Source organism: Chryseobacterium sp. UYP7, assembly GCF_056279225.1.
This window is the reverse complement of sequence record NZ_JBWBQW010000001.1, coordinates 691,018-748,688: the sequence shown is the minus strand read 5'-3', so window position 1 is coordinate 748,688 and position 57,671 is coordinate 691,018. Positions and strand designations below refer to the sequence as shown.

Sequence of the window (57,671 nt, the reverse complement as noted above, 5' to 3'; positions counted from 1 at the left end):
AAACTGGTCGATTGTTTCTCTAATGTTCGAAATATTATTTTCAAAGAATTTGCGATAAATTTCAAATTTCTTATTTGCCTCTTCGTCAGCAATGGTTTTAAAAGCATTTAATTTATTGATGATGGCTAATTCCGTTTCCATTTTAATGATAATTTCTTCGAAACGAATTTTCATATACTGTTCATTCATGACGAAAAACCTTTTGCGCTCATCAATTTTATTAAAATCTTTAATGATATTCAGATTTAAAAGAAGGTTTAGATTAGAAGAAACCGAACTTTTACTTGCTGAAAAAATTTCCACAAATTCATCAAAAGGAACTCCCTTTCTTTCGAAATCAAAAATTAAATAAGAATAAATTTTTGCAGCAAGTGGCGGTAAATGGAAGGCATTCCCATAAAACTTAACCATTTCACATAACAAATTTTTATCGATCTCTATCATTATAAATATTTCAGTTGGCGAAAATACGAATTAGTTCAGAACAAAACGAACCACTCTCTTATTTTATGAAAATATTAGCATTCAGTTTTATCAATAATCTTCAATCTTTTCAATTTTATTCTTAAAAATTAATGTCAAAATTGAATCGTGGTGATATCAAAGAGAAAATCATTAATTTTGTTTGATGGACTTAAGAGATCAACTTAAAAATATTTTTCCGGAGCATGAAGAACAGGATTTCGAAATGCCGGTTGAAAAATTTGTGCAGATAGAACCGCTCACCTGTAAATTCGAAAAAAAAGGTCGACACGGAAAACCGGTAACTTTAATCGAAGGTTTTGAAGGAAGTGAGGAAGATTTGAAAAAAATCTCAAAAAAAATAAAAACCACCTTAGGAATCGGTGGTTCTGAAAAAGACGGAATTGTTGTAATTCAAGGTGATAACCGAGATAAAATCATGGTCATTTTAAAAGAAATGGGTTATAAAACGAAGCGAGTTGGAGGTTAATTAGAAATAAATCTGTGTTTGTGGCATCAACAGTTTTAATTTTTCTACCGTTGATTTTTCCATTGGATTTCCTGTTAGAATAAGAGTCTCCAACTTTTTTAAATATTTAAATTCTTCCGGAAGATCTTTTAACTGGTTATTAGCAAGATTCATACTTACGATATTTTTTAAACCTTTCACCTTTTTCGAAATTCCTTTAATATTATTCTGACTACCATTTAAAAATTCTAAATTTTTTAAGTGATATATATTATCTGGTAATTTTACGACAGCATTTTCCTGAAGCTCCAGATATTTTAGATGTTTTGGAAACTTCACGTCATTAATATCAATAATCTGATTGCTAGATAGATTGAGAAACTTAAGATTTTTTATTTGATCTAAATTTTCTGAAACCAAACTTATTTGATTGCCCTGAAGATTTATCTCTTCTAAAGTTGGAATTTGAAGAAGTGCTTCTGGAAAAACATTCAAATTATTGGCCTCAAAGTGAACTGCTTTTAGATTTTGAAGTTGTGCAAGGTTAGGATTAATTTCGGTAAGACTGTTTACACTGATGGAAAAAGTTGTTAGTTTTTTGAGATTACCAATTTCATCGGGAATAAATTTGATGCTGTTTTCATTCAAATTAAGAATCTCTAAATTTTCTAGCGAAAATATTTCCGAATCGATGTTTTCAAAATAATTTCCCATCGCATTGAGAAAAAAAATAGCATCCAATTTATATAGATCTTTTGGAAGATTATATAAACCCTTGTTTCTAAAACTCATGCTGTAAACTGGTTTTTCACTTTTCAAGGCAGATTCCATATCCGTGAAAGTTGGATATTTTACCGGATCAATTTGCGCGTTGACTGATGAAACTAAAAAAAGGGTAATTAAAAATAGTAGATTTTTCATAAATAAAAAAACCGCCGACAAAGAAAATGCCGGCAGCAGATAAAGAAATTAAAGAATTATTTTTTTAAGATTTTCATTGTTTTTTGAAAGCCATCAGCTTCAATATTTACGATCAACATTCTGGTAGTTCGAAGTTGAGCAGTAAAATCTAACTCTAAAGAAGAATTAATTCCAGAAAACTTTTTGGTGTAAACAATTTTACCATCCATGCTGTAAGCGGTTACTGCTAGGTTTTTGAGCGCTTTTGCGGAATTGATTTTTACGATCCCCGAAGTTGGATTTGGTGATATTGTTACTGAAGTTTCATCAATTTGATCCGTTGTTCCCAAGACAGGTGCTGTTCCCAAAAATTGTTGTAAAGCAATGACCATTGTGGCAGATTTTCCTTTATAATTAATTGTATTTCCAGTTGCATCTACATCGGTAGAAATTGTTGAACTTGGATGTTGAACGGAGAAAAAGCCAAACTTATGATCCGGTGTAAAGGTAAGTCCGGTCGGTTCTGCACCCGCTGGTACAGAAGCGAATAATCTTACTTTCGGATCTGCTTGTGTATGATCTGGCGCAATTACCCAAATGTAATTTTTACCACCATCCTGAAGAACCCAAAGATTCCCAAGTTCATCGAAAGTTAAATTATCATTTCCGCCACCCCAAGTTTCAGATTTCATTCCTTCTGCAGTCTCGAAAGAATATTGGGTAGAAGAACCACCAACGAAAGTTTCTACCTGAGAAGCTGTAGTACCGTCATCTTGTAAACGATACACTTTACTTAAACCTTTTGCTGTGAAATATACTTTACTGTCGATTGGGCTAATTTCCACATCTTCAATCCCATTAAATGAGGTGCCGCCTAAAGATTTTGCTAAAGAAGCAGTATTATTTTGATCAGCCTGTGTTTTGTTCGGCACTTGAATCCAAGTCGCGGTAGTTGCTACAGGATTTCCACTGGTCAAACCTTGATCTAAGTTTAACACGAAAAGATTTCCGGAAGAAAGATCTCTTGGTGTATCCATTACATATTTATAAACCATATTTGTTCCACCATCTTCCCCGTAATAGGCGATAGTTCCTGCATTATTGACCACTACATTTTCGTGACTCATAATTCCCATCTGCCAAAGTTTCCCTTTTGATCCATCGGAATTTTTAGAAATTACTTGCGCTGTCGCAGGATCAATTTCGATCAACCAACCATAATCTTTGTAACCGTCGGCATTGGTATCATTAGAAGTTACAGATTCTTCTGCCGTAATAATCGTTCCCCACGGCGTGATTCCGCCAGAACAGTTTCTGATGGTTTGAACCAAACTTGGAGAAGAAAAATCAACAGCTCTGGATTTTGTAAGATACCATAGTTTTGTAGAGGCATTGTAATTTATTTCCGCCATTGTTACACCACCAGGATTTGTTTCATGGTTTACAGATAAATAACCATCAACGCTACTTGTGTTTTTTGCTACATATCCTGTGAAGTCATTTAATCCTCCTACAAATCCTCCTCCTTCAGTATAACTATCGCCTTCTTTTAAGATCATTTGAAAACGATGATCTGCAGGAATAATTAATTTTGAGGTTTGAGAGGTAGGAACGATAGAGGTAAAGCAGCTGATATGCCCTACTGAACAGGCGATTGGAGGATTAATGATTTCCGTATTTTTCAAGTAAGCATCGATTCTTAAATCTGAACTGCTAATACTTCTGTTATGTAATTCAATTGAAATCCTATTATTACCCTGCACAAATTTCGCCTTTGGAATTGTGAATATATTATAAACCCGTTCCGCAGCTCCGTCGATGGTCGTGCTGGAAAAGGTGCCGTGAGAAATTGCTCCAGTTGGCATATTGTCTCTCACTACTTCTTCTCCATTAAGATACACGATAATTCCATCATCCCTCATAACTCCCAATTCCATGGTGTTACTAAGTTCTGCTAAATTCAGGGTAAAATCTTTTACGAAATACGCAGCAGAAAGTCCATTATTGATAGTGGTTGTGACAGGATCACCGTAACCTAAGGGTGCATTTCCTACAGCCCAAGTTGATGCATTAAAGGTGGTGCTGTTCCAAAGAGAAGGCGGCGCTTGATTGCTGTCCTCATAACTCCAGCTAGAGCCTTTGGGAAAAATTGTAGTTTGTGCTTGCAATACCGAACTGGTCATTAGAGCAAGAGTTGCGATCGTAAGTAATTGTTTTTTCACTTTTTTATAGTTTAGAATTATTACTGCAAAACTATTTTTTTTATTCGAGGCCTTTGTTAATAGGGTTTTAAATAAAGACTTAGCAGGGTTAAGAAATCCCTAACTGAATGTTAACCTATTAACTGTTTATTAATTTCTGGTTTTGCTGGTGTCTGTCAAAGAATTTAAAAAAGCGATGATTTGTTTGATTTCTAAAGGCGTAAGATTTAATTTATCGGCAGGCAAAGTTTGATTGTCAATCTCTAAACCCAAACCTTTTGCGCCACCTTCATTATAAAAATCTAAAACTTCTTCTAACGTATTAAAGGAGCCATTGTGAAAATAAGGTTTCGTTAAGGCAATATTTCTCACCGTCATTGTTTTGAAGGAATTTTCGAAAATCCAGGATTTTTCTTTTGCTATTTTATTATTTAATCTGCCTTTGTCATCATCAATTTCAATTGGCGAAATCTGCAAAGGTTTTTTAGTAACACCTAAAACTTCCGATTCATTTTCATTAAAAAACGGCGGAACCAGTCCCGAAAAAAGGGGTGCGAAATGACACGTCGCACAATTGGCTTTTCCCATAAATAGATTGAAACCGCTCTTTGCATCTGCGGAGATTTCTTTCTCATTTCTCATGAAACGGTCAAAATCACTTTCAAAAGAATAAAGAGACGCAACATAGGAACTTAAAGCTTTAGAAAAATTTTGCTTCGTAACCTTGCCATTTTTAAAAACTTTTTTGAAGGCTTTTTTATATTCTGGTTCTGCGTTGAGTTTTTTAATGATACTTTCGTAACTCGTATTAAATTCTTCACCATTATAAATCACATGTTCTGCCTGTTGCTCCAGATAAAAAGCACGCATATCATAAAAAAATCTTTTCGCAAAAACCGCGTTATATAAGGAAGGCGAATTTCTAAGAACCGTTTTGCCTTCCACATTACTGGCAGATTTAGCTTTAAGATCGGTAAAAGCGTTTTCAGGTAAATGGCAAGATGCACAACTCATTTTTCCATTTCCACTTAAGTTTTGGTCGTAAAAAATTTCTTTTCCCAACTTTCTGAGTTCAGCATTATCTTCTGATGGTTTCAGAATCGTGTAAAAATAGGGATCTAAAAAATCACTGCTGAAAAAATTTTTATTACTTACATTCCATCCCGAAAAATCTTTCAGATCATTACTATTTCCGTCCCATTTGCCAAATTCTTCATACAAGGGCTGAATGTATTTTTTGTAAAATTCAATGCGGTCAAAGGTTTCAAAATCTTTATTTTTAGAAAGATAACCGATGCCTTCTGTTAAAATTAAATTGGCTTTCTCCAGATTATAATTTTTAAAATAGAGATCATCATTCATATATTTTTTCATCCCCAAAAATGCAAAACCAGCTTCTTCCGAAGTATTCAAAGATCCCGGTGTATCGAAACCTGTAATCCCAAGGGTGTAAATTCTGATCAATTCTATCCGTAAAGGCAGGGTTTTATTATTGCCGGTGCTTAATCCATTATTGATTGAACTAAGATAAAAATTGTTAAAACTGTTGTATAAATAATCGGTGATTTCAATGATTTTCGCACTTTTATCAAGGGCGTTTTCAGAGAAAATAAGCTCGTCTAAAACTTGCAATCCTTCTGGCGGAAGAGTGTAAGCTGAAGTTCCTGCTGCTTCAATACGTAATAATGGCGCAGCATTCAGATTTGTTTTAGCGTATTCTGGATAATAATAGGCGATGTAAAATTCTATTTCTTTGTATGAATTTCTGGTTAACCTTAATGTATTTTGTAATTTTTCGAGCGGTATTTTCCCTTCAGAAAAAAGATACACGTCTGATTTTAAGGTTTCAATATTATTTTTAAAATTCAATAATCCTTTACTTAACGTTGTACTTTCAGTTTTAAAACCTTCATCTGTAGGATTAAATGACATGATCGCAAATCCAAGAAATAAAGAAATAGCAAGTAGAAGATAAGATTTCATAAAATTTTTATTTGCAAAAATATACATCTATCATTACGGTTGTTTTAACAGAGAATTAATAAATATTTACATTCATTGAGAATTTTCACTATCTTTAAAATCCTTTTTTTAGGGAGTTTTTAAATTAAAAAATAGACTATGCTGAATAAATTAGCTGCATCAGAACTGGTGCTTAATGATGATGGAAGTGTTTATCACTTAAACTTATTGCCGGAAGATATCGCGGGAAAAATAATGTTGGTCGGCGATCCGGATCGCGTTCCAAAAGTTTCTAAATATTTCGACAAAATTGAAATCAAGAAAAATAAGCGCGAATTTTATACGCACACCGGAACGTTGCGTGGCGAAAGAATTACGGTAATGTCGACAGGAATTGGGACGGAAAACATCGACATCGTGATGAACGAACTGGATGCTTTAGTGAATATTGATCTGAAAAATAAAGAATTTAAAAGTGATCACACGGCGCTGGAACTTTTCCGGATGGGAACCTGTGGCTCTGTAAATCCTGAGGTTGAAGTCGATAATATGTTGGTTACGAAAAATGTGGTTGGACTTGACGGTTTGCTTCATTTTTACCAGGATTATGAGTTTGAAAATGAATTCTCCAGAAACTTTATGGCGAAATTTCCGTACGAGAAAATTAAACCGATGTTGTATTTTTCTGATTGGTCCAAAGAAATGGGCGAATATTATAAGGATGCAAAATACCATGGAAACACGGCAACTTTCCCCGGTTTTTACGCGCCGCAAGGAAGACAACTCCGATTAAAAGCGCTCGATGATCAGTTTTTGGAAACCTTAAATGATTTGGGCGTAACGAATTTTGAGATGGAAACTTCGGCGATTTATGGACTTTCAAAATTATTAGGTCACAAAGCGATCACGGTGAATTCTGTTATTGCGAACAGAAGACGCGGAGAGTTTTCTGCGGATCACGCTGCTTCGGAGAGAAATATGATCGAATGGGTTTTGGATCGGATCATTAAATAATTTTATTTACAAGAAGGTCACAAAAGATTTTTTTCTGTAAAGGTGCACAGAATGCACAAAACCAAATAGAAATGTTTGTGAATAATATAAGAAAGAATGCGGTTAAGAATCTAGCCGCATTCTTTATTTGAAATCACATTCCTCCAAGTGATCGTTCACCATTCCGGTCGCCTGCATAAAAGCGTACATCACCGTAGAGCCGAGAAATTTAAAACCTCTTTTCTTTAAATCTTTAGACAAAATATCAGAAACTGCTGTGGTTGCCGGAACGTCTTTTAAAATTTTGGGATGATTGATAATTGGGTTCCCATCAACAAATTCCCAGATATATTCTGAAAAGGTGCCGAATTCTTTTTGGATTTCCTGAAATTTTTGAGCATTGTTTATCGTCGCTAAAATCTTTAGTTTATTTCTGATAATTCCTGCGTCGTTCAACAATTCAGTGGTCTTTTCGTCAGAATATTGGGCAATTTTCTCGTAGTTGAAACCGTTGAAGACAATTCTAAAATTTTCTCTCTTTTTCAAAATAGTATACCACGATAATCCTGCCTGAAAACTTTCCAGAACTAAAAACTCAAAAAAAACTTTATCATCGTGCACGGGCTTTCCCCACTCATCGTCGTGATAAGCTCTGTACAGATCATCCTTTTCGCACCAGCCGCAACGTAACTTCATCCGGTAAATATATTTTTAAAAATCGAAAACTCAAAAATTTTATTTATCCCTCTATCAATTAAGACATTAAACAGTTATTTGGCAAAACTTTAATAAATCTTTAACATTACCTTAAATATTTTAGGAATAGATATTGTATATCTATCATTATTAAATTAAATTTCATTATTTATTAACTTATAAAAATATTACTATGGACAGACAAGATTATAACAAAGCAGAAAACACAGTGAATGATGCAAAGTGGACCGTAAACGATTACGCAGACAGAGCAAAGGATTACATTCGCGAGCAAAGAGATAAGAATACTGAGCCAACAGCAGAAGGTTGGATGGACAGAGCAAAAGACAACGTTTCTGACGCATGGGAAAGCACAAAAGATGCTGCTTCTGATGCTTGGGAGAAAACAAAAGACTGGTCAGAGGATGCAAAATCTGAAGTTAGAAAAGCAACAAACTAGTTTAAATAAACGCAAAAAAGAGAACCGTAATTTTTATGGTTCTCTTTTTTTATGCGTTATACCATAAAAAATTTTAAATTTGTCTCAAATAAATTATAAATTATGTCGTACGGATTATTAAAAGGTAAAAAGGGAATTATCTTCGGTGCTTTAAACGACCAGTCGATTGCCTGGAAAGTTGCTGAAAAATGCCACGAAGAAGGTGCAGAATTTATCCTTTCTAACGCTCCAATTGCAATGAGAATGGGAGAAATTGATGAATTAGCAAAAAAGACAGGTTCAGATGTTATTCCTGCTGATGCTACATCGATGGAGGATCTGGAAAAACTTTTTGCACATGCCCAACAAAAATACGGCAAAATTGATTTTATAATGCATTCAATCGGCATGTCCGTAAATATTAGAAAAGGAAAAACGTACACAGATCTAAACTATGATTTCTTAGAAAAAGGTTGGGATGTTTCTGCAGTTTCTTTTCATAAAGTCATGAAAACTGCCTGGGATAAAGATATTATGAACGAGTGGGGATCAATTTTGGCCTTAACTTATATCGCTGCACAAAGAACTTTCCCGAATTATGGTGATATGGCAGATAATAAATCTTATCTTGAAAGCATCGCAAGAAGTTTCGGATATTATTGGGGTGATAGAAAAGTTCGTGTAAACACCATTTCTCAATCTCCTGTAATGACGAAAGCCGGCGCAGGTGTAAAAGGAATCAGCGGGTTTTTTAATTTCGCAGATACCATGTCTCCACTCGGAAATGCAGATGCAGTTGATTGTGCAAACTACTGTGTAAGCATGTTCTCTGATCTTACAAGAAAAGTGACCATGCAAAATCTTTTCCATGATGGTGGATTTAGCAAGACCGGAGTTTCTCAGAAAATCGTAGAAAAATTTGAAGATTCGTAAAAACTATATTTTTAAAATTTAAAATCCATTCTGTTCATAAACTGGATGGATTTTTTTTTGATGTTTACAACGCTTTAATTTCTTTCGTAAATTTATCCACGATATCATCTTGCGTCGCCCAGGAAGTAATTAAACGGATGGCAGAATTCTCTTCATCAATCTTTTTCCAGACGTAAAAATCAAAATTTTCCAAGAGTTTTTCAATCTGAGAATTTTTCAAAATTGGGAAAATTTGATTGGTGAAGGTTTCAGACAAAAAGTCAAAACCTTTTTCCTTGAAAGCACTTTTGATCTTCATTGCCTGTTGATTCGCATGTTTCGCTAGATTGAAGTACAGATCGTCTTTCAATAATTCCTGAAACTGAATTCCGAGAAAACGGCCTTTTGCAAGCAACCCGCCTTTTTGTTTGATATGAAAGCCAAACTCTTCCTGCAGCGCTTTATTAGTAATCACAATCGCTTCACCGATCAATGCGCCATTTTTGGTTCCTCCTAAATAGAACGCATCGGTTAGAGTAGCGATATCTTCCAGCGTTACATCATTGGTATCCGCGGTCAAAGCATGACCAAGTCTAGCACCATCCATAAAAAGATAAAGACTTTTTTCTTTGCAGTAGTCTGATAAAATCTGCAATTCACTTTTAGAATAAATTGTCCCAACTTCCGTAGAATTAGAAATATAAACTAACTTCTGTTTTAACTGGTGTGGTTTATTTTGATGATCGTTTAAAACTTTCTGAATATGATCGGTTGTGAGTTTTCCATCGGAAGTTGGAACACTGTGAATTTTATGTCCAGTTGCTTCGATCGCGCCAGTTTCGTTTGTGAAAATGTGACCGGTATCTGCGGCAATAACACTTTCGTGCGGACGAAGAAAAGCAGAGATCACGATGAGATTTGCCTGTGTTCCACCGGAAACAAAATAGACTTTAGCTTCTGAATTATTAATCTTTTTTTGAATTAACAATTCGGCTTCATGGCAGTAATCATCGAATCCATAACCGTTTTGCTGTGTAAAATTAGTTGTAGAAAGAGTCTCCAAAATTCTTGGATGGCAACCTTCAGAGTAATCATTTTTAAAGGAAAATTTCATGAAATAAAAATAAAGAAAAAAAACGTGAAAGCACCGCGCAAAAACGTGAAATTAACCCGTGATTTCTATTCAAATTATAGTCACCTTTGACTCATGGAATTCAACAAAAAACTAATAACCATTTTTTTATGTTCTAATTCTTTATTTTTTTCATAACTCATTTATTTTATGTTACACTTAAACTCATCATTACTGGTGAGTTTTCTTTGTATCATATTATTGTTAGATTTGCATAACTGTTAATCTATCTTTATGATTTCGCTTACCGAAGAAAATTATCTGAAAGCTATTTTCCATTTAATTAATGACGAAAATACTGTAACCATCAATGAACTGAGCAAGGTTCTGAATGTAAAAATGCCAAGCGTGAATAATATGATGAAGAAATTTGCGGATAAAAAATGGGTCATTTACGAAAGCTATAAACCCCTCAAAATTACAGATTCCGGCAAAAATCAAGCTGCATTAGTCGTAAGAAAACACCGTTTAACTGAAATGTTCCTCGTTGAAAAGATGAATTTCGGGTGGGAAAACGTGCACGAGATCGCGGAACAGGTGGAACATATTCAATCCAATATGTTTTTTGATAAAATGGATGAGATTCTTAATTATCCTAAATTTGATCCGCACGGTGAACCTATTCCAGATAAAGAGGGAAATATTATCGATCAGCATTTAAAAAAACTGAGCAACTGTACCGCTGGAGATAAAGTCATTTTCACTGCTGTTACTATTTCTGATGCTGACTTTCTTAGTTTTCTTAACGACAAAAATTTAGAGTTGGGTAAAGAGATCGAGATCGTCGAAATTGAAAAGTATGACTCATCAATGACCGTTAAAATCGATGGCAACATAAAGACTTTAAGCAAAGTGGTGAGCGAAAAGATTTTGGTAAAGCAGTAACATCTGAAAACTGTGTTTTTGGCGCATTGCCGTAATTGCCTTAACTTTGTAACATTCACAAAATAATCAATAAAAAATAAAAATATGTCAAAAGCGATTTCGCAAGTACCTTATGCACTCAATGAGCCGGTAAGAACTTATGAACCAGGCTCTGAAGAAGTAAAATCACTGATCTCTACCTATAAAAAAATGTGGAAAGAGAAATCAGAAATTCCAATGATCATCAATGGAAAAGAAGTAAAAAGTGACAACAAAGTGGCCATTAGTTCCCCGCAAGATCACCAGCATGACTTAGGTTTTTACTATAAAGGAACCATGGAGAATGTTGATGAAGCCATTAATACGGCACTTGCAGCTAAAGAAAAATGGAATAATTTAGGATGGGAACAGCGTGCTGCTATTTTCCTAAAGGCTGCAGATCTGATCGCAGGACCTTACCGCGACCGTTTAAATGCTGCAACCATGATTGGACAAAGTAAAAATGTTCATCAGGCAGAGATTGATGCGGCTTGTGAATTTATCGACTTTTTAAGGTTTAATGTAGAATTCATGACAGAAATGTACAGCGAACAGCCAGTTTCTGACGTGGGAATCTGGAACAGATCAGAATACAGACCTCTGGAGGGTTTTTGTTTTGCTGTAACTCCATTCAATTTTACAGCGATCGCCGGGAACTTGCCAACGTGTATGGCAATGATGGGAAATGTTGTTGTTTGGAAACCTTCAGACAAACAGGTTTTATCTGCCAAAGTTTTGATGGATGTGTTCATTGAAGCTGGTTTACCGGCTGGAGTGATCAACATGATCTTTACAGATGGAAAAAGTACCGCAGAGAAAGTAATGTCGCACCGTGATTTTGCAGGATTGCATTTTACCGGTTCTACTAAAGTTTTCCAGGGAATGTGGAAAATGATCGGTAACAATATTGATCTATTTAGAACTTACCCAAGAATTGTTGGAGAAACTGGTGGAAAAGATTTCGTTGTGGCTCATCATTCAGCAAATGTTGAAGCGGTTGCAACAGGTTTGGTTCGTGGCGCTTTTGAATATCAAGGTCAAAAATGTTCCGCAGCTTCCAGAGCTTATATTCCTAAATCAATTTGGAATGACGTAAAAGCAGTAATGGAATCTCAATTGAAAACCGTGAAGATGGGAAGTCCGGAAGATCCATCCAACTTTGTAAATGCAGTAATCGATAAAAATTCTTTTGAGAAATGCAAAGGTTATATCGAAAGAGCAGAGAAATCTGCAGATGCTGAAGTAATTATGGGAGGTAAATGTGATGACTCAAAAGGCTGGTTCGTTGAACCAACGGTGATCTTAACCACCAATCCAAAATACGAATCGGTTTGTGACGAAATTTTCGGACCAATCCTTTCTATTTACGTTTACGAAGATGAAGACTGGACTGCCACTTTAAAACTGGTTGACGAAACTTCTCCATATTCATTGACCGGAGCGGTTTTCGCACAGGATCGATATGCGATTGACGAAGCTTACAAGGCTTTAGAAAATGCTTCCGGAAATTTCTATATCAACGATAAACCAACAGGAGCTGTTGTTGGTCAACAACCTTTCGGTGGAGCAAGAGCTTCCGGAACAAATGATAAAGCAGGTTCTAAAATGAACTTGATGAGATGGGTTTCTGTAAGAAGCATTAAAGAAACCTTTGTATCTCCGAAAAATTACAAATATCCTTACTTAGGATAATCGGTGATCTATCAATTTAATTTAAACTCTGTCTGTCTGACAGAGTTTTTTTTGTTTTGATGCATTCCGAGTTTAAAATTATTTTAGACTGCTTTGTTTCTCAAAAAGGACTTTAACAGATGTAATTAACTGAAATTAATCCTTTTAACAAAATTTTATGTTTTGAAAAAATTCTGTGGCACACTTTTTACAATACTTTAATCATCAAATTAAATTTTTTCAACACAACTTTAAACTTAAAATTATGAGCACTAAAAAAAATGGCTTACTAGCATTACTTGGACTTGGAGCACTTGCATGGTGGAAATATAAAAATTCTACAACAGAAGAAAAACAAGCCGTTAAAGACACTTTGAATACCGCAAAAGATAACTTCAGCAAATTCGGAAGCGACTTGAAATCAAAAGCTTCAGATGTAGCTTCTCAAGTTCAGAATAAAGTAGATCAAGCGACGACGACAGTAGAAAATACTGCGAATCAAAACTAAAAATTATTCTTATATATTTTTGTAAACCGTAGCGTATTATACCCTACGGTTTTTTTATGCAAAAAATTCCCGAAATCGCTTTCGGGAATTTTAATTTTATATTAATAGTGGTTTATTTTAATAAAGCGTTGAAAGTATCACCCTGTCGAATATCTCCGGTGTTGTAACCTTTCATAAACCATTCTTTTCTTTGGGCAGAACTGCCGTGCGTAAAGCCTTCCTGGTTTACATAACCCTGCGAACGTTTCTGAATATTATCATCACCCACTGCTTCAGCTGCAGAAATGGCAGATTCAATATCACCAGGTTCTAAAATATGTTCTCTATTGTCTGTCTGTTTTGCCCAAACTCCAGCATAAAAATCTGCCTGAAGTTCTGTAGCCACAGATACTCTGTTCATTTCTGCTTCATCATATCTACCACTCGCTCTTAATTGATCCACCTTTTGGGTTGTTCCGAGCAAAGTCTGAACGTGATGTCCAATTTCATGAGCCATAACATAGGCGACAGAAAACTCTGTAACCTTTGCACCAAATTGCTGTTCCAATTCTTTAAAGAAGCTCATATCCATATAAACGGTTTGATCTGCGGGACAGTAAAAAGGTCCCATCGCAGCTTGTGCTGTTCCACAGCCGGATTGCGTTACGCTTTCGAACATTACTACTTTCGGTGCTTTATACTGCATTCCATTTTCCTGAAAGATCTTGCTCCAGGTCTGCTCAGTTTCTGCCGTAACCATAGATACAAAATCACTCACTTTTAATTCGTCCGCCGAAAGATCGCGCTGTTCGGTCTGTTGTGCCGGACCCGATCCAGAGGAAAGAATCGCCGAAGGATCACCACCTAAAAAAAATATAATTGCTGCAATAATAAGCGTTCCAAGACCGCCGCCGACCATCATTCCGCCACCGCCGCCGCTTCCGCGCCTGTCATCAACATTTCCGCTTCTATCATTAGTCCATTTCATAATGAATATTTTAGTGTTTTATTTAATTTAAAATTACAAAATTTTTATTTATTGAGTTTGTTTTCTTTCAACCAATAACTCGTAGACTGGTAAACTGAGATGGTCTCATCAATCAAATAATTTGCCGTTTTCTGCACCAGATTTTCATCGTAAAAAAGTTTAAAATTATCGGGTAAGTCAGATTTCTGCAAACTCAAAGAATATTGCTTTACTTTTCTCGTCGGCGAAATGATTGTCAGGTGATTATCTTTAATCAGACCAAGATCCTGATAAGTCGCGATGTATGCTTTAGGCTCAAAATTTTCTTTGAAAACATCCTGTCCTAAAAATTTAGACTGATAATTAAAATTTAAAAGTCCAAATAAGGTCGGCATCACATCGATCTGAGACATGAGTTGATTAAACTGTTGTGGCTCGATAAACCCTTCAGAAAAAATCATGGCTGGAATTCTGTATTTATCCATTGGCAGTTCAGTTTTCCCGGCACTGGAAGCACAGTGATCAGAAATAATTACAAAAACGGTATTCTTATACCACTCCTGTTTCTTCGCCATTTCGAAAAACTTACGCAAAGAATAGTCCGTATATTTTACGCCACCATCCCGGGATTTCGCATTTCCAGGAATATCAATTTTACCTTCAGGATACGTAAAAGGCCGGTGATTAGAAACCGTCATCCAGTGGTTGAAAAAAGGTTTCCCGGATTTTGCTTCTGCATTCATTACCTGAATGGCTTTTCTGGCCATATCTTCATCAGCAACACCCCAAACATTTGCAAAACTTATCTCGGAAGGTTTAAAATTATTTCGATCGACAATATCATAGCCGTTTCCTTTGTAGAAATCCTCCATATTATCGAAGTAACTGTAACCGCCATACAGAAATTTCACATCGTAACCTTTTGATTTAAAGACACTTCCGGTCGTAAATTTATTTTTGTTGTTATCTCTTTTAATGATGCTTTCTCCTGCGGTAGGCGGAATACAAAGCGTTAAAGCTTCTAACCCACGAACAGTTCGGTTTCCGGTCGCATAAAGATTTGTAAATAGAAGAGATTTATCTGCCAGACTATCAATGAAAGGCGTTATTTTCTGGGTATTGCCATAATGAGCAAGAAATTCTGCGGAAAGACTTTCAATAGAAATTAAAACCACGTTCTTCTTCATTTCAGGTCCAGTCGCAACAACGCGTCTGGATAAAGTTGGCGGATCAAACTGTTTCAAAAAATTCTGTTCTGCAACATCCTGCTTTACCGTTGGATAAAACTGAAAATAATCGAGTTCGTTATGCGTGAAAGCATGGTAAAATCTAGGTAATCCATTTGCCTGAATCTGCTCGGAAAAGGCATTTTCGGATTTTAAACCATCTAATCTAGGAATGAAGAACGAACTGACCACGCATAAAATAACAAAAGTGCTGAGCAGAATTAATTTCTGTTTGAAATCCGGCAATGTTAGGAGCTCATTTTTCGTCTTTTTATAGATGAGCCACGTGATTCCTAAAGTCAAAGCCAAAATAGCGGAGAACAAAGGAACTACAGGATAGCTTTCCATAATGTTCCCAATAACTTCGTTGGTATAAATTAAATAATCTACGGCGATGAAATTATAGCGGAGGCCGAATTCATTCCAGAAAAAGTATTCGCTTACGCCATTGAAAATTATCAAAAGAACATAGAGAAATAAAGTAATAAAATAAAGTACGTTCCGAATTTTAATTCTTTGGGTTGGAAGGAAAAGCATTAAGCCGAAAAGTACCATTTTTAATCCAACAAAAGAGATCGCGACTTCCGGAAAAGAACCGCCGTACTGTTTAAAGATGTTGCCGGGAACAAAGGCCGTGTAAATAAAGGCTAAAACAAAAAGCCCAAAAATAATATACCCGTAAGGTTTCTTATATTTTGAGTCAGACAGAAAGAGAAAATACAGCGCAAGAATGCTGCTCGCCAAAATAAAGACAAATATATCGCTCAGCAGACCAACTGCAAGAATTTTTATAATTTCGAAAAAACCAAAACTTGCGTTCGTAATTGGATGAAAGAAGAAAATAACTCTCAAAATCACGGAAATGATCAGATAAAATATTCCGAGATAGAGAAAGGGTTTTATTTTTTTGATATCCATTTTTTAGATTTTTACCGGTTTTGCGTCTCGGCAAATTAAACAATTAAAAATTTACAGACTGCCGAAACCGATACTTCCTTTTTTTTCTGAAAGATTCTTTTTAAAATCAATCATTTGCAAGGCGGTAACTCCGGCTTCAATGCCCTTGTTTCCTAAAGCTCCACCACTTCTGGCGATAGACTGTTCTTTGGTATCATCCGTTAGCAAACAGAAGATCGTGGGAACATCTGTTAAAATATTGCAGTCTTTAATTCCCTGCGCTACCGCAGAACACACATAGTCGAAGTGAGAAGTTTCGCCCCGAATAACGCAACCAATGGCGATAACAGCATCAAAAATCCCTTCTTTGCACAATTGCATTGAAGCATAGTTTAATTCGTAAGCGCCGGGAACTTTGAATATTTTGATATTTTCTGTTTTTACGCCTTCTGCTTTTAGCACTTCAACAGCGCCATCGCGAAGATTGTGCGTTACAAAATCATTCCATTCTGAAACAACGATGCCAATTCTAAAAGAACCGGCATCATTAATCTGTAATGGTTTGTAATCTGAAAGATTTACAGTTGCCATTTTATGATATTTTTATTAGTAATATTTTACCATTTCGATGTAGGAATCAGACATTCCATTATCGTAATCCTGGTATTTTTCGTCGATTTTTGAGAAATACTTTTTCGCTTCGGCATTTTTCTTCAGAGCCAATGCTACTAAACCTGCTTTTCTTGTAAAATAATAAGAAGTGTAAGGATCATCTGAAGCTGAAATTGCTTTATCTAAAAGCGATAATGCTTCATCGTTTTTATTAAGATTCGTTTGGCAATCTGCCATTGCGCCATATTTTAAAGCCATTAAAACTTTATTGTCCGACGAAAACTCATCTAACAAATCGAAAGCTTCCTGGTATTTCCCTTCTTTGAATTTGAGAAGACCAGCGTTGTAAGCAGAAAGCTTTCCAACTTTAGTCCCGGAATATTCATTGTAAGTTCCTAAGTACCCTGGATTTGCGGCAGTTTTTCCACCCAAAGCCAATTCATCTTTACCATCTGCTAAATTTTTCTGAGCAGAAAGATAACTCAACGTTGCTTCTTCATTACGTGGTGCCACGTAAAACTGCTGATAAGCAAAATAACCTAATACAGCCAGAACCAATGCACCAAAAATGATCATTAGCGTTTTAGCATGTTTCTCAACAAACCTTTCTGTATCCAGTGCACCTCTGTCTAGATCTTTGAAAACTTCAACAGTTTCCTTTCCTTCCATCTGCTTTTTGTTCGCGTGTGATGATTGTTTTGCCATAATTTTAATAAAAATTGAAGTGCAAATTTAACTGTTTTTGAACGATTTACAAAATTATGTCTGAAAAAACATTATTTTAAAAAAATATTGGTGTTTTACCTTAGAATTCGTTGACAATTACAGAAAATAAGCATTTAGTATTGTAAAATTGAATGTACCGTTGCATTAAATTGTTTAAGTTTTTCTTCACCCTGAAGATCCGTTAAGCCAATTAAAAAACTGAACTGGGAAACGATCGCGCCTTGCTTTTCAACTAACCTCGCTGCAGCTTCTGTAGTTCCGCCTGTTGCTAAAAGATCATCATGAACAAGAATTCTTTGTCCCGGCTTTATTTGTCCGGTTCTCATTTCAATTTCTGCAGAACCATATTCTAAATCGTATTTCTGACTCACGAACGGTGGCGGAAGTTTGCCTTTTTTCCGGATTAAAACAAAAGGAACTTCCAGTGCAACTGCAATCGCGATCCCAAAAAGATAGCCCCGACTTTCGATGCCACAAACGGCATCTACTTTCCCACGACTGAAATTGGCAAGATCTGCAATAACTTCTTCATACAGCTTAGGATCAAGAAAGATTGGAGTAATGTCCTTGAACTGAATCCCCGGTTTCGGGAAATCCGGAATATTTTCAATCGTATTTTTCAATTTTACAATAAGATCGGGATTCGTCATTCTAGTTTATTTTATAGCTCGAGATCTTCCATTCTCCATTTACATTCTTAAGGCCAAATGTTACCTGAAGCGCTGTAGTTTTACCACTCTTATCGGTTACATCGTACGTTGCATTTACACTTGCAGCATTGGAGGTAGTGCTTTTGGTGGCAAGGTTTTTCACATTGATACTTTTCACACCACCAAAGCCTGAATTTGGATTAGAAAAATTTTCGTACGATCCCCAATTAGGATTATCGGCCGTATCGTATGCTCCTTTCAAATTCTGAGTGCTGAGATTATTCAAAAATTTAGTCACACTATTTTTTGGATCACCAGACACTGCGACCGTTGGGGCAACTGGGTCTGTGATAGTAGTTGGAGGCTCAATAGTCGGATCTGTCACAGGAGAATTTGCAGGATTATCTGCAGGATTTCCGGCGGGCATTAATAATGCTTTCGGATTTACAACGACGCCAATTTTAGACATCTTAAAGGTTTTCTTTGTAGTTTTTACAGAGACTGTGATATCGATTTTATTATCTATAATCTTTTGCGCCGGCAGAGATGCAAATCTCATATTGAAACCTTTGAAATTATTATCCTGCATCAGATTTTTAGAAGTTAAAATTCTTGTTCCGTTACTAAAAACTTCAAGAACAGCTTCTAGACCTGCACCCGTAAAAGAGATCGGTTTTCCGGAAGCATCAACCAACCGTGGAACGATCTGCAGCGATTTCGGACCCAGAATACTATCGACTGATATTGGATTTGTTGTAACATTTAAGGAACTTGCAGCGATATCGTTCGGGTCTGATTCTTTTGCTAAGTCATTTCCGAAAATGTTCATCTCTCCCAAAGAGGGCGGACCAACACTCGTCCATTCGATACCGTTTTTTTGAGCAACCTGATCGGCAAGTGCCAGGATCTGAGGAACTTTTTGACCATTGATCATTTTTCCCAAGGACTTTAACTCATTAATATCACCATCGGCTTCGACACCGAATGTTTTCAAAATATATAATGCCTCGTTAAATTTTACCTGCTGTAAAGTATTTAAGCTGGACGCCATATCGTTAATGCTGGATTGCAGCGTCATTGTTGTGGTTGCATCTACCTGATCTTTCTTGCAGGACATTAAGAGAAAGCCGAAAAGCAGTAAAAACAGAAGTCGTTTCATAATTTGGTGATTTATACAAATTTAAAAAAAATCCCGACATAAGCCGGGATTATAGTTTGATTGAATAATCTGTTACTTTTTAGAACGGATATTCGTAAATTTTTGATTCTTTAAGGAATGGATTTCCAACAGGGATCAACTGCAATTTCGAAAGTGCAGTTAAAACAACAAAGACGAATGAACCTACTCCGAATAAAATTGATCCAAGATTCAGCAATAAAACTTCTGGAGTATTCCAGTAAGGTCCAACTGTTCCAGGCATTACCATATTGAAATAAACCAACCACTGCCCACAAATAACAATTACTGCCATTGTTGCAACAACTTTGTAATTTCTTTTGATGCTTGAACTAACCATTACTAATAGCGGGGTTGCAAAGTTCATTGCTAATATAATCCAGAAGATACTTTTATAATATTCGAATCGACCGAAGAAATAATTAACCTCTTCCGGTACGTTTGCATACCAATACAACATGAATTGTGCGAACCAAGTATACGTCCATAACATACTTAACGCAAACAGGTAAACTCCTAAATCATGTAAGTGATTGTCATTAAATTGAGGTAGTACTCCTTTTTTCTTTAAGTAAACACAGATTAAAATGATAACGCCTAAAGAAGATGCCCAAGCACTAACCATTGCGTACCAGATATACATTGTAGAATACCAGTGAGGGTCAATTGACATTAACCAGTCCCAAGCCCAGGCTGCTGAACAAAATCCGAAGAATGCGATGTATCCGATATTCCAGCTGTAATAGTTGGCGTAAACTTTTCTACTTTTTGTTTCATCTACTTTTTTAGAAAGTGATTTCAATTTCCAGGCGAAGAAAGAAGCACCGATCACATAGATCAAAGTTCGAACAACGTAAAAAGGAATATTTAAAAATCTTTTCTTTTCAAAAAGAATTGGATCAAAGTGTGCGTTACCCGGTTCTGTTAATTCGGGATCCATCCAGTGAAAAAGGTGACCGATGTGGGTAACATTTAAAATCATTAAGAGAATAATAAGAGCTCCCGCAAACGGAATAAAGGAGGCAATAGCTTCCATTACTCTTAGAATAATAATTGACCATCCTGCGTGCGAAGCATTCTGAATACTGTAAAAGAATAAAGCACAGCAACTCAAAGCAAATAGAAATACTGCAATGGTATGGATTGCAGCTAAAGGCTGATTGTGAACCTGCATTGTTGCATGCTCCAAATGAGCTGCGTGATCCTGAGGACCTATTAATTCGCTGGAATTGGTCGGAGCAGGATTTCCGCTAACAGTAGCAGATTCCATCATATGTTCAATTCTAACATCATCCATCCCGTGATTCATCACATAGCCTGCGCCAAAAAGCACTAATCCCAGAACGATAAATATGATTGAATATAATCTTAATTTAGGTGAAAAACTATACATTTTTTAATACTTTTTATTTTTTAGGACTAGTCGTTACACTTGTTGCATCTGCAGCCATTGCAGGTTCTGCTGGTTTTGTATCGGCTGTTGGTGTTGCAGGAGTTGCAGTTGCTGCAGCCATTGGAGCTGCCGGTGCTGGATTAAGTCCTCCTTTAAAGGCGCTCATCACATACATTGCAACTCTCCACCGGTCTCCCGGAGATAGTTGACCTGCATAAGAACCCATTGCATTTCTTCCGTTGGTTAATACATAATGTACAGAACCAACTGTAATTTCTCTGTCAGCATATTTTGGAACACCGGAATAAGCACCGCTTACAACGATTGGACCTTGACCATCGCCACCAGTACCGTGACAAGCTGCACAGGTTTGTTCGTACAAAACTTTTCCTCTCGCGATATCTTTTATTTGATTAGCGGTGATCAATGGTGAACCACTTACTAGTTTAGATGCGTCGTAACCACCGTTGTATTGATCAGGAGTCATTGCAGCATTCATCGCTTCATCTGTAACGCCGTCTTTATTTTGAGAAACGGTTCCATTAACAGGATATAATCCAGTGGCACCGCTTTGTTTTACAAAAGCCGGAAGTTCATTTTCGTGATCAGAATAAGCATCACTCGCTTTCATCAAGGGATCATAAGCAACTGGAAAATACATATCCGGGAAATAAACCAAAGGCGGATTTTCTTTGCTACAAGAACTTAAAGAAAATGCTACAAAGCCTAAGACCGCTGTAATTTTAATAATATTCTTTGTCATCATTTTAAGCATCTTTTACAGTTATTTCTTCAACTCCAGTATCCATAAGGATTTGCTTTACTGCATCTACATCATCTGTAAGAAATTCCATCATGAATTTATCATCAGTCGTTCTTGGATCTGGATTTTGTGGTGGACAACCCGGATACATTTTATTTCTAATCAAAAAGGTTAGAGACATCATGTGAGCTGCACAGAAAACCGTTAATTCAAACATTGGAACAACAAATGCAGGCATGTTTTCTCCCCATGTAAATGAAGGTTTCCCTCCAATATTCATTGGCCAGTCATGATTCATGGTATAATAAGTAACCAAAATCCCTATTGTTAATCCATAAACTGCATAAATAAAAGCAGCGTCTGAAATTCTTGTTTTTCTTAAACCTAAAGCTTTGTCCAGACCGTGAACCGGAAACGGAGTATACACTTCGTTGATCGCAATTCCTTTGTCATTAAAAGCCTGTACACCGTTTAACAAATCGTCATCGTCGGCATATATACCAAATACTTTTTTAATGGTGCTCATCTTCTTCTTCTTTAGCTTTATAAGTTTCACCTGATATTTTCAAAATAGTCTTCAATTCTGCCTGTGCAATTACAGGGAACGTTCTGGCGTACAGTAAAAATAATACTCCAAAGAATCCTATTGTTCCTAAGAACACTCCAACATCGATAATCGAAGGCTTAAACATCGTCCATGAACTTGGTAAATAATCTCGTGAAATATTGATAACGATAATATCAAATCTCTCGAACCACATTCCAATATTAATAATTAAAGCAATAATGAAAGTTGCAATAATATTTGTTCTAATTTTCTTGAACCAGAATAATGCAGGAACGATTAAGTTACACGTAATCAATGCCCAGAACGCCCACCAGTAAGGACCGGTTGCTGCACCTGGAGAAAGGTATGTAAAATCTTCATATCTGGATCCGGAATACCATCCAATGAAATATTCTGTACCATAAGCTACCGTTACCATACCACCAGTGATGATGATTACGATATTCATGATTTCGATATGATACATTGTGATATAATCTTCGAGGTGACAAACTTTTCTAGCCACTAACAATAAGGTCTGTACCATTGCGAAACCAGAGAATACTGCTCCTGCAACAAAGTACGGTGGATAAATTGTAGAGTGCCATCCTTTAATAACGGATGTTGCAAAGTCAAAGGATACCGTGGTGTGAACCGAGAATACCAATGGTGTTGCTAAACCTGCTAATACCAAAGATAATTCTTCGAAACGCTGCCAGTGTTTTGCTTTTCCACCCCATCCAAAGGAAAGGAAAGTATAAATTCTTTTCGTCCAGGGCGTTTTTGCTCTGTCTCTGATCATTGCAAAATCGGGAATCAATCCCATAAACCAGAATACGGTTGATACGGAGAAATAAGTTGAAATTGCAAATACATCCCAAAGTAAAGGCGAGTTAAAATTCGTCCAGAGGGAACCGAATTGATTTGGTAGAGGGAAAACCCAATATCCAACCCAAACTCTACCCATGTGAATTACCGGGAAGATCGCTGCCTGAACAACGGCAAAAATGGTCATCGCTTCCGCAGAACGGTTAACAGACATTCTCCATCTTTGTCTAAATAATAATAGTACTGCAGAAATTAATGTTCCTGCGTGACCAATACCTACCCACCAAACGAAGTTGGTAATATCCCATCCCCAGTTATTGGTTCTGTTAAGTCCCCACGCACCGATCCCGGTACCAATGGTATAAGCAATACAGCCAAAACCATAAAGGAATAAAGTTAAGGCGATCCAAAAGGAAACCCACCATAATTTTCCTGCGCGTGACTCAATAGGTCTTGCGATATCCTCTGAGATATCGTGATAAGTCTTATGACCAATAATTAAAGGTTCCCTTATCGGAGCTTCGTAGTGTCCTGACATTTTTTACCTATTTATTATTTAAACGTTATTTTCTTTTCTATTTCTTACTTTGGTATGGTAGAATACATTTGGTTTAGTCCCAATCTCTTCTAACAAAGTATATCTTCTGTTCGTGCTGTAAAGTGCTCTAACTTCAGAGGTCTTGTCATTCATATCACCGAATGTAAAGGCTCCTGTTGGACAAGCATTAACACAAGCGGTGGAGAATTCGCCATCTTTCACGACTCTGCCGTCCTTTTTAGCTTCAAGAATAGTGTTCTGAGTAATTTGAATACACAATGAACATTTTTCCATTACCCCTCTTGTTCTTACTACAACATCTGGATTCAATACCATTCTTCCTAAATCATTATTTTGATTAAAGTCGAATTTATCATTCAGATTATAAGTGAACCAGTTAAATCTTCTTACTTTATATGGACAGTTGTTCGCGCAGTATCTTGTACCAATACATCTGTTATAAGCCATCTGATTTTGACCTTGCTTACCGTGAGAAGTTGCCGCAACTGGACAAACCGTTTCACAAGGAGCGTGGTTACAGTGCTGACACATTACCGGCTGGAAAATCACATCTGGATTATTCGCCGGGTGATTTAAAATTCCACTGTCTTTATCAAGAAAATGACCATACATTCCCGGAACATTAAGATCCGCAGCAATAGCTTCTTCCTGAGAAAGTTTGCTATCTTTATTTAAATCGATATCTGCAGGAATATCATTCGAGTAATAACGGTCGATTCTCAACCAGAACATATCTCTAGACATTCTTACTTCGGCTTTCCCAACTACAGGAACATTATTTTCTGCCTGACAAGCAATAACGCAAGCGCCACATCCTGTACAGGAATTTAAATCAACTGATAAGTTAAAGTGAGGACCATCTGCATCATCAAAAGCATCCCAAAGGTCAATTTTTCCGGCTGGTAATGCACCACCGATGGTATGATATTCCAATGGTTTGTTCCATCCTAATTTCTCGTCATCAAATTTCACATTTAAGAAAGTATCCAGAGGAACTTCTCTTGCGATCTCATAACGACCCATTAAGGTATTTTGAAGCTGCATTCCTGCAAATTCGTAATCATCACCAGTTTTGTCAATTTTTACATTTGATAAAACCAGATTAGAACCATCAAATAAAGGATACGCATTAATTCCTGTATCGGCTACTGTACCCGAAAGTTTTTTACCATATCCAAGAGCAAGTCCAAATGAACCGTCTGCCTGACCTGGCTGAATAAATACCGGTACGTCTTTTAAAGTAACGCCGTTTGCAGTAATACTTACTATAGAACCACCTAACTGCATTCTCGCATTCAGATCATTTTCAAGACCTAAACGTTTTGCATCTGCAGGGGAAACTGTTAAATAATTGTCCCATGTTAATCTTGAAATAGGATCCGGAAGTTCCTGCAACCAGGGATTGTTTGCCTGAGTTCCATCTCCGATCGCTGTTTTAGTGTACAGAACTAATTCCAGATCAGAAGCTTTAAAAGCGCCTAACTCAGTAATAGCTTGCTGTGCATTTCCACCAGCGTATGAAAGTCCTGCGGTGTTTCCACCTTCCAAAACTCCATTATAAAGTGCTTTATTAAAAGGAGTGCTGCCAATAAGAGTGGTCGCATTTGCCTTTAAATAATCGTAGTAATTGTTTGCGGGGTTTCCTTTTCCGTTCATCCAAACCAACAATGAATCTTCAACCTGTCTGGATTTAAAGACTTTTTGAATAGTTGGCTGCATCAATGTGTAAACTCCGGTCTGTGGAGCAAAATCACCCCATGACTCTAACCAGTTGGCAACAGGAATTACAGCTTTCGCTGCTTTATACATGTCGTTTTTCTTATCCGTAATCGCAACTACGTAAGGAACTTTCTCTAAAGATTTTTTGAAAGCGTCCCCTTTATTGCTGGAATAAATTGGATTCACGTTGTTAGCGATCAATACGCCAACCTGACCCGAGTTGATCCAACCTAAAAACTCCTGATATCTTGCTCCGTCAAACTCTTTCAGGAAACTTGCTTTTCCTGTTAAAGCAGTTGACGCTAATTTTTGATTGATTAAGTGGGCTAAAACATAAGCGCCTTTTGAACCGTCTCCGAAAACAACTGCGTTGCTTCCTTTGGCTTGTAATTCTTTTATAATTTCGCCAGCTTCTTTACTTGTCGCTCCACCGTTTAGACCGTTGTAAACCTCGACTAAAACTTTGTTTACTGCACTGGGTTTTAATTGAACTCTTGAATCGGCATTTGCTCCGGTTAAGGACATATTAGATTCAATCTGAATGTGTCTCAACATATTTGGACCGGGAACTCTTGCAGCAGCATAGGAAGGTTCCAAAGAAGCTCCACTATAATCACCTAAGAAATCTGCCTGGAAAGAAACGACTAACTGCGTTTTAGAAAGATCATAAACCGGTAAAGCTCTTTGTCCGAAAACCTCCTGAGCTGCATCTAAAGCAGCAGCGTGAGGAAAAGCATCAAAAGTAACCAGTTCTGCAGTAGGGTATTTGGTTTTAAAATCTCCAAATAATTTTTTAAAGGTTGGCGAAGGGAAAGAGTGAGACAATACTACAATCTTTTTACCTCCGGCTTGTGCCTCAGATAAACCTTTTAAAACGAAATCATCAACTTTATCAAAAGTGTCATCTTTTCCGTTAAGTTTCGGTTGTTTTACTTTATCGTTATCATAAAGAGAAAGTACAGCCGCCTGAGCGCGTGCATTTGTTTTACCCAATCCATTTGCTAAAGGATTTGGTTCAATTTTAATAGGTCTTCCTTCTCTTGTTTTAACTAAAACACTTGCGAAATCATAACCATCAAAATAAGTGGTTGCGTAATAATTAGGAATTCCAGGAATAATTTCGTGGGGTTTTACCACGTAAGGAATCGTTTTAATTACTGGTGCTTCACAAGCAGCCAATGTTACAGCCGCTGTAGAAAATCCTAAAAGTTTTAGGAAATTTCTTCTTGAAGTTCCAGAATCAGTCGATTTATCTTCTCGTGATGATTCATCCACTGGAATTTCGTTCTGAAATTCTTTAAGAGCCAGCCTTCCGTTCAAGCTAGGATCTTGCAGTTCGTGAATACTTCTGAATTTTATTTTATTTGAAGCCATTGATACTTCTAATTTTTAGTTATTAATAATGACATTTACCACACTCAAGACCACCAATCGCATCTACCGTAACTTTGGTTCCTGAACCGTATTGTTTTTTCAACTTCTCGTGTAGATTTTTAAAGTACTCTTTATTATAACCATTGGTCATATCAACTTCTGTAGTTCTGTGACATTCTATACACCATCCCATAGTAAAGTCGTTCGCCATTTGTACCACATTCATAGTATCAATCTGACCGTGACATGCTTTACAAACCACATCGATTTTAGCTTCAGGATGTTTCTTGTTGAAAGAAGTTATAATTGCCGTTTCTCCTGCTACAACGTGTTGTGCGTGATTGAAGTAAACAAAATCCGGCATATTGTGAATTCTTGTCCATTCAACCGGTTGTGTTTTTCCGGTGTATTTTTGTGAGGCTGCATCCCAACCTGTGGCGGCATAAATTTTCTGAATTTCTCCGTCGTAGAAAGCTTTGTCTTTTCCTGGCTCCATATATTTACCGTTGTATTCGGAAATATTTCGGTGACAGTTCATACATACATTCATTGATGGAACTTCGGAAACTTTACCATATTTCGCTGAAGAGTGGCAAAGCTGACAGTCGATTTTGTTTTCTCCCGCGTGAATCTTGTGAGAGAAATAAATAGGCTGTTCTGGTTTGTAGCCTTTATAAACTCCGATCCACATGAGTGAATTCCAAATTCCATAAGCGGCAAATATTCCTAAAAGAACCAGAAGTCCTTTCCCTACAACACTGTATTTCTTGTACAATTCTCCAAAAGAAACCGCTCTGTCGGCATTAACACCGGCTAATTCTTCTGTTTGCTGAAGTTTAACAAGCTGTCTTAACTTTAAGAGCAACCAAAATAAAAGTCCACCGATCGCCAACAGGGAAATCAAAATAATTTTTGAATTCACCGATTCTTTTCTCGCTGCTTCTAACGCCGCTACAGAATTGGTATCTACTGCGGTAGCTGCATCAGCAGCTGGTTCCTTAGCAGGTGGGTTTGTGGTGTACTCTAAAATGTCGTCAATATCCTTATCGGTAAGATTAGGAAATGCAAGCATCTCAGTTTTGTTGAACTTCTCGAAAATTTCATTGGCATACTTATCGCCGGAAGCTCTAAGTGCTTTGTTGTCTTTAATCCATTTGTGCAACCAATCCGTGTCTAAATTCTGCTCTTTCTTTACCCTGTCTACTACGCCTCCTAGTGCAGGACCAACAAGTTGCTTATCTAAAGCGTGACATGCCGTACAGTTTGCTTTAAAAAGCTTTTCGCCGTTTTTCGCATCTCCTTGAGCGTAAATAGAAGCACTGGTCGACAGCAACACGTAAATTACGATAAGACCTCTTTTGTAATGCTTTCTCCAACTAATCATTTATAAAATCTTGGGTTAGTAAATTGTATTGTGTTTACTTTTAACTTGGCAAAAATAGCACATTTAACAGAAAATTAACAACGGAAGCAGTGACCAATTTTCGATTGGCAGTAATTTGTAATAATTCTAAATTACAAATGTTGCTATAATTTTAATTTGTTCTAAATTTGTTGAAAATAAATATTGATGAAATACATTCTTAAAATATTCACCGCCTTATCTTTTTTAGCAATTAATGCAATTGAAGCACAGCAAGTTGTGAAAAACGACACCATATCCGGAACTCCTGTCTCCATGACTATGGACAAAAAAATTGATGATTTAATGGTGAACATGGAGGAGAAATGTGCTATAAATCTGGCCAGCAATTCTGGATCATCCTGGAATAAAAGCGCGGATGACTACCCCAAAAGCAATCCAAAAATCAATATTCCGGAGAGAGAACTGAGCCGCGCCGAAATTTGCCGGAGAAATCCCCGAATTATGGGCTACAAAATTCAGCTCGCAGTTGTAAAGAGTAATGAGGAAGCCAGAGAAGTAGGAATGTTTTTCCGCAGAAGGTTCCCAAACATGAAGGTTGAGATCGATGCTTCTTTACGACCAAACTATAAAGTAATGGCCGGAAGTTATGTAAGCAAACAAAGTGCGGCAGGCGATCTTTCGAAGATCAAGCAGTATTTTCAGTCGGCACTTGCTATCCAGTACCGCGTTTTTTGTGTAGAAGCAAAATAAACCTTCCAACTAATAAATACAAAAGCTCCGAAATTCGGAGCTTTTTTACGTTCTATTCGTTTCTGAAATTAGTTTTTAACCAACAGTCTGAAACCTTCGCCGTGAACATTAATGATTTCTAAACCATCATCTTCTTTCAGCAACTTTCGGAGTTTAGCGATATAAACGTCCATACTTCTGGCCGTAAAATAGTTTTCTTTTTTCCAGATCTTTCTCAAAGCCAGGTCTCTCGGCATGAAGTCGTTTCGGTGCATACAAAGCAGTTTCAACAATTCATTTTCTTTTGGGGACAACTTGTAATCGGTATCATTTACTTTTAATTGACGCAACATAGAGTCAAAGAAAATATTACTGATCTTGAATTGCTCCTGTTCGTCGTCTTCTAAAACTGCACTTCTTTGTAAGATCGCTTTAATTTTATAAAGCAAAAGCTCTGTATCAAAAGGTTTCGTAATATAATCATCGGCTCCTAACTGATACCCTTTCAATATATCTTCGCGCATATTTCTAGCGGTAAGAAATATGATCGGTATATTTTTGTCAATTCTTTTTACATCTTCTGCCAAACTGAAACCGTCTTTTTTCGGCATCATAACATCGAAAATACAAATATCGAATTCGTTTTCTGTAAATTCTTTCAAACCTTGCTCACCATCGGTCGCCAGGTTAACTTCAAAATTATTTATCGTTAAATAATCTTTCAAAACAGCACCAAAACTTTGGTCGTCTTCTACTAATAAGATCCTGTTGCTCATAATTATATTGGTTTAATTTTATTGTAAGGATTAAAATTACCTTTATCCTGTTTTTTTTATTGAATGTGCTGAAGTCTTTTACGAAATGATCAATTATTCATTGGTAATTTTATGGTAAACGTACTTCCTTTGTCTTTTTGTGAATCAACGATGACCTGACCTTTGTGCAGTTCTATAATTTTTTTCACGTAAGATAACCCTAATCCCTGTCCTTTTACATTGTGAATATTTCCCGTTTCTTCTCTAAAGAATTTCTCGAAGATCCGTACTTTGTTGTCGGTTTCCATTCCCATTCCTTTATCAGAAATTTCGATGACGTACCAATTTCCTTCATTACTGGTTTTCACTTTAATCTCCGGGATTTCCGGCGAATATTTATTGGCATTATCCAATAAATTCACTAAAGCGTTGGAAATATGAAACTCATCAATTTTAAAATTATAACGATCGGTATTAAATTCCTGCGTTAAACTTCCCTTTCGTTGAGCTACAATTAAGCCGAAAGATTCTGTAATTCTCTTTATTAAAGCCCGAACATCGGTTTCCTTTAAAAATAATTTCACCTCATTCCGTTCCAGTTTCGACATGTTCAACACATTTTCAACCTGATGTTTCATCCGCAGATTCTCCTGTTTGATCAAAGCAGAATAATACTTTACTTTTTCGGGATTGGTTGCTATGATATCATTAGCCAAAGAGTCCGTCGCGACGGAGATCGTTGCCAAAGGAGTCTTGAATTCGTGCGACATATTATTGATAAAGTCCGTTTTGACCTCCGCAATTTTTTTCTGCTTCATCATATAGTTGATGGATATAATATAGATACCCAAAATAGTCAGCAACGACATAAATGTTCCCAGAAGCATGGGTAAATTATTTTTTGCAAGGGAATAATCTTTCCTCGGAAAAACCACCGCCAAAGTATAAAGCGTCCTGTCTTTGCTATCGGTAAATAGAGGATAGGTGTAATTATTTTTGTCTTTCTGATCCTCGTAAATTGGATTGAAAACTTTGGTCAACTCATTTTTTTTATCAATAACAGCAAATCCAAATTTAGTATCCAGCCCATTCAATTTGAGTTCTTTCCTTAATATTGAATCTAATGTTTTTTCCTGAACCCTTTTTTCTATAGGCAAACTTGACGCACTGAGTTTCGCAAATTCTTTTAAAGCGTACGTATTGTTATTAAAGTCTTTGCTGAGTTGGGCCGTGAGCGGTTCCGAAGAATTTTGAGGCTTTTTTATTTTGAGGATGCCTTCATCTGTATAAAGTTTGGTCAATTTTAAACTGTCGCCTTTCTGGGAAATCGGAAAATTCTGATTTTCGACAATACTTTTCTGGAAGGTGATGGTGGATTTATTTGCAGAATCTGAGTTCTGCTGTATGTACGTTTGCGTTGGCTGATTACTGCTGTCAACAACATTTGTGGCGAAATTTCTATAATCCTGGTTCAGGTATTTTTCAACTTCGACCTGCTGTGCTTTTAAAGAAGAAGATTCTAAGGCCGAATATACTTTATTAGAAAAATCCTGATTAAGTGCAGAATATAATTCTTTAATCCAGTATAATTGCAATGTCACGAAGACGATCATGGAGATGGTCATCAAGACTGAAATAAATGGAATAAACTTATTGTTCATTATGAATTTTAATTTGAATTGTTAAAATTACTGATTTTAAGAATATAAAAACAAAAAATGTAAAGAAATATTGTGGTTACTTTCTTAAAAAACTTTTTTTTAACAAATTATACTCAATAATTAAATGCTACGTAATTTAAAATCAAAGATTTAAAATAAACATCTAAATTTGTTTAAAATAAATTTTATGATATCAGATGTCGTTTTTAATAAAGACTTTGAGGCTGCAACGATCTTTGTGATGAAAACCTTTGAAGCAGATGTTTCTACGGTGTGGAAATTCTATACGCAAGAAGAGCTACTCGATCAGTGGTGGGCGCCGGAACCCTGGAAATGCCAAACAGAAAAAATGGATTTTCGGGAAGGTGGAAACTGGATCTACGCCATGGTAAGCCCCGAAAATGAAAAACATTATTCCAAAGTTACTTTTCAGGAAATTACTTTTCACCGGAGTATTTCGCAACGGTGCAATTTTGCCGATGAAAACGGAACAGAGAAATCTGATTCACCCGCAGAAAATTGGCTGATTGGCTTTACCGGCGTTCAGGAAGGAACAAAACTTACCATGAATTTACATTTTGCGTCTTCAGAAGAAATGAAAAAAATGCTGGAAATGGGTTTCGAAGAAGGCTTGAAACTGGCTCTGAGTCAGCTTGATGAAATCTTGAATAAAAAAGACTGATTTAAAAAGATCAGTCTTTTATCTTTTTACAACAGTTCCTCATCAATAAAATACTGAATGATCGCCTTCTTCATTAAGATTTGCTGTTCATTCGGTTTCAATTCCGGGAGTTTTTCAACTTCCTCAAAATGTGGATAACCATCGTCGTCGTAATTCGTAAATTTATAGTAACCGAAAGGTTCTAAAAGCCTGCAAACTGCGATGTGCAGAATGTTCAGTTTATCATCTTTCGTATATTTCTGCTTTCCGCTTCCGAGTTCCTGAACTCCAATTAAAAACAAAAGCGTGTCAATTTGTGGATGTTTTTCGGTATCGAAGTTTTTTACAAAAAACTCCTCAACTTCGACCCAAAGCTCATTATCGGTTTTATTTTCCATCGATCTTATTTTCTAATTTCATTAAAAATGCATATTCAAGAGAGTCTTCTTTTAAAGATTCAAATCTTCCGCTTGCACCGCCGTGACCGGAGCTCATATCTGTTTTAAAAAGCAGAAGATTGTTATCTGTTTTTAATTCCCGAAGTTTTGCCGTCCATTTTGCAGGTTCCCAATATTGAACCTGAGAATCATGCAGTCCCGTCGTGATTAAAATATTCGGATAATCTTTGGCTTCAACATTATCATAAGGAGAATACGATTTCATGTAATCATAGTATTTCTTCTTTTTTGGATTTCCCCACTCGTCAAATTCACCCGTTGTTAAAGGAATTGTCTCATCAAGCATGGTTGTTACCACATCAACGAAAGGAACTTGCGCTACAATTCCATTGAAAAGTTCGGGTTCCATATTAATGATCGCTCCCATTAAAAGTCCACCTGCGCTTCCACCCATCGCGTAAAGATGCTTTTCCGAAGTATAGTTTTGTGCAACTAAATATTTCCCGGCATCGATAAAATCGAAGAATGTGTTTTTCTTCGTCAGCATTTTTCCATCTTCATACCATTCTCTTCCCAAATATTCACCGCCCCGAATATGCGCAATGGCATACACAAAACCACGGTCCAAAATGGAGAGCCGGACATTAGAAAAACTTGCGTCTACGGTGTGTCCGTAACTTCCGTAACCATATAAAAGCAGTGGCGTTTCAGCAGATTTCGGCGTGTCTTTATGATAAACTAAAGAAACTGGAATACTGTTTTTACCATCTCTTGAAGGTGCCCAGATTCTTTCTGAAATATAATTCTCCCCGAAAAATTTCCCGCCTAAAACTTCGTGTTCTTTCAGGATCGTGGTCGTTCGCTCCTTCATATCATATTCCAAAGTTGAATTGGGCTTGGTTAATGAAGTGTAACCGAAACGCAATTTCTGAGTGTTGAATTCTAAATTCAAACCAATATATGCGGTATAAGTAGGATCGGTAAAGTCTAAATAATGTGAGGTATTTGATTGATAATCAATGACTTTAATAAAAAGTAAACCTTCCGTTCTTTCCTCGAGTACTAAATAATCATTAAAAATCTCGAAGCCTTCTAACAAAGTTTCTTTGCGGTGTGGGATCACTTCTTCCCAATTTTCGATTCCGGGATTGGAAACTTTCGCTTTTACGATCTTAAAATTCGTGGCTTCATCAGCATTAGTAATGATGTAAAATTCATCTTTATAATGTTCTACCGCATACTCCAGATCATCAATCCTAGGCTGAATAATTTTCCATTCGGCTAAAACATCATCAGCGGGAATAAATCGGTGTTCATCAGAAATCGTACTGGAACTCGCAATAAAGATGTATTCTAAAGATTTTGTTTTGAAAACATTAACATCAAAAGTTTCATCTTCTTCATGAAAAACTAAAACATCCTGAGAAGAATCGGTTCCTAACTGATGCATAAAAACCTGAAACGCGCGAAGGCTTTCATCTTTCCGAATATAAAAAACATGTTCGTTGTCATTTGCCCAAACCGCTTTACCAGTCGTGAATGGAATCTGATCCTGCAAAATTTTGCCGGTTTTCAGATTTTTAAATTGAATGGTATAAATTCTTCTTCCAATATTGTCGACGGAATAACTCATCAACTGATTATTAGGAGAAACCGCGAGGCTGCCAACTTCAAGAAACTTCTGGTTCTCTGCCAAAATATTGACATCGAGTAGAATTTCCTCTTCGTTTTCTAAACTTTGAAACTTGCGACTGAAAACGGGATATTCTTTCCCAATTTTATGGCGAACGATATACCAGTATTCATTAAAAAAGTAAGGTAAACTTTCGTCGTCTTCTTTATATCTCGCTTTCATCTCGTCGAAAAGATGCTGCTGAAAATCTTCGGTATCTTTCATTACAAAATTGCAGTACGCATTTTCTTCTTCAAGATATTTGGTGACTTCCGGATCTTTTCTCTGGCTCATCCAGAAATAATCGTCGACCCTTTTGTCGCCGTGAAATTCGAGAATTGTTTGTATTTTATTTGCTTTTGGAGCATTCATTTAGTAGAGTAATTAAAAGGATTTTAGGTCGTTTTTGAAAACAAAATCCTGCAAATTTAGAATTATTAAAAAATAAAACCATCTTTTCCGAAGAGAAAGACGGTTTTAAATATATTTTTAGTTAGACTATTTTGCCAAACTTCGAAGGTATTTTTCAATAGCCATGGTCATTGACGGAGATTCTTTGCTTGGAGCCATTACATCAACTCTAATACCTTCATCTTTCGCCGCTTGTTCTGTCGTTGCACCAAAGACTGCAATTTTGGTATCTTCCTGTTTAAAATTTGGAAAATTCATTCCCAACGAACGAACTCCCTGTGGACTGAAAAAGACCAACATATCATATTCTGTAATATCGATGTCGGTTAAATCGCTGCATACTGTTTTGTACATCGTCGCTCTGGTCCAGTCGATTGTTGCAGTTTCCAAAACTCTCTGAACATCGGGACTTAAAAAATCTGCTGCTGGCAGAAGATATTTTTCGGAGGGGAATTTTTTAAAAAGAGGAAGCAGGTCACTGAAGGTTTTCTCCCCAAATGAAATCTTTCTTTTTCTGTAAACTATATGTTTTTGAAGGTAGTTTGCAATCGCTTCAGACTGGCAAATGTACCGCATAGAATCCGGAACTGCGAAACGCATTTCTTCGGCAAGTCGAAAATAATGATCAACGGCATTTTTGCTCGTAAAAATTATTCCGGTGAATTGTGCAAGATCAATTTTTTGTGTTCTAAGTTCTTTTGCATCAATACCTTCAACATGAATAAAAGGTCTGAAATCAATTTTGATTTTTTCCTTCTTCGCCATTTCCAAGTAAGGAGACGACTCGTTTGGGGCAGGTTGCGAAACCAATATAGATTTAATTTTCATCATCAAAAATTTAAAAGAATAATACTTTCCAGAGCACCAGTACAGGCACTATTTGGAGGGTGCAAATATACAATAATTTATAATACCATTTTTCGGGCAGAATGTCGTTATTATGGAAGAAATAAAACATTAGCTTAAAGAAAAAGAGGACTAAAAAACCACCAAAATACCAGGGTAACATTTGCAACTCATCAACAGAGGTGAAATAGGTAAAAAGACATAATAAAATGATAATTACCGAAACACAGAAATAGAATTTTGCGACGGTAAAGTAGAAAATATCCCATTTTTTAATTGCGCCGGTTCCGGCGAAGAATATATACGTTAGCATGTTCTTCAGAAAATAAAATCCGATGATGGCGCTAAACGTAAATCCAAACTTATTCAGTTCGTAACCGAAAAAATGAATATTACTAACCTTCCTGGAAACATCTGGAATATACTGCGAGAGGAATGCTGAGAAAACAAGACAAAAAACCAAACTAATGGTCAACCAACTCAGAAAATTATTGGTAGAATCCGGAAACTTCTGCATCAAAAATTCTTTTACAGTAGAATCCCGCTGCAAAGACTGAAGCATGAAAATATAAAGGAAAATACAGCCGATTATAATGAAAACCACCCAATCGTTTTGCTGTGCAATTCTTACCAATTCTAATTTTTTTGCAAAAGTAAGCATATTAAAGGAAATATTTTTCAATAACATTTCCATTTAAAATATTGTTGTTACGCCATTGAATAAAGTGCCTAAAAATAAAGCGGGAAAAGTTTATCTTTGCCAATTAATTTACAAGATGAAGAAACTGGTCATTATCCCGACCTACAACGAAAAGGAAAATATAGAAAACATTATTTCGGCAGTTTTTGCGCTGGAAGAGGATTTTCACATTCTTGTTGTTGATGATTCTTCGCCTGATGGAACAGGAGATATTGTAAAAAAAATGCAATTAGTTCATCCGAATCTTCATTTAAGCGTCCGGAAAATAAAAGATGGTCTGGGCAAAGCTTATCTCCATGGATTCGCCTGGGCTTTACAGAATAATTACGATTACATTTTCGAAATGGATGCCGATTTTTCGCACAACCCGAAAGATCTAAAAAAATTATACGAAGCCTGCCAAAATGCAGATATGAGTATTGGTTCCAGATATTCAAAAGGGGTAAATGTAGTAAACTGGCCCATGGGACGAGTCTTACTTTCCTACTTCGCTTCTATATATGTACGCACCATTTTAGGAATTCCGATTCATGATACGACCGCGGGATTTGTCTGCTTTAATAGAAAGGTTCTAGAAACCATCAATTTAAATGACATTAAATTAAAAGGCTATGGTTTTCAAATCGAAATGAAATTCCGCGCCTTTAAAAGAGGATTTAAAATTGTAGAAGTGCCGATCACTTTTACCAACCGCGAACTGGGAGACAGCAAAATGAATGGCGGCATTATTCACGAAGCCGTTTTCGGCGTTTTAAATTTAAAATGGAAATCGATCATCGGAAAATTATGAAAAAGTCCATTTTAATTCTGTTTTCAATTTTAATGAGCTGCTCACAACTTATTGATCCGCCGAAAAATTTGATCGCGAAAGAGAAAATGTCGGAAATTGTTGCAGAATTTGCCATGAACGATCAGATCAACACCTATATTCCAGGAACCAGCGTAGAGAATGCGACACGAATGGCCTTAAAAGAGAAAAATATAAAACCCACAGATTTTACAGAAAGTTATAAGTATTACACTGCGACCGGAGAATTAGAAGAAATTCTGAACAATGCTCAGCAAATCATCTTACAAAAAGACCCTGTCGCGAAAGTTTATATTGAAAAGAGATTAAAAGAAACCCAAAACGTACCTCCTTTTGCCAGATAATATGACGCCTCAATTTTTCGAAATTAACAAAAATTCATCCGGTAAAGCCAGAGCCGGAACAATTACTACAGATCACGGAACCATTCAAACTCCTATTTTTATGCCGGTGGGAACGGTTGCCTCTGTAAAAACGGTACATCAACGGGAATTAAAAGATGACATTAAAGCTCAAATTATTTTGGGAAACACGTATCATTTAAATCTTCGTCCGAAAATGGATATTATGCAGGCTGCAGGCGGATTGCATAAATTTATGAACTGGGATCTGCCTATTCTCACAGATTCTGGCGGCTATCAGGTTTTTTCTTTATCGAAGTCTCGAAAACTGAATGAAGACGGTGTGAAATTCAAATCTCACATCGACGGAAGTACACAATTTATTTCTCCGGAAATTTCTATGGAAATCCAAAGACAGATCGGTGCCGATATTTTTATGGCTTTTGATGAGTGTGTTGCTTATCCCGCTGAATATAATCAGGTAAAAAAATCCATGGATCTTACCCATCGATGGTTAAAAAGATGTATTAAATGGAATGCAGAAAACGCGGAATTATACGAACACAAACAAGCTTTTTTTCCGATTGTTCAAGGTTCCTGTTACTCTGACTTAAGAAAAAAATCTGCAGAATTTATTTCGGAACAAAATGCCGTTGGGAATGCAATTGGCGGACTTTCTGTTGGGGAACCGGAAGACGAAATGTACCGCATCACCGATATAGTAACCGATATTTTACCCGTAGATAAACCCCGATACTTGATGGGAGTTGGAACGCCCTGGAATATTATTGAAACCATTGGACTTGGCATCGATATGATGGATTGTGTAATGCCGACCAGAAATGCCAGAAACGCAATGCTTTTCACCTGGAATGGCGTGATGAACATGAAAAATAAAAAGTGGGAAAGTGATTTTTCTCCTTTAGATGAATTTGGAACCAGTTATGTAGATTCCGAATATTCCAAGGCGTATGTCCGGCACTTATTTGTTGCAAAAGAATATTTAGCAAAACAGATCGCTTCGGTACATAATCTTGCGTTTTATTTGGATCTGGTTAAAGTAGCGCGTGAACATATTGTTGCAGGAGATTTTTACGAATGGAAAGATTCAATCATTCCTCTATTGAAACAACGGCTTTAAAGGTTATAAACGTCTTCCACTTGAAATTTTAATGATAAATATCAAAGGATCAATATTTTAAGAATTTTTTAAAAAGATTTGATAAAGATTTGATAAAGATTAAAAAAAATCTTTGCCTTCCTTTACATAAAAATCGACGCGCCTTAAAAAAAGACGACTTATATAAAAGTTTAAAGATTACATGAAAATACTAGATCTATATATCATCAAAAAATACCTCGGAACTTTCGGGTTTATGCTGGGATTGTTGACTGTTATTGTATTGGTGATCGATGTGCAGGCAAAAGCTCCGCGTATTGAATCGAACGGATTTACTGTTACCGAATTTCTTATTAATTTTTATCCGTACTGGATCGTGAATCTGGTCATTACGTTCATGTCGATTTTGGTTTTTATTTCTGTTATTTTTTTCACATCTAAAATCGCAAATAATACAGAAATTGTTGCGATAATTAGTTCTGGCGCGAGTTTTCACCGTTTTGCAAGACCTTATTTAATGACGTCTGGATTAATCGCGATCTTTGCACTTCTGCTGAATCATTATGTTTTGCCACTTGCAAACATCAAGAAAAATGAACTGGAACCTTATACTTACAGTGCCGTAAACCGTGAAGAGTTTACAGGAAATTCTGAGGTTTCTACGCAACTTTCGAAGACAGAATATATTTTTATTAAAAGCTATAATAAGAAAGAAAAACGCGGCTCCGGATTTATTTATCAAAAATTCGATAAAAACCGTAAGCTCATTTATCAGTTGAATTCCACAGATTTTTTCTGGGAAAAGGAGAAAAAGCTATTCGTACTCAATAATTATCTGGAAAAAACGATCAATAAAGACGATACCGAAAAATTAGGAAATGGAAATACGATTAACAAAAGTTTCATTCATCCGCCAGAAGAGCTGTTTCCCGATGTTCTGCTGGGTCAAAATAAAACCACGCCCGAACTTATTAAATTCATCGACCGCGAGAAAGAGAAAGGAAATGCTAATCTGAATAATTATCTCAACGAGCTTTATCAAAGAACCTCGATGCCGGTTTCTGTTATTATTCTTACGTTTTTGGGACTGTCTTTGTCCTCCCAGAAAAAACGCGGCGGCTTAGGTGTAAATCTCGCCATCGGAATCGCTTTGGCTTTCGTGTTTGTATTTTCCTTTGAAGTTTTAAAAGTGGTCTCTGCCAATAAAACTTTGAGTCCACTTTTCGCAATGTGGCTGCCGAACTTAGTTTTTGGACCGGTTGCCCTATTTCTTTACTTTAAGCGGGCAAATCAATAAAGAAGTTGAATTTCTTTATGATAAAATTTTTTCAGACCATCATTTTCCAGTTCAACCCAAAGAAAACCTTCCTCGTCAACTTTTCGTATAATGCCATTTTGTCTTAAAGAGTCTATTTCAAAAACAGAAACCAGATTTTTTCTGAATAAATTTTGATTCACCCTAGACATCAAATCATCCTCAGTAATTTTTAAAGGTAAATTTTCGAGTAAATACTCATGAAGATCAAGCGCAAGATCCTGAAGATTACAGGCTAAACATGTTTGCGAATAAATTGAGCCTGCTTTTGGGAGATTAACAAAGTCTTCTTGTAAAACATTCAATCCAATCCCGATTAAAAAGTAAGAAATTCCGCCAATCTTTTTTTTCTCGATAAGCAAACCTGAAACTTTTTTGTTTTTAATGATGATATCATTGGGCCACTTTATGTCAACGGGGGTTTTTGTCAATATGGCAAGAAACTCCGCCAATAAAACAGCGGTATGGAAATTGAGTAAATTATCCTGAATTTTAATTAGATCTGAAGAGACCGCGATCGTAAAGGCTAAATTCAGATTATTAGCGGATTTCCAGGAATTTCCGTACTGTCCTTTTCCTTTGGTTTGGTTGAAAGTATAAAGAGTGAGCGCATCATTATTTTCTGAAGGTAGAAAATTTATGATCTCATCATTTGTTGATGAGCATTCTTTCAGGTAGATAATCGCAGCCATTTAAGAAAACTTTAAGAGTTACAGAGGGTAAATGTGAGACTAATTAAATAAAAAAACAATAAATTTGCAGATTATACAAAATTTTTAATGAATAAAATAGAAGAAAAGCAACTACTGATCGACAAAATAGTAGAGGCAATGCAAGATACTAAGGGAGAAGACATCCAAATTTTTGACTTATCGAAAATTGAAAACTCAGCAACACAAACATTCGTAATCTGCAGCGGAAATTCTACCACGCAGGTTTCTGCAATAGCAGGAAATATTGAAAAAAAGGTTCGGAATGACCTTCAGGATCGTCCGTGGCACGTTGAAGGAAACGAAAATGCTTTGTGGGTTCTTCTTGATTATGTTTCAGTTGTAGTTCATGTTTTCCAAAGGGAAACTCGCGAATACTACGAGATCGAGGAGCTTTGGAGCGATGCAAAAATCACCAAAATAGAAAATTTAACTTAATGATATTTGACGAAAGCAATTTTTTCGTCAAACTTCTTATATACAAAATATGAACAATAATAAAGGATTTAACTGGTTTTTTCCCATTGCGATTGGAGCCATTCTACTCTTTTTCTTTTCGAATATGAATAGCAATGCTGAATCTAATACGATTGATGAAGATGCATTCTACACCTTAATGCAAGAGGGGAAAGTTCAGGATGTATTAGTTTATAAAGACACCGAAAAAGCAGACGTTTTCTTGACAAAAGCTGCGAAAACAGAATTAGCGAGCAAACAGAAAGCTAAAGAAAAAAGTCCTTTCGACGCTTTCGACTTTGCGGCAAAACCTGATTACAATTTAAGTTTCGGTGATCTGCAGTTATTCTTAACGAAGTTCGATAAGATCAAACAGGATAATCCTGCCATTACCACTAAAAAAGATTACGGAATTGGAAAAAACCCAATGACTGAACTACTCTTTACTGCATTGTTTTGGATCGCGATTATGGCACTGTTCTATTTTGTGATTTTCCGCAAAATGATGGGCGGCGGTGGCGGCGGAGCTGGTGGACAAATATTCTCCATCGGTAAATCCAAAGCGAAACTTTTTGATGAAAAAGATAAGGTTCAGGTTTCCTTTAAAGATGTTGCCGGTTTAGAAGGTGCAAAAGAAGAAGTGCAGGAAGTCGTTGATTTCTTAAAAAATTCTGAAAAATATACCAAGCTTGGCGGCAAGATTCCAAAAGGAGTTCTATTAGTTGGCCCTCCGGGAACGGGTAAAACTTTATTAGCAAAAGCTGTTGCAGGAGAAGCTAAAGTACCTTTCTTCTCTCTCTCCGGATCAGATTTCGTAGAGATGTTTGTAGGAGTTGGAGCATCCAGAGTTCGGGATTTATTTGCTCAGGCTAAATTAAAATCTCCCGCTATTATTTTTATTGATGAGATTGATGCTATTGGTCGTGCCAGAGGAAAAGGCAATATGACAGGCGGAAACGACGAAAGGGAAAATACGCTTAATCAGTTGCTAACGGAAATGGACGGTTTTGGAACCGACACCAACGTTATTATCATGGCAGCAACGAATAGAGCCGATATATTAGATAAAGCTTTAATGAGAGCCGGACGATTTGACCGTTCAATCTACGTTGACTTACCGGAATTGCATGAAAGAAGAGAAATCTTCGATGTGCATTTGGCAAAAATTAAATTAGAACCGAACATTGACCGTGAATTTCTGGCTAAACAAACGCCAGGATTTAGTGGAGCCGATATTGCAAATCTTTGTAATGAAGCCGCGTTAATTGCTGCAAGAAATTCTCATGAAGCAGTTAATAAGCAGGATTTCCTAGACGCTGTAGATCGAATTATTGGTGGATTAGAAAAGAAAAACAGAGCGATTAAACCTTCAGAAAAAAGAAGAGTTGCTTATCACGAAGCTGGTCATGCTACCATTTCGTGGTTAGTAGAGCATGCAGCACCGCTTTTAAAAGTAACGATCGTTCCAAGGGGACGTTCTTTAGGAGCAGCATGGTATTTACCGGAAGAAAGACAGTTGACAACGACCGAACAGATGTACGATGAACTTTGTGCAACACTAGGTGGTAGAGCTGCGGAACAAACGATCTTCGGGAATATTTCTACTGGAGCACTTTCTGATCTTGAAAGGGTAACAAAACAAGCGCAGGCGATGGTTACCATCTACGGACTGAATGACAAAGTGGGTAACATTTCTTACTACGACAGCACCGGACAATCTGAATACAGTTTCGGTAAACCTTATTCTGAGCAAACCGCGAAGATGATTGACGAAGAAATTTCTAAAATTATTGAAACTCAATACCAGAGAGCGTTACAAATTCTAGGGGAAAATAAAGATAAGTTAGATGCTTTGGCAGCGAAACTTTTAGAGAAAGAAGTTATTTTCCGGGAAGATTTAGAAGAAATTTTTGGACAAAGAGCCTGGGATCCGGAATTAACGGAACACCCTGTTTCTAATACGCATAAAAATGAAACTCCAGAAGAAGAGCCAGTGATTATTGCACCGGACTCGGGCACTCAACTTTAAGAAAACAAATCCTGATAAAAAAATTAAAAAATAACTTATCAGGATTTTTTTTGATATTTACATTATATCAACAAATATTTTCTATTTTTGTAATAACAATCGCATAATCAATAGAAATTGAGTCTTTTCAAAAAAATTGTCGGAAAAATATTAAATCAGCCTGAAGATGAAGATACTCAGGATTTGACCAAACTTGGAGACCAGCTGAAAAATGCTGATCTCGATTATAAGTTTGCGCAGCTTTTTACGCACTCCGGCGGGTTCTTTAATTATTGCGCCGACGAAGCTGAAGCGCTTCAAACGTTGAATCACATAATGAAAATAGAAGACATTAAATCTGTTTTCTGTTGGGATTCTGATCTAAAGAATTTTTTAGATGTTGTGAACGTAACTTATACAAAGGAACTCGAACTTTTTAATGACTGCGCATTTATCACCTGCGAGTATTTGATCGCCTTCGATGGTAGGATTATGCTTTCTTATAACAACATTCAGCACTACCATTCTTCAAGACTTCCTCAAAAAATTATTATCATGGCGAATGTTTCCCAGATTGTCACTAATCTGAACGATGCGATGAGTAAAATAAAACGCAACGGAAATATCCGCAACCTCACTTCCATCAGCGGAAGCAATTCTAAACTGGATACTCCGAATAAAGACAACACAAAACTTTTCTTACTTTTGCTCGAAGATTAATTCTTCGAATTCAATTTGTAATTTCAAAAGTAAAAAACTTCTTAACTTTTAATCATAAAACCTTGGATAAAAACTTAGTGCAGCGAATTTTCGGAGGATTGTTATATGGTTTTATTGTCATCTTTTGCACCACGCCGCTCGGTTCGCAACTCCTGGATAAAATTTCGCCCAACTTAGTTTCACAACAAGATCTTTTTTACGGACTCATTACATTCTTTGCTTTTATGGGAGCTTGGGAATGTATGAAAATGATGAAATTTGATCCCAAAAGCTGGGAAAAGTGGGCAGTATTTCCTTTGATAGTTCTGGTGTTTTACCGCTTTTCAACAAGATTTTTTCACCACGGCTTTTTTTTCGATTTTAATTTATCCGAAATATTGGCGCTTTCGCTTATTGTGATTGCGGTTATCACTTTGTTTAGATTTTCTAAAGAATTATATTTTGATAATGGAAAGTTGATCTTTACTGTTATTTATACGGCACTTCCCTTCGGTTTTGCTTTAGGACTTCCGAAATTTTCATCCGTTGATCATACTTTTACTTTAGAAGTATTTTTCCTTTTCGTCTTGATCTGGAGCAGTGATTCCTTCGCCTATTTTACGGGCAAGTTTTTCGGCAAACATAAAATGGCACCTAAAATTTCACCCAAAAAGACTTGGGAAGGATTTGGTGGCGGTGTTATCCTTACTTTGATTCTGGCTTTTTTTATTGAAAGATATTATCCCGATCTGCGGGGTAACTGGATGATCGTAGGTTTTTTGGTGGCTGTTTTTGGACCTGTGGGTGATTTGGTTGAAAGCCAGCTGAAGAGAACCTTTGGAGTAAAAGACTCCGGAAACGTTATTCCGGGACACGGCGGAATCTTAGATCGTCTTGATAGTTTTATTATCTGCGCGCCTGTCGTATATTTGTACTTTATTTTAGAAAAATTTATTTAGAAAATACATGAAATTACATAAAGAATCGAAAGGGACCATTATTGTCGCAAGTATTACTTTTGCCTTAGTTGCCGTGCTTTCCATTTATTTTTTGGAAGATAATTCGCTCCTGGTAATCATTCCTTTATTAATTATTTATGGTTTGGTTTTTTGGTTCTTCCGTGTTCCAAAGCGCGACATTCAGGATCATACCGAAAATGTCATCGCACCCGTAGATGGGAAAGTCGTAATGATCAAGGAAATTTTTGAGGACGAATTGTTTCATGAAAATGTAATTCAAATTTCTATATTTATGTCGCCGCTGAATGTTCATATCTGCCGGTTTCCGGTTTCCGGTAAAGTTATTTATAAGAAATATCATCCGGGAAAATATTTAGTCGCGTGGCACGAAAAATCATCTACAGAGAATGAAAGAACAACTGTTGCAGTAGAAAGTTTGACCAATCATAAAGTACTCTTCCGACAAATCGCAGGATACGTCGCCAGAAGAATTGTTTTTAACTGTAACGAAGGCGACAGCGCAAAAGCAGGGCATGAATTCGGTTTTATAAAATTTGGATCCAGAATGGATATCTTTCTGCCTTTGGATACACAGATCATCTGCAAGATCGGTGATAAAACGAAAGGAGGAATAGATGTGATCGCCAAAATGAAGGAATAGCAAAAATCTTTTTCAAAAAATATAAGCCAGGATCGATGTCCTGGCTTTTCTATTCGAAAATTCAATACAAAATAAAAAAGGAACCAACGATTAAGTTGATTCCTTTTTAAATAGTATTGAAAATTTGAATTAGATCGGTACAAAAATTACAGCTGCAATCGCTGCAAGACCAATAGCAACACTCGAAAACAAATCTACTTTTTTAATTTCGCGCACCTCACTTTTATTGATCACAACCTCTTCTCCTTTTTTTGTTTTTGCATAAATCTTTTCTTCATCCTGTTTTAGAACTTCTACTTTATATTCTTTCGCATCATTCGTTACAATGGTGTATTTTTCGTACAAATCCAAAGAGTTCGACTGCATCGGCTTTTGTTGGCTAACCACTCTGGTTTGGCAAGAAAAAAGAAAAAATGATAAAACGATAAAAGCTAATATACTCTTCATGCTAATTTTTTTCAAATATACTAAAAACGGCGTTACTCAAAATCTTATCGTCCAAAATAATCATATTTGTCTTCGGCATATTTCGTGAAGCGATTAAGCAGTGCGACATTATCTTTTTCCATTACAGAAAGTTCCGCATCAACATTATTAGAAACAGGAATATACCAGTCTGTTTGCTCGAAGAAATTGCGATAAGTTTCTTTTTTGAAGGAATATCCATGACGCGCAAACACCGAGTTTTTAATAATTTCCAGATCTAGCTTTCTTAAATTCTTTATATCTTTTTCGCTCAGTTTCTGTTTTGAAGCATTAATTTTGAAAACCGCATCGGAAGCCATCCTGTTTTTCTCAACATTCTGTTTTTGCACTTCTCCAGTTTCCTCATCGGTAAATTTCTGAACAAAATCTTTGGGGTTACTCCAGTCGATTAGATCAGAATTTTCATCAAGCATGAAGTTGGCGTTGTAGACAAAATCTTTCTTTAAAAGTTTCAGCTTTTTTATAGGCGCTTTGACCGCTGATTTGGTATAAGCAGTCCATTTTCCTGTTAAACTGTCTCCATTTAAACTGACTTCAAAACGACCGTCGGTTTTATCATTTCCAGGCTCATCGAGAATAAAACTCTTTCCGCTTTCATTAAAAATTCCACGAAATGATCGCTGGTTTCCATTCACGATGCTCTGTCCATAAACACTGTCTACCGTAATTTTATTTATTTTTAAGGAAAGTCTTTTGACCATATCTCCGTCGTAATAGGAATCAGATTGATTGTCATACATTTTTTCCTGTCCACTAAAATCACCCGTGTAAATTCCATATAATTCTTTGTGAACATCTGCAACAGCAACAGTATCTTTTTCCACTTTTATTGAATCTGATGTTGAAGAAACGGTCTCGCCTTTCTTATTGCAGGAACTTAAATAAAGTGCAGCAACAGCCAAAAAAGTAAATTTTAAAATTTTCATATTATTTTTTTTCTGATTAAAAGTTCTATCAAAAGGATATTTGGAATCCAGCCGAGCCAGGCAACAATCTGATAAACATCCATCGGATTTGGCTGAAAAAAATAGACGATTACGACCTTCCAGATTCGCAGCGTTATCGCAGAGATTGTAAGTGCAAAGCTTCGCCACATCCATTTTTTATGAAGGTCAAATTTTTTTTCCCTTGCGAGTTGATAGGCTTTGAAAGTCGAAATCCACCATAAAATTCCTAAGAGGATAAAGGAAAGCTTCGAAAAAATACCACCATTTGCAAACCAGCCCATATAAATCCCGGAGGGAGCCGAAAAGATGAGTACTAAAAATATATAAATTTTTCCGAATGAGCGATGAAAATTTTCGATTCCGAAATTTTTTCTTAAAATGGCGAAAAAGCCTGCTAACAAAACAAAAATACTCGTATAAACGTGGGTGTAAAAAAACCATAGATATTCCGGATGACCGATAACTTCGGTTTGCTTGATCATCAGAAAACTAACGTCGGATTTTGCTGGAATATATTCTAAAGTCAACCGCAACATGAGCCAAAAAAAATAGGCAAAGCTTAGAAGCAAAACCGATCTTGAGAAAAATAAAATATATTTTTTTATGATCAACATCTAACTATGAAATTTAAACCATGAAGATAATGAAGATAATGAAGATAATGAAGATTTGAAGTGAGGTTAAGAAAATATAAATATTTTTAAGCATTATCGTGACCTATTGTAGGTGAATCCGTGATTGTTCAAAGTCATTAAATGAAAATAATATTTAAAATAAATTTTACAATTTTGAATTCAAATCCTGCGCAATAATCCAGCCTTCACTCCAGCACGCCTGAAAATTAAATCCGCCCGTTACGGCATCAATATTCAAAACTTCGCCCGCAAGATAAAAATTTTCTAAAATTTTCGAAGACATATTTTTAAAGTTGATCTCTTTAAGTTCAACACCACCTGCGGTTACAAATTCATCTTTGTAAGTAGATTTCCCGGAAACTTTCATGATATTATTACAAAGATTGCCCAGAATATTCAGTAATTCTTTTGAAGTGATGGTGGAGATATTTTTTTCCAGGTCAACTTTTGAAAGCCACAGAATGCGGTGCCAGAATCTGGTCGTAATATCAAATATTTTTGAAGTTCCGATTGATTTTTTTGGATTTTGCTGGCGGAACGTTTTAAAGATCTCTTCTGCATCTTCAATATTAATCCCAAGAAAATTAACGTGAATATCGAACTGATATTTTAAATCAGCCAATTCGCGAGCTTTCCAGGCAGAAATCTTCAGGATTGCAGGGCCAGAAAGTCCCCAATGTGTGATCAACATTGGTCCGGATTCCTCCATTTTTAATTTTGGTATGGAAACTTCGGCATGAGGGAAACTTGTTCCCATTAGGTCTTTCAGTGTTTCATTTTTAATATTGAAAGTAAAAAGAGAGGGAACAGCTTCTACTATTTGATGTCCGAGATTTTTGATGAGTTTCAAAGACTTGGGTGAACTTCCGGTTGCATAAACAACGTAATCTGCAGAATATTCTCCGGTCGAAGTCTTCACGATATATTCGTCTCCATTCTTTTCGATTTCCAGAACAACAGCCTTTGTTTTCACTTCGAAATTTCTTCTTCTTACTTCGTTCATCATTGCATCGATGATTGTTTGGGAAGAATTACTTTCAGGGAAAATGCGGTTGTCGCTTTCGATTTTTAAGGGAACATTGCGTTCTTCGAACCAAGCCATGGTATCGCCGGACTGGAACTTATGAAAAACACTCAGTAATTCTTTATTACCGCGTGGATAAAACTGCACGAGTTCCCGTAGATCAAAACAGGCGTGAGAAACGTTGCATCTTCCGCCACCGGAAATTTTTACTTTCTGCAAAACATCGGTGTTTTGTTCGAGAATAGTGACGTAGAATTTAGTTTCGTCCAGGTTTGCTGCACAGAAAAATCCTGCTGCACCACCGCCGATAATGATTACTTTTTTCTTTTTCAAATTGATTTTTTTTCACGCAAAGACGCCAAGATTTGACGCAATGAGCGCCAAGATGATTAGAGAATTCTTTTGTGCCTTTTTTGGTTGAATAATTGCAAAAATACGATTTTTCTAACCCACGATTAATGCTTAATTTTGTAAATTATAAATAAGACTTTTACAAAAGCGGAAACTGCCTCGTCTACAGGACAAGACCCTAAAAAATTAAATTATGTCTGACTATCACTATAAATTCGAGGTTCGCTGGAGCGATATTGATGCCAACAAACATTTGGCTAATTCGTCCTACGTAATGTATTGCGCGCAAACTCGCATGGCGTTTATGAACACCCACAAAATGGGCCTTAAAGAATTAAGTTATTGGGGAATTGGTCCCGTGATTTTACACGAAAGATATTCGTTTTTCAAAGAAATATATGCTGATCAAACGGTTTTTGTTTCATTGGAAATCGCTGGAATGTCGGAGGATGCAAGTATTTATCAGTTTGTTCACAAATTTTATTTACCCGACGGAACGCATTGCGCAACGGCTGAAGCCACGGGTGTTTGGATTGATACGATGTTGCGTAAATCAACGACTCCACCCGATGATGTTTTGGAGGTGATGAATGAATTTAAAGGTGAACATGTGAAAGTTTTGACGCGACAGGATTTGAAAGATTTGCCTTTTAAACCTCAAAATGTAGAAGCTTTTCATAAAATAAATACGTTTACGTGGAAAAAAGACAATCCGGAAAAGACGGAGGATCAACTGTAAATATTTGCACGCAAAGACGCTAAGATTTTATTCTTTTTTTCATGCTTTTACAAGAACTCAAAGGCTTTTCAGACCGTAAGGATGGCTCAAAAATTTCCGGAATTGATCCAGGAATTTAAACATTGATCAATACTAATTTACTTTTAAAAATATTATGCTAGAAGATAAAAACCCGCAAATGACTCCAATTTCTGCTTACGGCGAATTTGGATTGATCAAACACTTAACCGATAACTTTAGTTTTGAAAACTCCTCGACGGAAATTTCTATTGGCGATGACGCTGCTGTAATCAATCCCGAGGGCCAACAAGTGGTTTTGACTACCGATATTTTGGCGGAAGGCGTACATTTCAATCTGGGTTATGTTCCCTTGAAACATTTAGGTTATAAGGCAGTGGTAACGAATATTAGTGATATTGCGGCCATGAACGCGACTCCTACTCAGATTTTGGTGGGACTTGCAATCTCCAACCGATTTCCGGTAGAAGCTTTGGAAGAGATTTATGAAGGAATTGCTTTGGCTTGTAAACACTACAAAGTTGATCTGGTTGGTGGCGACACGACGAGTTCAACATCAGGTTTGGTGATGAGCATTACGGCCATTGGTTTGGAAAAATCCGAAAACATAGTGAAAAGAAGTGGCGCAAAAGCAGGCGACCTGTTAGTTGTAACGGGAGATTTAGGCGGTGCTTATATGGGTCTGCAGATTTTGGAAAGAGAACATTCTGTATATCTCGTGAATCCAGACATGCAGCCCGAAATGGAAGGTTATGATTATATTCTGGAAAGACAATTAAAGCCTGAAGCGCGAACGGATATTAAGAAAACTTTAAAGGAACTGGACATTCGACCAACTTCTATGATCGATGTTTCTGATGGTTTGTCTTCGGAAATTTTACATTTGAGTGATCAGAGTAAAGTGGGTTTCCATTTATATGAAGAGAAAATCCCAATGGATTCTTTAACGATTTCTACTGCCGAAGAATTGAATTTAAATCCTGTCATGTGTGCTTTGAGTGGCGGCGAAGATTACGAATTGCTCTTCACTATTGAAGCGGAAGATTTTGATAAAATTAAAAACCATCCGGATTTTACGATCGTTGGTCATGCCGTAGATCTGGAGCAAGGAAACTATTTGGTGGCGAGAGGAAGCAATGAATTAGTTCCTTTGAATGCGCAGGGTTGGGATGCTTTTCTGAATAAATAATTTTTTGAACCATAAAGCCACATAAGTTTTTTTGCTTTTAAAGTGGAAAGTGCACTGTTCATAGTTCACAAAATTTTGGTGAATATCGATTGCCACTAATACACAAATGTTTTGATGTTACGAATATTAAAATGAAATTTTTAGTAGAGAAATTATCCAGTCACCTTAATAAATTTCCATGGGAAATCTTAACCACACTTAGAGTCTAAATAACCTTAATGTTTCAATTTACATTTTGGTAAAAATAACAAAAGCGACCCCAATTGGAGTCGCTTTTTTGCTGAAGTTTTTATAAAAAAATTGATTTATTTGTAATCTTTGCTGCTTCTCATCGGCTCTTTTTGTTCCGGCCATTTTGCAACTTCTCCTTTTTCGTTTGAGGGCATTACGCGTTTTACTCGACTTGTAAACTCTGGATCTTCCGACGCCATGTAGGCTAAAGTTGCGGTGAGAATGACGTTATTTTTAACCTCATCAAAAACAATTTTATCATACGTGTCTTTCGTCGTATGCCATGTGTAACCAAAATATCCCCAGTTCAGGGAACTTAATGAAAACCCCGGAACGCCCGCTGCGACAAACGAAGCATGATCTGATCCGCCTTCACCCGGACTTCCCGGAAACGTAGATTTGATTTGATCTTTAATATTTTTTGGAACTGCACTCAGCCAATTACCAATATAGCTGTAAGAATCTACAAATCCCTGTCCGCTGATATCTACAACGCGACCTGTTCCGTTGTCTTGATTAAAGGCGGCTTGCATACCTTTCATAATTTCAGGATTGTCGGCAACAAAACCTCTGGATCCATTCAGTCCCTGTTCTTCACTGCCCCAAAGTCCAACCACAATTGTTCGCTTATTGTTCGGATAATATTTTTTCAGGATCCGGATCGTTTCTAACATTGTTAAAACTCCGGTTCCGTTATCTGTAGCACCTTGCGCACCGTCCCAGGAATCTAAATGTGCGGAAAGAATCACATATTCGTTTGGCTTTTCTTTCCCTTTGATCATTCCGATCGTATTGAAAGAAGGAGCGTCGGGTAAAACTTTAGATTGAGTATCGATTTTTAATTTTGGTTTCTCGTTGTTTTGTGCCATTCTGTAAAGCATTCCATAATCTTCGAGTTCGATGTCGAACATTGGAATTTTCTTTGTTTTGGCGCCGAAGATCCTGTTGGCTCCCATAATTCCGGTCCAGTTAGAAATAGCGATTCCGGCAGCTCCGGCATTTTCTAAGGCTTCCGGTAGGGTATTATTATCGTAACCAATATTTTTTACGTAATCACGAAATTGTTTCGTTGCCTCCGCTTTTTCAGCTTTTAGTTTCTCATATAATTCCGGCAATGCAAACTCTTTGATCTGATCATCGGAACGACCGATCTTTTGATATTGCGCCATTAAAACTATTTTCCCTTTTGCGGAAGGAAGCCATTTATCAAATTCTGCTTTAGATGAAACATTCGGAAGGATCACCACTTCTGCTTCAATGGGTTTTTTAGTAGCTGGACTCCAGGCCAATTGTGTTGCAACCAAAGTTTTAACCCGTGGATAAACCATATCAACATGCGTGATACCGCGTTCCCAACCTTTCCAGGTTCCAAACTGCTGAAGTTCTGCTTCAACACCCCAAGACCGCATTTTTTCTGCAGTCCATTTATTGGAAGCAAGCATTTCTGGTGTTCCTACAAGACGCGGTCCGATCTTATCTAAAAGTTCATGCGCCATTGTTTCGAGTTGAGAATTATTTTGCGCTTCGTTTACAAAATTCTGCACCACAGGATTTAGCTGTTCCTCTTGCTTTGTTTGGGCAGAAGTAAATGAAAACTGGGTTGCCACAAGCAACACGGACATTGATAAAAAGATGTTCTTCTTCATATTTTTTACTAAGTTTCGCATAAAGATACTTAATTATGTTAATCTGAAAAAAACTGGAACAAACTGTCGGTTGGTTAGAAGCGAAACCTGCGGCCGTGATAGTAGCGGTTACCCCACAGCAAGCGTTGGGAAAGCTTTGGTGCGAGGAGTAAAAGCGAATAGCGCGAATTGTCCGCCCAAAAAAAAATCCCAATCAGAAGACTGGGATTTTATATTTGTAAAATGCTTTTTTAATTACGCATTTGGTTCGATCGATACGAACGATCTGTCGTTTGCTTTTTTTCTGAAAACTACTTTTCCGTCAACTAAAGCGTGTAAAGTATGGTCTTTTCCCATTCCCACGTTTAATCCTGGGTGGTGAGTTGTACCTCTTTGTCTTACGATGATGTTACCGGCGATAGCTTCTTGTCCACCGAAAATCTTAACTCCCAATCTTTTGGAATGCGATTCTCTACCATTTTTGGAACTACCAACTCCTTTCTTATGTGCCATTTTATTTTAAGGTTTTTTGGTTAAAATTATTCAGCGGTTTCGCTGTCAGATGTATTTGTTGTTACAGGAGCTTCTTTTGCTGCTGTTTCTTTTTTAGCTTTCGGTGCTGCTTTTTTCTCTTCTTTCTTTTTGTCAAATCCTGTAATTCCAGTGATCTGAATTTGAGTTAGAGATTGTCTGTGACCGTTTTTCTTTTCGTAACCTTTTCTTCTTTTCTTTTTGAAGATGATTACTTTATCAGCTTTCAGGTGATTAATGATTTCAGCATCAACAGTGATACCGCCTACAGCTGGGGCGCCGATTGTTGTAGAACCGTTTACAGTTAAAAGAACTTTATCAAAAGAAATTTTTCCTCCGATATCACCTTTCAAACGGTTTACAAACAACTTTTGGTCTTGCTCAACTTTATATTGAAGCCCTGCTATTTCTACAATTGCAAACATTGTTTATAAATTTTGTTAGTTAATTCGAGGTGCAAAGATATAAATTAAAATTGAAACAGCGTAAATAAAATTATCTTTTTCGCTTGACCAGCCTAATATAAAAAACATAATTATAAATGCTATTTATTGCGTTTTTTTTATACATTCGCAGTACAAACAATTTAATTTACATTATTATGAAACAAAGCTTCACAAAAAGCCTTTTTGCTGCTGTAATAGTCAGCGCTACTTTCTTGTCTTGTAATGCAGATCGGGAAAATGTTACCGCTCCTGATCAAACTCCTTTAAATGAATTAATGGAGCAACCGGGCGATCTGCAGAAAGCCTGTTCTTATGTTGATGGCAACTGGGCAAGTTCCGCTAATTTGTACTCAGGACTTTCCAATAGCACCGACACCAATTTCATGAATGCACAGATGACGAAAATCGCCGGCATGTGGGGAAGAAGTAAACCGACTCTTAGATTTGTAAATGACCCGTCGAATTATAGCTCCACGTACAACGCGATCTCTTATTCTACAGGAAAAATTTATTATGGTTATGCTATTTATTCTGATGCAAAATCAAAAGGAGGAAATATTGTGAACGCTATGATCCTGGCGCATGAATATGGTCATCAGTTGCAATATATTTTTGGATTACCAAGTGTTTCAGAAAATACAGCCAGACCAAATGAGCTTGAAGCAGACGGATTTGCCGGCTATTATCTTCGCAGACCAAATGGTTACAACCAAACGTCTTTTGCCGCTATTGCTGCTGCGTACGAATTTGCAAAAAGTATTGGTGATTATAACACAACGAGTTCAGGACATCACGGTACTCCACCGCAAAGAAGATCAGCTGTACGTTTAGGTTTCCTTTTGGGACAGTATAGTTTGAACGCTTCCGATTTTGATTATAACTTCTTTTATTACTATAACGGAGTTTTAAACGGAACTTATAAAATGGCGGTCAACAGCCGTTTTCCAGAACTTGATGCGTACATGAGTAAATACACGGAAGAACTTAAACAAATTCAAACCGGAGAGATCTCTGCTGAAGAATTTAAAAATATTCAATAAGATTTAGTAAATCATTATGATGAAAGGCAGGGCATATCGCTCTGCCTTTTTTATTTTTTAAAAGGGCGATAAATAAAACTTTTATCTAATTTTACCCGAAACTATTTAACGATATGAAAAGAGATTTATACATTGATTTTGCTAAAGGTTTCGCGACACTCTCGATCATCTTTATTCACACCGTTTTTTGGTCTGGCCAATATTACGTTCCGACAGAGTTACGTGTTTTATCATTGCTTATTGATGTTCCTTTATTCTACGCTTTAAGTGGTTTAACTTCCGGGAACAATGTAGAAAAGACTTTGTACAGACTCCTGAAACTGCAGATCACGTATATGATCTTTGTGACCTTTCTCTTTTTTCTGGACTATTTCTTTAAAGTTTTTGGCTTGAATTTCTTTGGATTGGACTGGATGAAAAATTTTTATTCCACGTTTGGGGCGAAGTATGTTCCGCAGAGCATTTCAGACATTCCGCAATGGCAAAATCTCGGAAACTGGTACCTTCATCAATATACGAATGCTGATACTTTTCCTGTGGTGATGGGAAGTTTCTGGTATTTGAAGGTGTATTATATCTTAACGGTTTTCGGAGTTTTAATTTTAAGGTTTTTCCCGAAGCATATCAAATGGTTTATTGCTTTGTGCTTTGGATCAACACTGTTATTCAATTTACTGCCTCAGTTTTATCCGACCGGACAAGTCGGTTACGTTGCATTTTATCTGGGATTATTTCTGGTAGCGCATCAATTAAAAGGGAAGAAAATTCAGACGAAATGGCTTCCAGTATTATATGGAATTTTGGCAGCGATACTCATTTTCCTTTATTGGGATCTGGGGAAAGAAGTATTTCTTAAAATGAACAAATCGAAATTTCCGCCAAAGCTGCTTTATATTTTCTGGAGTTCTTTCTCCTTGCTAACCTTATTGGTTCTTTACAACAGAGTAAAAATTACAAAACCGAATTTCATCACCTACATTGGACAAAATGCGATTTTTTTCTATTTCGCACAGGGCATGAGTTCTTCTTTGGTTTATTTTATCGTTGTTGCGGTGAAAAATCAATTACCATGGTGGATTTTGATGATCTGCATCTACCTCATCAATATTCTTATTGCAGTTCTTATTGTAATATTCCTTAAAAAGTTAGACGCCTTCGGTTGGAGGATTTTGGAATTTTTACGTAAAAAAACCGCTTCAATTAGTTGAAACGGTTTACGTAGTATACCAAGGTATATTAATGATTAATCTCTTTTACCATTGCCTCTGGCAACAATCGCAATAATGATTATAAAAATCAAAGCTCCAATGACCCAGTAAATAGGATTCGAGAACCATTGCTCGGTTGTTGTAGTTTTTGTAGATGTTGTAGTAACATCAACGCTTGGCGCCTTTGTGTCTTGAGCGAATGTCATGACGCTGAAAAAAAATGTTAGAAGGAAAACTCCGAAACTTTCGATTTTTTTTGTTAATAGTGTAGTGTTCATAATTTATTTTTTAATGTACTGACTATTCTTCAAGTTTTGTGCCACAATAGTCAATATTTATCATTTTCGGAAATGTTTTAAACCATTTTAAGCTTTCTTTTCACCTTAATAATATTTAAATTTGCGACAGAAAAAAGATCATCATGTTCAAACTGAAACTTTTAACGGATCCGAGATGGGCCAATATCGCAGAAGGAAATTTAGAAGAAATTTTAACCGATCACGCCTGGTGCGAGCAGAAGGCAACAACAAATGCAATTACCATTATTACGATGGTTCCCGAATATCCGGAAATTATTACCGAACTTTTAATTATTGCGCAAGAGGAACTGGAGCATTTTCAAATGGTTCACGAGATCATTAAAAAACGCGGCTATACTTTCGGACGCGAAAGAAAAGACGATTACGTGGGACAACTTTTTAAATTTATCGTTCAGGGAACGCGCGAAAATTATATCATCGACCGAATGCTTTTTGCAGCCATGATAGAAGCCAGAAGTTGCGAACGCTTTAAAGTTTTGACCGAAAATATAAAAGATGAAGAACTGAAAGTTTTCTACAAAGAACTGATGATTTCTGAAGCCGGCCATTACGCGACCTTCATTAAATTTGCCCGACAACTGGGTGACCCCGAAAAAGTAAATCAGCGCTGGGAAGAATGGCTCGATTACGAAGCAGAAATCATAAAATCATACGGAAAAAAAGAATCCATCCACGGCTAATTTTTTCTTTAATTTCTTTCGGAATTTTCCTATTTTTACAAAATCCAATTTAATCGATTGCGGAATTTATACAGATGAATAAAAAGCAACATGATCGAATACTAAACACTCTGGCGAAATCTTTTTTCCAGGGTTTACTTATTATTGGGCCATTTGCCATTACGATCTGGATCATTTGGTATATCGTTTCAAGTATTGATAATATTATTCCGACCGTTTCAGAAAGAATGTATCCTGGAATTACGTTTTTAATTGTCATTTTTTCAACGACTATAATTGGATATCTGGGAAACAAATTCATTATTGGCAGAGTCGTTGTCGATAGTTTCGATTATCTTTTGGAACATACTCCCGGAATCAAATTCATTTATACTTCTTTAAAAGATGTAATGACTTCTTTCGTTGGTGATAAAAAGAAATTCAATCAACCTGTTCTCATAAAAACTACCGAGAATCCTGCTATTTGGCGCATCGGCTTTTTAACCCAAAGCGACCTTTCTTCTGTTGGTTTCCCAAATTATGTTTCGGTTTATCTGCCACATTCTTATGCGGTTTCCGGTTGGGTGGTTTTTGTATTGGCTACTAACATTACTATTTTAGAAAATGTGAGTGCTGCGCAAGCAATGAAATTTGCCGTAAGTGGCGGTGTCGCAGGTTTTCATTCAGATGATAACGTGTTCAAAGCACCGGAATGATCTAAGGTTAAGATAAAGGTTTAGGTTTCTCATCCTAAATCACTCAGTTCTATTAAAATGGAAATTTTTAATTTCCTTAAACTCAACCTTAAACTTAACCTCAAATGAAATTACCTTACGCTGAACCATTCAGAATAAAAATGGTGGAAGAAATTCACCAGTCTACCCAGGAACAACGAGAAGAATGGCTGAAAAATGCTGACTTCAATTTATTCAATTTAAAATCCTCTCAAGTTTTCATCGATCTTTTAACCGATTCCGGAACTGGCGCAATGAGCGACCAACAATGGGCAGCTTTAATGACGGGTGATGAAAGTTACGCCGGATCAAGAAGTTTCGACGCTTTGCACAATACCGTTAAAGAAATTACGGGTTACCAATATCTTCTTCCTGCGCATCAGGGAAGAGCTGCGGAAAACGTTCTGTTTTCTGTTCTGGTTAAAGACGGCGACGTGATTCCCGGAAATTCCCATTTTGACACGACAAAAGGACACATCGAAATTAGAAAAGCCCACGCTTTAGACTGTACGGTCGACGAAGCTTTTGATATCGAAAATCTTCATCC

Annotated in this window: 58 protein-coding genes (2 of these 58 only partly in view); 25 read left to right on the top strand and 33 right to left on the bottom strand. The window is 36.6% G+C overall.

Features of this window, described 5'->3' with window-relative positions:
- Positions 1–444, bottom strand: the 5' portion of a protein-coding gene (locus tag ACZ9HT_RS03545) for a transcriptional regulator (RefSeq protein WP_476039065.1). It extends 3 nt beyond the left edge of the window; 444 of the gene's 447 nt are visible here — the first part of the coding sequence; the start codon lies at positions 442–444; the stop codon falls past the left edge of the window.
- 184 nt (positions 445–628) lie between these two features.
- Between ACZ9HT_RS03545 and ACZ9HT_RS03540 the strand changes: the two genes are divergently transcribed.
- Positions 629–952 carry a translation initiation factor gene (locus ACZ9HT_RS03540; protein WP_476039064.1) on the top strand — a complete coding sequence of 108 codons (324 nt, stop codon included), beginning with the start codon at positions 629–631 and terminating at the stop codon, positions 950–952.
- Here the strand turns inward: ACZ9HT_RS03540 and ACZ9HT_RS03535 are convergent, their stop codons facing one another.
- The 3 genes from ACZ9HT_RS03535 to ACZ9HT_RS03525 all read right to left on the bottom strand — a co-directional run bounded on the left by ACZ9HT_RS03535 (position 953) and on the right by ACZ9HT_RS03525 (position 6,015).
- Positions 953–1,852, bottom strand: coding sequence for a leucine-rich repeat domain-containing protein (locus tag ACZ9HT_RS03535; protein WP_476039063.1), 900 nt, complete (start codon positions 1,850–1,852; stop codon positions 953–955). It lies immediately after the preceding gene.
- A gap of 56 nt (positions 1,853–1,908) precedes the next feature.
- Positions 1,909–4,053, bottom strand: a complete 2,145-nt coding sequence (locus ACZ9HT_RS03530) for an alkaline phosphatase PhoX (RefSeq protein WP_476039062.1) — start codon at positions 4,051–4,053, stop codon at positions 1,909–1,911.
- 129 nt (positions 4,054–4,182) lie between these two features.
- Positions 4,183–6,015: a cytochrome-c peroxidase gene (locus ACZ9HT_RS03525; protein ID WP_476039061.1), complete on the bottom strand. Its 1,833-nt coding sequence runs from the start codon at positions 6,013–6,015 to the stop codon at positions 4,183–4,185.
- Positions 6,016–6,153: 138 nt separating this feature from the next.
- On the opposite strand from ACZ9HT_RS03525, the gene ACZ9HT_RS03520 reads away from it, so the two are divergent.
- Positions 6,154–7,008: a nucleoside phosphorylase gene (locus tag ACZ9HT_RS03520; RefSeq protein WP_476039060.1), complete on the top strand. Its 855-nt coding sequence runs from the start codon at positions 6,154–6,156 to the stop codon at positions 7,006–7,008.
- A gap of 123 nt (positions 7,009–7,131) precedes the next feature.
- On the opposite strand, the gene ACZ9HT_RS03515 is transcribed toward ACZ9HT_RS03520, so the two are convergent.
- A complete protein-coding gene (locus ACZ9HT_RS03515) occupies positions 7,132–7,683 on the bottom strand; it encodes a DNA-3-methyladenine glycosylase I (RefSeq protein WP_476039059.1) in 552 nt (183 codons plus the stop codon).
- A 193-nt stretch (positions 7,684–7,876) separates the two neighbouring features.
- On the opposite strand from ACZ9HT_RS03515, the gene ACZ9HT_RS03510 reads away from it, so the two are divergent.
- Positions 7,877–8,143 carry a hypothetical protein gene (locus ACZ9HT_RS03510; RefSeq protein WP_476039058.1) on the top strand — a complete coding sequence of 89 codons (267 nt, stop codon included), beginning with the start codon at positions 7,877–7,879 and terminating at the stop codon, positions 8,141–8,143.
- A 102-nt stretch (positions 8,144–8,245) separates the two neighbouring features.
- Positions 8,246–9,055 carry an enoyl-ACP reductase FabI gene (locus tag ACZ9HT_RS03505; RefSeq protein ID WP_476039057.1) on the top strand — a complete coding sequence of 270 codons (810 nt, stop codon included), beginning with the start codon at positions 8,246–8,248 and terminating at the stop codon, positions 9,053–9,055.
- A gap of 64 nt (positions 9,056–9,119) precedes the next feature.
- Here ACZ9HT_RS03505 and ACZ9HT_RS03500 read toward each other — a convergent pair whose 3' ends face one another.
- Complete coding sequence (locus ACZ9HT_RS03500; protein ID WP_476039056.1) at positions 9,120–10,148, bottom strand: threonine aldolase family protein; 1,029 nt, start codon at positions 10,146–10,148, stop codon at positions 9,120–9,122.
- A gap of 252 nt (positions 10,149–10,400) precedes the next feature.
- Between ACZ9HT_RS03500 and ACZ9HT_RS03495 the strand changes: the two genes are divergently transcribed.
- From ACZ9HT_RS03495 to ACZ9HT_RS03485, 3 genes are all read left to right on the top strand, one after another.
- Positions 10,401–11,051, top strand: coding sequence for a metal-dependent transcriptional regulator (locus ACZ9HT_RS03495; protein WP_476039055.1), 651 nt, complete (start codon positions 10,401–10,403; stop codon positions 11,049–11,051).
- Between the two features lie 84 nt (positions 11,052–11,135).
- Complete coding sequence (pruA, locus tag ACZ9HT_RS03490; RefSeq protein ID WP_476039054.1) at positions 11,136–12,761, top strand: L-glutamate gamma-semialdehyde dehydrogenase; 1,626 nt, start codon at positions 11,136–11,138, stop codon at positions 12,759–12,761.
- Between the two features lie 244 nt (positions 12,762–13,005).
- Positions 13,006–13,248: a YtxH domain-containing protein gene (locus ACZ9HT_RS03485; protein WP_476039053.1), complete on the top strand. Its 243-nt coding sequence runs from the start codon at positions 13,006–13,008 to the stop codon at positions 13,246–13,248.
- Positions 13,249–13,360: 112 nt separating this feature from the next.
- Here ACZ9HT_RS03485 and ypfJ read toward each other — a convergent pair whose 3' ends face one another.
- The 12 genes from ypfJ to ACZ9HT_RS03425 form a co-directional block, all read right to left on the bottom strand.
- Entirely contained in the window at positions 13,361–14,215 is an 855-nt protein-coding gene (ypfJ, locus tag ACZ9HT_RS03480) for a KPN_02809 family neutral zinc metallopeptidase (protein WP_476039052.1), read from the bottom strand.
- 44 nt (positions 14,216–14,259) lie between these two features.
- Positions 14,260–16,338, bottom strand: coding sequence for an LTA synthase family protein (locus ACZ9HT_RS03475; RefSeq protein WP_476039051.1), 2,079 nt, complete (start codon positions 16,336–16,338; stop codon positions 14,260–14,262).
- Between the two features lie 51 nt (positions 16,339–16,389).
- The gene (gene ribH / locus ACZ9HT_RS03470; protein WP_476039050.1) at positions 16,390–16,908 is read right to left on the bottom strand and encodes a 6,7-dimethyl-8-ribityllumazine synthase; all 519 of its coding nucleotides are present in this window, start codon (positions 16,906–16,908) and stop codon (positions 16,390–16,392) included.
- Between the two features lie 15 nt (positions 16,909–16,923).
- Entirely contained in the window at positions 16,924–17,634 is a 711-nt protein-coding gene (locus ACZ9HT_RS03465) for a YfgM family protein (protein WP_476039049.1), read from the bottom strand.
- Between the two features lie 134 nt (positions 17,635–17,768).
- The gene (locus tag ACZ9HT_RS03460; RefSeq protein ID WP_476039048.1) at positions 17,769–18,305 is read right to left on the bottom strand and encodes an adenine phosphoribosyltransferase; all 537 of its coding nucleotides are present in this window, start codon (positions 18,303–18,305) and stop codon (positions 17,769–17,771) included.
- Between the two features lies 1 nt (position 18,306).
- A complete protein-coding gene (locus tag ACZ9HT_RS03455) occupies positions 18,307–19,464 on the bottom strand; it encodes a hypothetical protein (RefSeq protein ID WP_476039047.1) in 1,158 nt (385 codons plus the stop codon).
- 79 nt (positions 19,465–19,543) lie between these two features.
- Positions 19,544–20,875: a quinol:cytochrome C oxidoreductase gene (locus ACZ9HT_RS03450; protein WP_476039046.1), complete on the bottom strand. Its 1,332-nt coding sequence runs from the start codon at positions 20,873–20,875 to the stop codon at positions 19,544–19,546.
- A gap of 13 nt (positions 20,876–20,888) precedes the next feature.
- The gene (locus ACZ9HT_RS03445) at positions 20,889–21,650 is read right to left on the bottom strand and encodes a c-type cytochrome (protein ID WP_476039045.1); all 762 of its coding nucleotides are present in this window, start codon (positions 21,648–21,650) and stop codon (positions 20,889–20,891) included.
- The gene (locus ACZ9HT_RS03440) at positions 21,643–22,164 is read right to left on the bottom strand and encodes a DUF3341 domain-containing protein (protein WP_476039044.1); all 522 of its coding nucleotides are present in this window, start codon (positions 22,162–22,164) and stop codon (positions 21,643–21,645) included. The genes ACZ9HT_RS03445 and ACZ9HT_RS03440 overlap by 8 nt, the downstream gene beginning before the upstream one ends.
- Entirely contained in the window at positions 22,151–23,551 is a 1,401-nt protein-coding gene (gene nrfD / locus ACZ9HT_RS03435; RefSeq protein WP_476039043.1) for an NrfD/PsrC family molybdoenzyme membrane anchor subunit, read from the bottom strand. The genes ACZ9HT_RS03440 and nrfD overlap by 14 nt, the downstream gene beginning before the upstream one ends.
- An 18-nt stretch (positions 23,552–23,569) precedes the next feature.
- Entirely contained in the window at positions 23,570–26,665 is a 3,096-nt protein-coding gene (locus ACZ9HT_RS03430) for a TAT-variant-translocated molybdopterin oxidoreductase (RefSeq protein ID WP_476039042.1), read from the bottom strand.
- Positions 26,666–26,687: 22 nt separating this feature from the next.
- Positions 26,688–28,049, bottom strand: coding sequence for a c-type cytochrome (locus ACZ9HT_RS03425; protein ID WP_476039041.1), 1,362 nt, complete (start codon positions 28,047–28,049; stop codon positions 26,688–26,690).
- A 186-nt stretch (positions 28,050–28,235) separates the two neighbouring features.
- Between ACZ9HT_RS03425 and ACZ9HT_RS03420 the strand changes: the two genes are divergently transcribed.
- Positions 28,236–28,781, top strand: a complete 546-nt coding sequence (locus ACZ9HT_RS03420) for an SPOR domain-containing protein (protein ID WP_476039040.1) — start codon at positions 28,236–28,238, stop codon at positions 28,779–28,781.
- A gap of 68 nt (positions 28,782–28,849) precedes the next feature.
- On the opposite strand, the gene ACZ9HT_RS03415 is transcribed toward ACZ9HT_RS03420, so the two are convergent.
- Together ACZ9HT_RS03415 and ACZ9HT_RS03410 are read right to left on the bottom strand one after the other, a co-directional pair.
- Positions 28,850–29,536 (bottom strand): response regulator transcription factor, encoded by a 687-nt coding sequence (locus ACZ9HT_RS03415; RefSeq protein WP_476039039.1) that lies wholly within the window; start codon positions 29,534–29,536, stop codon positions 28,850–28,852.
- 89 nt (positions 29,537–29,625) lie between these two features.
- Positions 29,626–31,176, bottom strand: coding sequence for a sensor histidine kinase (locus tag ACZ9HT_RS03410; protein WP_476039038.1), 1,551 nt, complete (start codon positions 31,174–31,176; stop codon positions 29,626–29,628).
- 187 nt (positions 31,177–31,363) lie between these two features.
- Between ACZ9HT_RS03410 and ACZ9HT_RS03405 the strand changes: the two genes are divergently transcribed.
- The gene (locus ACZ9HT_RS03405) at positions 31,364–31,858 is read left to right on the top strand and encodes an SRPBCC family protein (RefSeq protein WP_476039037.1); all 495 of its coding nucleotides are present in this window, start codon (positions 31,364–31,366) and stop codon (positions 31,856–31,858) included.
- 26 nt (positions 31,859–31,884) lie between these two features.
- Here the strand turns inward: ACZ9HT_RS03405 and ACZ9HT_RS03400 are convergent, their stop codons facing one another.
- From ACZ9HT_RS03400 to ACZ9HT_RS03385, 4 genes are all read right to left on the bottom strand, one after another.
- Complete coding sequence (locus ACZ9HT_RS03400) at positions 31,885–32,235, bottom strand: hypothetical protein (protein WP_476039036.1); 351 nt, start codon at positions 32,233–32,235, stop codon at positions 31,885–31,887.
- Positions 32,225–34,279, bottom strand: coding sequence for a S9 family peptidase (locus ACZ9HT_RS03395; protein WP_476039035.1), 2,055 nt, complete (start codon positions 34,277–34,279; stop codon positions 32,225–32,227). The genes ACZ9HT_RS03400 and ACZ9HT_RS03395 overlap by 11 nt, the downstream gene beginning before the upstream one ends.
- Positions 34,280–34,405: 126 nt before the next feature.
- Positions 34,406–35,146 (bottom strand): uroporphyrinogen-III synthase, encoded by a 741-nt coding sequence (locus ACZ9HT_RS03390; RefSeq protein WP_476039200.1) that lies wholly within the window; start codon positions 35,144–35,146, stop codon positions 34,406–34,408.
- Between the two features lie 10 nt (positions 35,147–35,156).
- Positions 35,157–35,858, bottom strand: coding sequence for a DUF4271 domain-containing protein (locus ACZ9HT_RS03385; protein ID WP_476039034.1), 702 nt, complete (start codon positions 35,856–35,858; stop codon positions 35,157–35,159).
- Between the two features lie 82 nt (positions 35,859–35,940).
- Here ACZ9HT_RS03385 and ACZ9HT_RS03380 point away from each other — a divergent pair, with 82 nt between their 5' ends.
- The 4 genes from ACZ9HT_RS03380 to ACZ9HT_RS03365 all read left to right on the top strand — a co-directional run bounded on the left by ACZ9HT_RS03380 (position 35,941) and on the right by ACZ9HT_RS03365 (position 39,430).
- Complete coding sequence (locus ACZ9HT_RS03380; RefSeq protein WP_476039033.1) at positions 35,941–36,654, top strand: polyprenol monophosphomannose synthase; 714 nt, start codon at positions 35,941–35,943, stop codon at positions 36,652–36,654.
- Positions 36,651–37,016, top strand: coding sequence for a DUF4296 domain-containing protein (locus tag ACZ9HT_RS03375; protein WP_476039032.1), 366 nt, complete (start codon positions 36,651–36,653; stop codon positions 37,014–37,016). The genes ACZ9HT_RS03380 and ACZ9HT_RS03375 overlap by 4 nt, the downstream gene beginning before the upstream one ends.
- Before the next feature lies 1 nt (position 37,017).
- Positions 37,018–38,154, top strand: a complete 1,137-nt coding sequence (gene tgt / locus ACZ9HT_RS03370; protein WP_476039031.1) for a tRNA guanosine(34) transglycosylase Tgt — start codon at positions 37,018–37,020, stop codon at positions 38,152–38,154.
- 181 nt (positions 38,155–38,335) lie between these two features.
- Entirely contained in the window at positions 38,336–39,430 is a 1,095-nt protein-coding gene (locus tag ACZ9HT_RS03365) for an LptF/LptG family permease (protein ID WP_476039030.1), read from the top strand.
- Here ACZ9HT_RS03365 and ACZ9HT_RS03360 read toward each other — a convergent pair.
- Positions 39,424–40,140, bottom strand: a complete 717-nt coding sequence (locus ACZ9HT_RS03360) for a biotin--[acetyl-CoA-carboxylase] ligase (protein WP_476039029.1) — start codon at positions 40,138–40,140, stop codon at positions 39,424–39,426. The genes ACZ9HT_RS03365 and ACZ9HT_RS03360 overlap by 7 nt on opposite strands.
- A gap of 87 nt (positions 40,141–40,227) precedes the next feature.
- On the opposite strand from ACZ9HT_RS03360, the gene rsfS reads away from it, so the two are divergent.
- From rsfS to ACZ9HT_RS03335, 5 genes are all read left to right on the top strand, one after another.
- Positions 40,228–40,596 carry a ribosome silencing factor gene (rsfS, locus tag ACZ9HT_RS03355; protein ID WP_476039028.1) on the top strand — a complete coding sequence of 123 codons (369 nt, stop codon included), beginning with the start codon at positions 40,228–40,230 and terminating at the stop codon, positions 40,594–40,596.
- A gap of 49 nt (positions 40,597–40,645) precedes the next feature.
- Positions 40,646–42,643, top strand: coding sequence for an ATP-dependent zinc metalloprotease FtsH (gene ftsH / locus ACZ9HT_RS03350; RefSeq protein ID WP_476039027.1), 1,998 nt, complete (start codon positions 40,646–40,648; stop codon positions 42,641–42,643).
- Positions 42,644–42,760: 117 nt separating this feature from the next.
- Complete coding sequence (locus ACZ9HT_RS03345) at positions 42,761–43,342, top strand: LUD domain-containing protein (protein WP_476039026.1); 582 nt, start codon at positions 42,761–42,763, stop codon at positions 43,340–43,342.
- 62 nt (positions 43,343–43,404) lie between these two features.
- On the top strand, positions 43,405–44,280 hold the full coding sequence (locus ACZ9HT_RS03340; protein ID WP_476039025.1) for a phosphatidate cytidylyltransferase: 876 nt from the start codon (positions 43,405–43,407) through the stop codon (positions 44,278–44,280).
- A gap of 7 nt (positions 44,281–44,287) precedes the next feature.
- Positions 44,288–44,941 (top strand): phosphatidylserine decarboxylase family protein, encoded by a 654-nt coding sequence (locus tag ACZ9HT_RS03335; protein ID WP_476039024.1) that lies wholly within the window; start codon positions 44,288–44,290, stop codon positions 44,939–44,941.
- Positions 44,942–45,070: 129 nt separating this feature from the next.
- Here ACZ9HT_RS03335 and ACZ9HT_RS03330 read toward each other — a convergent pair whose 3' ends face one another.
- From ACZ9HT_RS03330 to ACZ9HT_RS03315, 4 genes are all read right to left on the bottom strand, one after another.
- Positions 45,071–45,388: a bacteriophage spanin2 family protein gene (locus ACZ9HT_RS03330; protein WP_476039023.1), complete on the bottom strand. Its 318-nt coding sequence runs from the start codon at positions 45,386–45,388 to the stop codon at positions 45,071–45,073.
- A gap of 44 nt (positions 45,389–45,432) precedes the next feature.
- Complete coding sequence (locus ACZ9HT_RS03325; RefSeq protein ID WP_476039022.1) at positions 45,433–46,353, bottom strand: YARHG domain-containing protein; 921 nt, start codon at positions 46,351–46,353, stop codon at positions 45,433–45,435.
- Positions 46,350–46,988, bottom strand: coding sequence for a DUF2306 domain-containing protein (locus ACZ9HT_RS03320; RefSeq protein WP_476039021.1), 639 nt, complete (start codon positions 46,986–46,988; stop codon positions 46,350–46,352). Before ACZ9HT_RS03320 ends, ACZ9HT_RS03325 begins: the two co-directional genes overlap by 4 nt.
- A 166-nt stretch (positions 46,989–47,154) precedes the next feature.
- Positions 47,155–48,366 carry a BaiN/RdsA family NAD(P)/FAD-dependent oxidoreductase gene (locus tag ACZ9HT_RS03315; protein ID WP_476039020.1) on the bottom strand — a complete coding sequence of 404 codons (1,212 nt, stop codon included), beginning with the start codon at positions 48,364–48,366 and terminating at the stop codon, positions 47,155–47,157.
- A 211-nt stretch (positions 48,367–48,577) separates the two neighbouring features.
- Here ACZ9HT_RS03315 and ACZ9HT_RS03310 point away from each other — a divergent pair, with 211 nt between their 5' ends.
- Both ACZ9HT_RS03310 and thiL read left to right on the top strand, forming a co-directional pair.
- Positions 48,578–49,123, top strand: coding sequence for an acyl-CoA thioesterase (locus ACZ9HT_RS03310; RefSeq protein ID WP_476039019.1), 546 nt, complete (start codon positions 48,578–48,580; stop codon positions 49,121–49,123).
- A gap of 154 nt (positions 49,124–49,277) precedes the next feature.
- Positions 49,278–50,330, top strand: a complete 1,053-nt coding sequence (gene thiL / locus ACZ9HT_RS03305; protein WP_476039018.1) for a thiamine-phosphate kinase — start codon at positions 49,278–49,280, stop codon at positions 50,328–50,330.
- Positions 50,331–50,635: 305 nt separating this feature from the next.
- Here the strand turns inward: thiL and ACZ9HT_RS03300 are convergent, their stop codons facing one another.
- From ACZ9HT_RS03300 to rplU, 3 genes are all read right to left on the bottom strand, one after another.
- The gene (locus ACZ9HT_RS03300; RefSeq protein WP_476039017.1) at positions 50,636–52,207 is read right to left on the bottom strand and encodes a M20/M25/M40 family metallo-hydrolase; all 1,572 of its coding nucleotides are present in this window, start codon (positions 52,205–52,207) and stop codon (positions 50,636–50,638) included.
- Between the two features lie 234 nt (positions 52,208–52,441).
- Positions 52,442–52,699 (bottom strand): 50S ribosomal protein L27, encoded by a 258-nt coding sequence (gene rpmA, locus ACZ9HT_RS03295; protein ID WP_039349882.1) that lies wholly within the window; start codon positions 52,697–52,699, stop codon positions 52,442–52,444.
- Between the two features lie 26 nt (positions 52,700–52,725).
- Positions 52,726–53,142 carry a 50S ribosomal protein L21 gene (rplU, locus tag ACZ9HT_RS03290; RefSeq protein ID WP_476039016.1) on the bottom strand — a complete coding sequence of 139 codons (417 nt, stop codon included), beginning with the start codon at positions 53,140–53,142 and terminating at the stop codon, positions 52,726–52,728.
- A 176-nt stretch (positions 53,143–53,318) separates the two neighbouring features.
- On the opposite strand from rplU, the gene ACZ9HT_RS03285 reads away from it, so the two are divergent.
- Together ACZ9HT_RS03285 and ACZ9HT_RS03280 are read left to right on the top strand one after the other, a co-directional pair.
- The gene (locus tag ACZ9HT_RS03285) at positions 53,319–54,203 is read left to right on the top strand and encodes a neutral zinc metallopeptidase (RefSeq protein ID WP_476039015.1); all 885 of its coding nucleotides are present in this window, start codon (positions 53,319–53,321) and stop codon (positions 54,201–54,203) included.
- 113 nt (positions 54,204–54,316) lie between these two features.
- Complete coding sequence (locus ACZ9HT_RS03280; protein ID WP_476039014.1) at positions 54,317–55,411, top strand: acyltransferase family protein; 1,095 nt, start codon at positions 54,317–54,319, stop codon at positions 55,409–55,411.
- A gap of 35 nt (positions 55,412–55,446) precedes the next feature.
- Here ACZ9HT_RS03280 and ACZ9HT_RS03275 read toward each other — a convergent pair whose 3' ends face one another.
- The gene (locus ACZ9HT_RS03275; RefSeq protein WP_476039013.1) at positions 55,447–55,689 is read right to left on the bottom strand and encodes a hypothetical protein; all 243 of its coding nucleotides are present in this window, start codon (positions 55,687–55,689) and stop codon (positions 55,447–55,449) included.
- 143 nt (positions 55,690–55,832) lie between these two features.
- Between ACZ9HT_RS03275 and ACZ9HT_RS03270 the strand changes: the two genes are divergently transcribed.
- The 3 genes from ACZ9HT_RS03270 to ACZ9HT_RS03260 all read left to right on the top strand — a co-directional run.
- Positions 55,833–56,411, top strand: coding sequence for a MiaE family protein (locus tag ACZ9HT_RS03270; RefSeq protein ID WP_476039012.1), 579 nt, complete (start codon positions 55,833–55,835; stop codon positions 56,409–56,411).
- A gap of 74 nt (positions 56,412–56,485) precedes the next feature.
- Positions 56,486–57,106 carry a DUF502 domain-containing protein gene (locus tag ACZ9HT_RS03265; RefSeq protein ID WP_476039011.1) on the top strand — a complete coding sequence of 207 codons (621 nt, stop codon included), beginning with the start codon at positions 56,486–56,488 and terminating at the stop codon, positions 57,104–57,106.
- Positions 57,107–57,210: 104 nt separating this feature from the next.
- Positions 57,211–57,671: the beginning of a tryptophanase gene (locus tag ACZ9HT_RS03260; protein ID WP_476039010.1), read on the top strand. Its footprint extends 916 nt past the window's final position; the window shows 461 of its 1,377 coding nt (coding positions 1–461); it begins with the start codon at positions 57,211–57,213; its stop codon lies off the right edge, out of view.

Coding starts and splice junctions, on each gene's coding strand:
- ACZ9HT_RS03515 (WP_476039059.1), bottom strand. CDS start 7,683: ATGAAGTTACGTTGCGGCTGGTGCGAAAAGGATGATCTGTACAGAGCT.
- ACZ9HT_RS03520 (WP_476039060.1), top strand. CDS start 6,154: ATGCTGAATAAATTAGCTGCATCAGAACTGGTGCTTAATGATGATGGA.
- ACZ9HT_RS03485 (WP_476039053.1), top strand. CDS start 13,006: ATGAGCACTAAAAAAAATGGCTTACTAGCATTACTTGGACTTGGAGCA.
- ACZ9HT_RS03405 (WP_476039037.1), top strand. CDS start 31,364: ATGATATCAGATGTCGTTTTTAATAAAGACTTTGAGGCTGCAACGATC.
- ACZ9HT_RS03380 (WP_476039033.1), top strand. CDS start 35,941: ATGAAGAAACTGGTCATTATCCCGACCTACAACGAAAAGGAAAATATA.
- ACZ9HT_RS03410 (WP_476039038.1), bottom strand. CDS start 31,176: ATGAACAATAAGTTTATTCCATTTATTTCAGTCTTGATGACCATCTCC.
- ACZ9HT_RS03430 (WP_476039042.1), bottom strand. CDS start 26,665: ATGGCTTCAAATAAAATAAAATTCAGAAGTATTCACGAACTGCAAGAT.
- ACZ9HT_RS03415 (WP_476039039.1), bottom strand. CDS start 29,536: ATGAGCAACAGGATCTTATTAGTAGAAGACGACCAAAGTTTTGGTGCT.
- ACZ9HT_RS03275 (WP_476039013.1), bottom strand. CDS start 55,689: ATGAACACTACACTATTAACAAAAAAAATCGAAAGTTTCGGAGTTTTC.
- ACZ9HT_RS03450 (WP_476039046.1), bottom strand. CDS start 20,875: ATGTATAGTTTTTCACCTAAATTAAGATTATATTCAATCATATTTATC.
- ACZ9HT_RS03320 (WP_476039021.1), bottom strand. CDS start 46,988: ATGTTGATCATAAAAAAATATATTTTATTTTTCTCAAGATCGGTTTTG.
- ACZ9HT_RS03460 (WP_476039048.1), bottom strand. CDS start 18,305: ATGACGAATCCCGATCTTATTGTAAAATTGAAAAATACGATTGAAAAT.
- ACZ9HT_RS03400 (WP_476039036.1), bottom strand. CDS start 32,235: ATGGAAAATAAAACCGATAATGAGCTTTGGGTCGAAGTTGAGGAGTTT.
- ACZ9HT_RS03360 (WP_476039029.1), bottom strand. CDS start 40,140: ATGGCTGCGATTATCTACCTGAAAGAATGCTCATCAACAAATGATGAG.
- ACZ9HT_RS03440 (WP_476039044.1), bottom strand. CDS start 22,164: ATGAGCACCATTAAAAAAGTATTTGGTATATATGCCGACGATGACGAT.
- pruA (WP_476039054.1), top strand. CDS start 11,136: ATGTCAAAAGCGATTTCGCAAGTACCTTATGCACTCAATGAGCCGGTA.
- rpmA (WP_039349882.1), bottom strand. CDS start 52,699: ATGGCACATAAGAAAGGAGTTGGTAGTTCCAAAAATGGTAGAGAATCG.
- ribH (WP_476039050.1), bottom strand. CDS start 16,908: ATGGCAACTGTAAATCTTTCAGATTACAAACCATTACAGATTAATGAT.
- ACZ9HT_RS03510 (WP_476039058.1), top strand. CDS start 7,877: ATGGACAGACAAGATTATAACAAAGCAGAAAACACAGTGAATGATGCA.
- ACZ9HT_RS03300 (WP_476039017.1), bottom strand. CDS start 52,207: ATGAAGAAGAACATCTTTTTATCAATGTCCGTGTTGCTTGTGGCAACC.
- ACZ9HT_RS03465 (WP_476039049.1), bottom strand. CDS start 17,634: ATGGCAAAACAATCATCACACGCGAACAAAAAGCAGATGGAAGGAAAG.
- ypfJ (WP_476039052.1), bottom strand. CDS start 14,215: ATGAAATGGACTAATGATAGAAGCGGAAATGTTGATGACAGGCGCGGA.
- ACZ9HT_RS03375 (WP_476039032.1), top strand. CDS start 36,651: ATGAAAAAGTCCATTTTAATTCTGTTTTCAATTTTAATGAGCTGCTCA.
- nrfD (WP_476039043.1), bottom strand. CDS start 23,551: ATGTCAGGACACTACGAAGCTCCGATAAGGGAACCTTTAATTATTGGT.
- ACZ9HT_RS03395 (WP_476039035.1), bottom strand. CDS start 34,279: ATGAATGCTCCAAAAGCAAATAAAATACAAACAATTCTCGAATTTCAC.
- ACZ9HT_RS03390 (WP_476039200.1), bottom strand. CDS start 35,146: ATGAAAATTAAATCTATATTGGTTTCGCAACCTGCCCCAAACGAGTCG.
- ACZ9HT_RS03425 (WP_476039041.1), bottom strand. CDS start 28,049: ATGATTAGTTGGAGAAAGCATTACAAAAGAGGTCTTATCGTAATTTAC.
- ACZ9HT_RS03505 (WP_476039057.1), top strand. CDS start 8,246: ATGTCGTACGGATTATTAAAAGGTAAAAAGGGAATTATCTTCGGTGCT.
- ACZ9HT_RS03475 (WP_476039051.1), bottom strand. CDS start 16,338: ATGGATATCAAAAAAATAAAACCCTTTCTCTATCTCGGAATATTTTAT.
- ACZ9HT_RS03330 (WP_476039023.1), bottom strand. CDS start 45,388: ATGAAGAGTATATTAGCTTTTATCGTTTTATCATTTTTTCTTTTTTCT.
- ACZ9HT_RS03455 (WP_476039047.1), bottom strand. CDS start 19,464: ATGAAACGACTTCTGTTTTTACTGCTTTTCGGCTTTCTCTTAATGTCC.
- ACZ9HT_RS03540 (WP_476039064.1), top strand. CDS start 629: ATGGACTTAAGAGATCAACTTAAAAATATTTTTCCGGAGCATGAAGAA.
- ACZ9HT_RS03335 (WP_476039024.1), top strand. CDS start 44,288: ATGAAATTACATAAAGAATCGAAAGGGACCATTATTGTCGCAAGTATT.
- tgt (WP_476039031.1), top strand. CDS start 37,018: ATGACGCCTCAATTTTTCGAAATTAACAAAAATTCATCCGGTAAAGCC.
- ACZ9HT_RS03365 (WP_476039030.1), top strand. CDS start 38,336: ATGAAAATACTAGATCTATATATCATCAAAAAATACCTCGGAACTTTC.
- ftsH (WP_476039027.1), top strand. CDS start 40,646: ATGAACAATAATAAAGGATTTAACTGGTTTTTTCCCATTGCGATTGGA.
- ACZ9HT_RS03420 (WP_476039040.1), top strand. CDS start 28,236: ATGAAATACATTCTTAAAATATTCACCGCCTTATCTTTTTTAGCAATT.
- ACZ9HT_RS03270 (WP_476039012.1), top strand. CDS start 55,833: ATGTTCAAACTGAAACTTTTAACGGATCCGAGATGGGCCAATATCGCA.
- ACZ9HT_RS03525 (WP_476039061.1), bottom strand. CDS start 6,015: ATGAAATCTTATCTTCTACTTGCTATTTCTTTATTTCTTGGATTTGCG.
- ACZ9HT_RS03310 (WP_476039019.1), top strand. CDS start 48,578: ATGTCTGACTATCACTATAAATTCGAGGTTCGCTGGAGCGATATTGAT.
- ACZ9HT_RS03495 (WP_476039055.1), top strand. CDS start 10,401: ATGATTTCGCTTACCGAAGAAAATTATCTGAAAGCTATTTTCCATTTA.
- ACZ9HT_RS03385 (WP_476039034.1), bottom strand. CDS start 35,858: ATGGAAATGTTATTGAAAAATATTTCCTTTAATATGCTTACTTTTGCA.
- rsfS (WP_476039028.1), top strand. CDS start 40,228: ATGAATAAAATAGAAGAAAAGCAACTACTGATCGACAAAATAGTAGAG.
- ACZ9HT_RS03500 (WP_476039056.1), bottom strand. CDS start 10,148: ATGAAATTTTCCTTTAAAAATGATTACTCTGAAGGTTGCCATCCAAGA.
- ACZ9HT_RS03285 (WP_476039015.1), top strand. CDS start 53,319: ATGAAACAAAGCTTCACAAAAAGCCTTTTTGCTGCTGTAATAGTCAGC.
- ACZ9HT_RS03535 (WP_476039063.1), bottom strand. CDS start 1,852: ATGAAAAATCTACTATTTTTAATTACCCTTTTTTTAGTTTCATCAGTC.
- thiL (WP_476039018.1), top strand. CDS start 49,278: ATGCTAGAAGATAAAAACCCGCAAATGACTCCAATTTCTGCTTACGGC.
- ACZ9HT_RS03325 (WP_476039022.1), bottom strand. CDS start 46,353: ATGAAAATTTTAAAATTTACTTTTTTGGCTGTTGCTGCACTTTATTTA.
- ACZ9HT_RS03265 (WP_476039011.1), top strand. CDS start 56,486: ATGAATAAAAAGCAACATGATCGAATACTAAACACTCTGGCGAAATCT.
- ACZ9HT_RS03445 (WP_476039045.1), bottom strand. CDS start 21,650: ATGCTTAAAATGATGACAAAGAATATTATTAAAATTACAGCGGTCTTA.
- ACZ9HT_RS03280 (WP_476039014.1), top strand. CDS start 54,317: ATGAAAAGAGATTTATACATTGATTTTGCTAAAGGTTTCGCGACACTC.
- rplU (WP_476039016.1), bottom strand. CDS start 53,142: ATGTTTGCAATTGTAGAAATAGCAGGGCTTCAATATAAAGTTGAGCAA.